Raw genomic sequence first — 54862 nt, 5'->3', positions numbered from 1 at the left:
GCGACGGAACGGCTGGTACGGCTGGCGCCGGAACCCGGACGTGACACGGTGCTGCGCGAGATCTGGGCCGGGCCGCCGACGCCTGCCGAGTGCGGGGCGCTCGCGGAACGGCTGGGCGCCTCGGCCGGGGTCTCCCCGGTCCTGGCGGAGCTGCCGGGGCGCGCGTTCCTCAGCGGCGGGCCGCGGGAGGAGACGGCCAGGCTGGCGAGACTGGTGACGCCGACCGCTCCCGCCGGGAGCGCCGAGCTGGTGGTCGTCGTCGCGGAGATCTCCGGCGCGGTCCGGCCCGGTGACCTGGCCGGACCGCTCGAAAGGCTCCTCGACGCCAGGGAGACCGCCGGTCCCGAGCTGCGCGGGGCCGTGGCGAAGGCGGTGCTGGGAGTCCTGGACGCCAGAGGGCCCGAGTTCCGGGCGAAGGTCGTCATGACCGCCTCCCGCCGGGCCGCCGCGTGGCTGGTCGACCTGTGGCTGAGACGTGTCAGATCGCGGGAGGAGCAGGCGAGGCTCCTGGAGGTCGCGGTCAGGCTGCGGCTGGGCGGGGCCGGATCAGAACGGCTCGACGCGTGGGCGCGCGGGTCGCCCCTGGGCTCCGTGCGGGCCAGGTTCGCCCACGACCCCGACCTCCTGCGGGGCTACGAGGAGCTGGTGCGCCCGCGAACCGCCCTGTGGGAACGCCTGCGTCCCCGGCTGGTGTGGAAGCGGGAGTGAGCCGTGTCGATCTGGGTCGTGATCGCGGTCGTCGTGTTCCCCTTCCTCGCCGGTGCCGGGCCTGCGCTGGCGGTCACGGTCCTCACCGCCGCCGGGTACCACGTCCACCGGTCCTGCCGGGTGCTGCTCTCCCGTACGGCCGCCACGGTTCCCCGCCCCGGCGGCCAGGGCGGGGATCCCGCCTACCGGATCTACGCGCTGCGGCAGATATGGCGTGACTGGGCGGCGCTGGACAGGGCGAGCCGCCCGGTCGTCGTCGCCAGGGCCGGGGCCGTCCGGGACTGGGTCGGGCAGCGGTGGCGGGAACGGCCGCAGGTGTACTTCCTGTTCCCGCTGTGGCTCGGCGTCGAGACGGGCGTCGTGCTGGGCATGGTCGTGCTCGCCTTCGCCCTGGCCGTGTCGTTCGCGGCGTACGCGCTGGTCGCGGGCGTGGTCCTGCTGGTGTGGCTGCCCTGCGTCCTGGTGCTGCGCGGCCTGGACCTGGCCTTCACCGCCGTCCACCGGGTCCTGCAGGTCTGCCAGAACGCCGACTGCTACGAACGGCTGACGCTTCCCGAGTACGCCTGCCCCTCCTGCGGGGAACGGCACCGGCGGCTGCGCCCCAACGGGGACGGCGCGTTCCGGCACGTGTGCGTGTGCGGCGCCCGGCTCCCCACGACGATCCTCCTCGGCAGATACCGGCTGGCGGGGTACTGCCCCGGGTGCGGCAGGCCGCTGTCGCCGAGGACGGGACGGGCCAGGGCCGAGCCGCTGCCGTTCGTCGGCGGCCCCGACGTGGGTAAGACGACGTTCATGACGCTGGCGATCGCCGCGCTGCACGCCGCGGTCGAGGCGAACGGCGGACGGGCGAGCTTCGTGACCCGTCAGGACGGCCTCGCCTTCACCCGCCACCGGGACGAGATGCGGCAGGGCAGGGTGTCCAAGACACCGACTCCCCTGCCGACGGCCATGACGCTGGACGTCTCGCTTCCCACCGGGTCCCGCAGGGGGAACCGGATCATGTACCTGTTCGACCCCTCCGGCGAGCACTACACGGGGGCGGCCGCGGTCGAGGCGATGGGCTACCTGACGTACGGGGAGCGGATGGTCCTGGTCGTCGACCCGTTCGCACTGCCACTCGTACGGGGCGGCCTGACCACGGCCGAACGCGACATGCTCACCGCGGCCGGGGTCTCCTTCTCCTCGGAGGACCCGGCCGACACCTTCCAGCGGGTACGCAACGAGCTCGCCTCCCGTCCCTGCGGGGGCGGGCAGCGGCGGGTCGCGGTCGTCGTCAGCAAGGCCGACCTGCTGGTGCGGACGGGCGTCGGCCGGGGGGCAGGCCCGGAAGACGGTGAGGTGTCCGGCTGGCTCCGCACGATGGGCATGGGGAACATGGTCAGGGAGCTGTCCTCCACGGCGGGCGAGACCCGCTACCTGGCGTCGGGCCTTCCCTCCGACGCCGTGGCCGTCGCCCGGCTGGTCGCCTGGCTGGTCGACCTGCCGCTGGCCGTACCGGACGAGCTGCCCGAGGGGCGCCCGGTGACCGCCGATCCCCGCAGGCCGTGGCGGGTGTCACCGCGCCGGGACGGCCTCGTGCCGGTCGGTTACGTGGCCGCCCGGCGGGCCGTCCTCGCCGTCTCGATCCTCCTGCCCTGCGCCCTGGCCGCCATCGCGATCTCGGCCCTCATGTCCGGGTAACGTCGGGGAGAATGCCTTTCATGTCCCAGACGACGTTACACACCGGCCGCATCCTTCTCGTCCCGCTGGCCGACGAGCACCTTGAGGACGAGGTGGAGCTCGACTCCGACCCCGAGGTCATGCGTTATCTCGAAGGCCGGGCCCGTACCCGCGAGGAGGTCGAGCGCTTCCACCGGAAACGGCTCGCCGCCGCGGACCGGGTGCCGGGCCTGGGGTTCTGGGCCGGTTCCGTGGACGGGCGGTTCGTCGGCTGGTGGATCCTCGAACCACCGCAGCGGGCCGACCAGGGTCCGGTCGAGGGGCAGGCCGAGCTCGGCTACCGCCTCCTGCGCCGTCACTGGCGTCAGGGCCTGGCCAGCGAGGGCGCACGGGAGTTGCTCCGGCACGGCTTCGAGGATCTCGGGCTGAACCGTGTCTTCGCCGAGACGATGGCGGTCAACGCCGCCTCCCGCGCGACGATGGCCTCGGTCGGCATGCGGCACGTCCGCACGTTCCACCTGGAGTGGGAGGAGCCGCTTCCCGGCAGCGAGTACGGCGAGGTCGAGTACGCGATCACCCGGCAGGAGTGGCTCAGGAGTTCCACGAGGCCTTGACGTCCGCGACGGAACCGATCCGGGTGACGCGGCGGCGTCCCGGGTACGGCACCCGCGACCCGGTCGGCTGGAGGCCCGGCGCGTGACGGCCGCAGGGGACGTCGCCCGCGCCGTGCCGCCCGGCCGGGTCCTGCGTCTCCCGGGAGCCCGGCCTGGGCGAGGGGCGCCGCCGTCAGGCACCGGTCAGGAGACCGGGAAATCGAATTCACCGTCCTTGACGCCGCCGACGAACGCCTGCCATTCGGCACGGGTGTAGACGATCACCTCGGCGTCGCGGCGACGGCTGTGCCGCACCGCCACCCGGCCGCTGCCGTCCGCCAGCGGTCCGGCCTCCACACACTGACCGCCGGTGTCGGGGCTCTTCGAGCTGATGTGCCAGGCGACACCCGACAGTTCCTCGGGGGTGATCATCTGCTTCTCCCTGTCGTCTCATTTGAATCGGTCGACCGCGTTCTTGATAACGGTCGCGGAATCATCCGGGGTAAGCGCGGCGTTCAGCAGCGAATCGTATGCCTGGATGAAGTTTTCGGCACCGTCCGCCTCGGTGTAGACGGCCCCTGCCTTGGTCTCCACGTATGTCACGTCGGAGTAGGGCTCGGGCATGCGGAAAACCGTGAAGGCGCCGTCCACTCCGGCGTGCGCCCCGATCGCGAACGGCAGGACCTGAAGGGTCACATTCGGCCTGGAGACGGCCGCGAAAAGGTGCTCCAGCTGAGCACGCATCACATTCGGGCCGCCGACCGCCCGGTGAAGCACGCCCTCGTCGAGGACGATCATCAGCTTCGGCGGCGCCTCCCCGTCGAGCACGTCCTGCCGGGCCATCCGGAACGCGATCCACTGCTCGACTTGACGGGCGGAGGCCCCCGTGGCCCCCGCCGTGATGATCGCCGAGGCGTAGTCACGGGTCTGGAGGAGGCCGGGGACGACCATCGCCGCGTAGGAGTAGACGGCCCTGGCCCGGGCCTCCAGCCAGGCATGGTCGAGCATGCCGCCGAGGGAGTCGGCCGAGAAGCCGTCCCACCAGCCCTTGCGCCAGATGTCACGGCTGAGCTGTTCGAGCCCGTCGCGGATCCGCTCGTCGTCGATCTCGTACAGGTTGAGCAGGGCCATGACGTCGGACACCCGGGCCGGGATGATGCCCGACTCAAGGCGGCTGATGGTCGCCGCGTCACGCTGGAGATGGTCACCCGCCTGCCTGAGCGTCAGCCCGGCCGCGTCGCGGTACTCCTTCAGGTGCTTTCCGAGCCACTGCGCCCGCAGCGTCGGCCCTCTCTTCGCGGCCATCTCACTCTCCTTTGCGACCGTTTCCCCTTATGGGACCAATTCCAGGTAAATACGGATATTCTCAACTGCCCTTTTTCGTAAGCTTGCGCTTTTGTGAAGGCAATGTCACGCTACCACCGCACCAACGGTCACGCTCAGCATTGGCATGGGAGCGTAAAGGAACCTCCACGGCGTTCCATCCGTCATTCACACCCGGCGCCGGCCGGGCCGGGAGGCGAGGCTCCAGGAATGACCGCCCGCCTGCCGATCCGGTGAAGCCATGCACACGCCCCGAGGAGTCCGTGACGAATCAGGGCCGTCACGTTTCATTCCCTGGGCGGCACGAACGCTTTACCACGACGTTGACATCACCCGCTTCGCCCCCTCCTACAGTGGTTGAAACCCGGCGTACGCCCGTTCGCACCCCCGGAGCCAGGCGGAGAAAAGGGGAGGCATGACCCACGAACCGGTGACATCCAGTGGCCGCTCCGGGAACGGCAGCCGCGCGGGACACGCATCCATGTCCCCGCTCCTCAGGGAACGGCTCGACGCCGCCGTCGTCTCCGCCCGCGCCGAGCTGATCAGCGCGAGCGAGAAGAGAGCGGGCCTGCTGTTGTCATGGGCGGGCGTCGCCTACGGCGTGCTCGTCACCCTCATCCTCACCGGCCCGGCCCGCTTCCCCGGCATCGGGCGTTTCGGTGTCGTCCTGGCGCTGATCCTGCTGACCGTGGCGGTCACACTGATCCTGTTCACCATCCGCCCGCTGTCCCCCAGACGCGGCGGGCTACGGGTCCTCGGCTACGCCGACGTGCCGACACCACAGGCCCTGATCGAGCGGATGAACACCGAGACCTCGGACTACGAGCTGTTCCTGGCGACCGACGCCCTGTGGATCGCCCGGGTCGCCCGCACCAAGCACCGCAACCTGCGCTGGTCCGTCGATCTGATCGTCGCCGGCATCGTCACCATGACGGTCATGGTCTTCCTGGAGCGCCTGCTCTGACCTCCGGTTCCTCAGGTGAGGTCGCCTCGCCGGTGACCGAGCACCGCGGCGATCGGCAGGACCGCCACCAGGCCGCTGATCAGCACCGCGGCGAGCGCTCCCAGGATGGCCCGCGCGTCGTCGAAGGCGATCCCGACGGCGGCCAGCGGAGGCCCCACGTTGCGCACCGCCGTGACGCACCCCATGGTGGTACGGCGCGCGGACGGCCCGGTGGCCAGCAGGGTGCCGGCGGCGAAGGCGGCCACGGCCAGGACGAACCCCGCGAGCAGGGTGCGCGAGCCCAGCAACGCGACGACGTCGTGCCAGCTGCCCAGCAGCATGCCGGCCAGCACCATCAGGAACGTCACGTTCGACACCAGGGCGGCGACCGGGTGCCACGAACGCGCCGTGGAGCGCGCGCAGTGACGCACCACCAGCCCCACGGCGAACGGCACCAGTTGCAGGACGGCCACGGTCCGCACCAGCGCGGCGACGTCCAGGGAGATCCTGGCGCCGACGTCGGCCACACTGAGGACGGCCGTGCTCATCGGGCCGAAGGTGAGGCTCGCCACCGCGGCCAGCAGCACCTGCGTCGCCGTACCCGCGCTCACATCCCCCTTCTGCACCACGCTCAGCTTCGCCCCGAACGGCCCGCCCGGGGAGGTCGCGACCAGGATCAGGGCGATGAAACCCGCGGTGGGCAGGGCGAACAGCGCCGCCAGGCCCCAGCCGAGCAACGGGACGGCCACCAGGTTGGCCAGCAGGGCCAGCGCGAGCAACCGCAGGTCGGTGAGGACCGCCCGCAAGGCGGACAACGTGGTCGCCAGGCCCCCGGCGAACATGGTGACCGCGATGAAGATCACGGTGATCGCGTTGAACAGTGGCTGCAGCGCGTTCATGGAACCTCCGGCCCTGCGCCGTGCGTCAGCCGCCGAGTTCGCCCAGCCAGCGCAGGGCACTCAGCGAGGGCATGAAGCAGTACTCACCGCCGCGTGTGACCACGAACCGTGGCAGTCCCCTCAGGCGGCGCCGCAGCGGCCTGCGGGGAATCGCGAAGTCGCCGGAGCCGTCACCGGAGCCGACGACCGGGTCGCGCGCGCCGCCCGCGCCGAAGAAGACGCCGTCGTTCATCCACTCGGACTGGACGAACTCGAACTGCCTGCCGAGATGCGCCCCGATGAAGGCGAACATCAGCCCGCGGTCGGCCCCGTCGTCCTCCAGCACCCCTTCGGGCAGCGGCGGGCCGTAGGCGGTGCCGCGCCGGATCATCCGGTGCAGCCTCGGCACGCCCGCCACCGCCGCGTCGCGGGGATTGCCCCTGCGGATGTGACAGCCGCCGGGAGTGGTGAACCCCGCCGGGTCGTCCCGCTCGTAGCCGAAGACGTTGTTACGGGACGGATCGGCGCCCAGACCGGGATCGTCGTGGCCGGGGCTGAGCGCCAGCGGGGCGCCGCTGCGCCAGCGGCCCATGATCTTCGCCGCCAGCCACTCCTCGTCCGCCGGATCGGCCGCGTTGTCACGCAGGTAACGCCGGAACGCGGCGACGCGCTGGTGAAGCTTGCGGAAGACCGCGTAGCTGCCGTTGCGCCCCAGCACCTCGGGCTGCGGGACCTGGAGACCACCCAGCTCGTCGGGGTAGCCGAGCACGAACTCCCCGGCCCTGAGCGGCGTCTCCAGGCTGTTGGACCCGGCGATGCCGCTGCCCTCGACGGCCGGGTGGCTGATGCCGTCGCGGTAGCCGAACGGCTCGGTCTCGGTGGACAGCGCGTGACAGTCCTGCCGCCAGATCGCCGTGACGCCCGGCAGGGCGTGGTAGGCGGGCCGGGCGCGGCCGAGGGCCGCCTCCAGCCGCGCGTCGTCGGGGGCGAGGGCCACCAGCACCACGTGGACCTCGGAGGTGCCCAGCGGGGTCTCCCAGTTCTCCGGGGCACTCTCGCCGACGTCGCCCAGCGCGCGGGCGCGGGCGGCCATCCCCTGCCCGAACTCCCAGGAGAAGGTCTCCAGCGACTCCCTCGGCACCCCGAGCGCCGCCAGGCCGTGGTGGGTGAGCGCGACGCTGACCCAGGTCTCCCCCAGGGGGCTGGTCGTGTCGGCGGCCGAGGTGACCGCCGTGCTGAGGCGCCGCATCAGCTCCCGGCCGTGCGCGCGGTCGTCGATGCGGAACAGGACGTAGGTCGCCGCGTACGGGCTCGGCCGGGGGCTGAGCACCCCACGCTGGATGTCGTCGAGTTCGAGTACGGCCACCGCCCGCCCGGTCATGTCCCCCTCCGGTCCGTGACGATGTTCCGCCAGAAGGCACGAAGGCTCTCGTCGCCGCCGAACAGCGAGCTGAAGACCGTGGAGTCGGCCAGCAGCACGTCACCGGCCCGGTCGCCGCCCGGGGGCATCCACAGGACCACGTCGAACTCGGTGTTGCCCTCCTCGGTGAAGGGATGTGTCGGCCGGGTCAGGTCGATCGGCTGCCGGCCCAGCACACGGACGACGTCCGGGTCGTCGGTCGTCACGGCGTAGTGCGGCAGATGCATGTGGAAGTTGAGGGTGGTCACCCCCTCCAGCCATCCCGCGCCGTCCAGGTCTCGGGCGATGGTCAGGGGCGCGATCTGCTTGGGTCCGCTCACCGCGGGGCGCAGGCCGTAGCGGTTCTCCACCGGGATGCCGAGTTCTCCCATCAGGGAGCGCAGGTACCGGGCGAAGCGCTGCTGCCGGGGCACCAGGGGGTCACCGTGGTGGCGGTGTTCCCTCTCACGGACGGCCAAGTCGTCGGAGGCTCCGACGTCGTGGTGCGGCCCCAGCACCAGGCGGGTCCCCTCCCGGGCGAGGAAGGCCCGAACGGCCTCGACCTCCTCGGGCGCCGGTTCCTGCCCGGTGATCATGTGGTCCAGCCCGAACACCAGCAGGGTGTCGGTGTCGGCCAGCACCCGCTCGTCCAGCGGGGTGGGGAAGCCCGCCTGGTCGACGCGCTGGTACACCGGCACCGGGTGCCCGGTGACCTCCTCGGCGAACCGCTGGAACGGCAGCCAGCCCCAGAAGAACAGCTCAAGGGATCCGGCGACACCCTGCTGGAAGCGCAGCGGGTCGGACCACTTCGGATCCTCGTAGGCGGGCCAGGCCGTCCGCCGGACCTCGGTCATCGTGGAGAAGCGGTTGTCCAGTTCGGCCGGGTTCCTGCCCGCCTCCGCCGGATAGCTCCACGAGACGTAGACGCTCACCCGCCGCCCACCGGGGGTGTACGGACGCGGCACGTGGTTCTGGTTGTAGGTGCGTGCGGTCGCTGACCGGCTCATCTCGTCTCCCCTGTACGGCGGGACACGCGTGGCGCCCGGCCCGCCCTGGCGGCTCACGGCTCGGATCTCACTGCATCTGGTCGAGCATCTCCGACAGGGCGCTCTTGATCCGCAGCGCCTTCTTGATCTCGTCGGCGGTGACGTAGGGGTACTCCCCGTACTCGATGAAGCTCGGGCAGTGGTGCTCGCGGACGAACCTGACGAACGCCTCGGGGTTGGTCCGCCAGTCCTCGGGGAAGCCCTCAAGGTTCTCGAAGGCCGTGCTCACCCCCGACATGGTGAACAGCGCGACGGCGTCCTCGGTGTACTTGTCGAAGTCGGTGTCGAAGATCCCCTGGTACATGAAACGCGTGTCGTCGTCGAAGAGCACCCAGCGCAGGTAGTGCAGTTTGAGCGGGGCCAGCAGGTGCGGGTCGGCCTCCAGCGCCCTGGCCAGGGTGTGGCCGTGGTCCCTGATCGCCTCGGCCCGCCCCGGTTTGACGTCGGCGATGATCGTGAACCCGTAGCACGCCGGGGTCCTCGGGAAGACGGGGCCGTACTTACCCTGTTCGAGATGGTCGGTCTCCTTGGGGATGACGACCGCCCGAGGAATGATGTCCATGCCCGCTCCCCCTGTCACTCGGTCAGAGGGGAAGCAGGCGAAGCTGCCTGACCTGCAGAATTATCCCATGCCCTGGTCCGGGGACGGCGCCCGCCGTACGGGTTGCGCGGCGGGCGCCCGGTCCCCCGGGGCTATCGCAGCAGCCGCCTCATCGTGGCGATCTCCGCCGACTGGCCTGCGACGATGTCGGCGGCCATCCGCCTGGCCGGTTCGTGGACGCCTTCCGCCTGCTCCTGCCCGGCCATGGCGACGGCGCCCTCGTGGTGCTGGATCATCATCGTCAGGAACGCCCTGTCGAAGGCGGCGCCCTTGAGCCCCTTGAGCTCCTCCATGGCCTGGCCGGACATCATGCCGGGCATGTCGTGGTCCATGGGCATGCCCCGCTCACCCGGCACCTGCGCGCCCCAGGCGGTGAGCCAGCCGCTCATCGTCCGGATCTCCGGCTCCTGGGCCGCCTCGATCTTCCCGGCCAGCTCTTTGACCTGGTCGCTCGCGGCCCGGCCCTCGGCCAGCTTCGCCATCTCCACCGCCTGGCGGTGGTGGGGGATCATCATCTGGGCGAACATGACGTCCTTGCCGTTGTGGTCGGCGGCCGGAGTGGAGGCCGCCGGCGCGTCCGGGGCGGATTCCACGGCGAGTGTGGTGCGCCCGGTGGAGCCACAGCCGGTGGCCGGCAGACCGGCCGCCGCGAGAACGAGTGCGAGAATGACGATGCGCTTCATGACGAACACCCTTCGTGTTCAACAAGGTGAATGAGAAGTCGGCGCTCGACGGTCAGAACGGACCGCCGAGTGCGGCTTCTACACCCGGATCACACAAAGCTGGGCGAGGGTCGGCCCTCTGGGGCGGGCGGTGGGCCCGCGCGGCAGCCCCCGAACGAGCGAGCGGGCCCGCGTCGGCACCGGCCGGCCGAGAACCGTCACGGCGGCGAGGAGCAGGAGTGCCGCTCCGGTGAGCAGGAAGGCCAGGCAGACCTGGCCGCCCATGTGACCTTCGTGGGAGGAGTCCGGCATCGGGGCACCGGCGCCGGAGGCGTGACCGAGCCCCATGGTCAGAACGCTCGCCGTGGGTGCCGGGCCGGGCGAGGGCTGCACCCCGTGCATGACGATCAGTCCGCACAGGACGGCGGCGACCAGCAGCAGCCCGCCCAGCGGGGCGAGTCTGCGAGCCGCGTTGCCCATTGCCACAGTCGTCACACTACCGGCCGCCCGGTCACGAAAGTTCCTCGACGGCGCGCTGGTAGGCGCCCAGGGTGTCGAGGAACATCCGGCGCTGTTCCGGGGTGAGCGGTTCGAGCGCCCTGCGCCAGGCGACGGCCCCCCTGGCCAGCCAGTCGTCGATCGCCGGGCGACCGGCCGCGGCGATGCTGACGATCCTGCGGCGCCGGTCGTCGTCGTCCTCGCGCCGCTCCAGGACGCCCTTGCGGCTCAGCTCACCGACCATCAGGCTCACCGTCGTCGGCGCGACCTCAAGGCGCGCGGCCAGCTCGTTCACCGTCATCGGCCCGTCGAACAGCAGGTAGGACAGCAGCGACAGATGCCGTGGCCCCAGCGCGAGCGACTGGAGCGGCTCGGGGACCGGCAGCCGTTTCGCCCGCCCGACCATGCGCGGCATGAGCAGCAGCAACGCCCGGATCGCGTCGTCGACGCCCAGTCCGGGCCCCTCGTCTCCGCTTGACATGCCCCACCCCTCACAAATTACCTTTGCGAACAAAGATATTTGGCTTCCAAAGCAAATCCATCGTAGTCGTACAGGGAGAATCGATCATGACCATCCTCGTCACCGGCGCCCGGGGCAACATCGGCGGCCGTCTCCTCACCCTGCTCGCCGAGGGCGGCCACCGGGTGCGCGGCTCGGCCAGGGACACCTCCGCACTGCGGCTGCCCGAGGGCGCCGAGCCCGCCGAGCTGGACGTCACCGACCCGCGCGGCGCCGAGCAGGCCCTGCGGGGCGTCGAGACGATGTTCCTCTACCCCACCAGAGGCGAGACCGGTGCCTTCCTGAGGATCGCCGCCGAGGCGGGAGTGCGGCACGTCGTGCTGCTGTCCTCCCCCGCCGCCTACGAGGCCGGGGAGTACGACCGGCCCATCGGCCTCGTCCACCGGGCGGTCGAGCGGGCGCTGGAGGAGTCCGGCCTGCGGCACACCGTGCTGTATCCGAGCTGGCTGGCCACCAACGCCCGCCGAGACTGGGCCGGGGAGATCCGCGCCACCGGGCGGGTCGGCATCGCCCATCCCGACGCGCAGGTCAACCCCGTCCACATCGACGACGTCGCCGAGGTGGCCGCGCGCCTGCTCACCGAGGAGGCGCACCGGGGCCGGAGGCAGGTGCTCACCGGCCCCCGGTCGATGCGCCTGCGTGAGGTCGTCGCGGCCCTCGGCGAGGCCGTCGGCGCGCCCGTCGAGGTGGAGGAGCTGACCGTGGAGCAGGCGCTCGGACGGCGCGACCCCCGGATGCCCGAGCCGGTCCTGCGGACGCTCCTTGAGGTGACCGCCTCGGCCGTCGGCGTTCCCGCGCCCGTCACCAACACCGTCGAACGGATCACCGGCCACCCCGCCCGCGAGTTCGCCGAGTGGGCGAGCGCGAACCGGGCCGACTTCCGATGACGCGGGGGCGCCCCGGCCACGACGGTCCGGAGCGCCCCCGAGCGGATACGGCACCTGTTCTGTGGATCCTCACGTCCACCGCGGCCGCCCAGGCGGCGACCCACGGAACAGGTCCTAGCGCTGGGCCTCGATCATCCAGTGCTGTTCCTCCAGTTTCTGGGTGATCTCGATGAAGATGTCCTGGGTCACCGGATCGGCCTTCTCGGTCTCCTCGACGCGCTCACGCATCCTGCGGATGATCGATCCGAGGATGTCCGTCATCGCGGCGACGACCTTGCCGTCGTTGATGTAACCGGCCTCCAGTTCCGGCAGCTCGCTGGTCTTGGCGAGCGTCGAGGCGCGCCCGTCGGGGTTGCCCCCGAGAGCGACCGCCCGTTCGGCGACGGTGTCGGCGTACTCCCTGGCCGAGGCGACGATCTCGTCGAGCTGCAGGTGCAGCGAGCGGAAATGGTGGCCGATCACGTTCCAGTGGGCCTGCTTGCCCAGCAGCGACAGCTCCAGAAGATCCACGAGCGCGCCCTGGAGCGCGGTGATGACGACCTTCTTGTCCTCGCCCTTGAGCGAACTGGTGATCGCGGACATGTGGTGTCCTCCCCCTGCTTGCAGGATCGGTTTCCGTTTTGTACGGAAACGTCCCTACCCATCAATATGGCCCTTATGTTGACACTGTCATTGCGACAGTGTCACTATCGTCATATGGAATGGACCATCGGTGAGCTGGCGGAGCGGGCCTCCGCCGCGTTGTCCCCGACCGCCCAGCTCAACGGGCGGGTCAGGGACGTGCCCAACGAACGCCTCATCCGGTGGTACGCCACGATCGGCCTGCTCGACCCGCCCGCGTCCCGCCGGGGCCGCGTGGCCCTGTACGGCAGGCGTCACCTGCTCCAGCTCGTCGCCGTCAAACGCCGTCAGGCCGAGGGGCTGACCATCGCCGAGATCCAGGCCGAGCTGGCCGGGGCGAGCGACCAGACCCTTGAGGCCGTCGCCGACCTCCCCCCGCCGGCCTCTCCGAGCTCTCCGGGCCCTCCTGCGGGCCCTGCGGGCGGCGGAGGCGCGCGCCCGAGGTTCTGGGCCGAACCACCCAGGACATCCGCCCCCCGGCCGCGGGCGCGGCCCGTCCCCGCCCAGGTCAACGGCGTACGGCTGGCCGCCGGGGTGACGCTGCTGCTCGACGGCGGACATCCCCTCTCCCCCGGCGCGCTCGCCGACATCGGCGCCGCCGCGGAGACGCTCCTGGCGGTGCTGCGCGAGCACGGCCTTGTCCCCGGCGTCCCCGGCATCCCCGGCAAACCCGACAACCCCGATCACGGAGGGAACCAACCATGATCACCGAGATCACGGCGCTACGCCCCGAGGAGTGCGAGCCGGTCCCCGGCGCCGGTCTCGGGGCCCTCGTCACCGACCGGGGCAACCTGCCGCTGGAGAGCGTCGAGGTGACCGCGGGCGTCTGCGGCCTCGCCGCGGGGGTCGAGGTCGTCCAGACCTTCCGCAACCCGCACGAGGTGGCACTTGAGGCGACCTACGTCTTCCCGCTGCCCGACCGCGCCGCCGTCACCTCCTTCACGATGGAGGCCGACGGCCGGGTCGTCGAGGGCGTCCTGAAGGAGCGCGGCCAGGCCAGGGCCGACTACGACCAGGCCGTCGCCGAGGGCAGGCGGGCCGCGATCGCCGAGGAGGACCGGCCCGACGTCTTCACCATCAGGGTCGGCAACATCGTGCCCGGCGAGCGGGTCACCGTACGCCTCGGGCTCGACCAGCCGCTCCCCTACGAGGACGGCGCGGCGACCTTCCGCTTCCCGCTGGTCGTCGCTCCCCGTTACGTCCCCGGCGTCCCGCTGGACGGTGAACGGGCGGGTGACGGCTGGGCGTGCGACACCGACGCGGTGCCCGACGCCTCCCGGATCACACCCCCGGTGCTGCTGCCCGGATTCCCCGACCCGGTCCGCCTGTCGCTGGCCGTCTCCATCGACCCCGCCGGTCTCGACCTGCGCGAGATCCGCTCCAGCCTGCACGTGGTCCAGGAGGAGGGGAACACCGTACGGCTGCGCCCCGGCGAGCGTCTCGACCGCGACTTCGTCCTGCGCCTGGCCTTCGACGCCTCGACCTCGCTGGCCCTGGTCCCCGACCCCGGGAAAGACCCCGAGGACGGTTCCGGGGAGGGCACGTTCACCCTGACCGTCGTGCCGGGCCCGGCCCAGGTCACGGACAGGGCGAAGGACGTCGTGCTGGTGCTGGACCGCTCGGGCAGCATGACCGGCTGGAAGATGGTCGCGGCCCGGCGCGCGGCGGCCCGCATCGTCGACACGCTCACCACCGGTGACCGGTTCGCGGTGCTGTCCTTCGACACCGTCGTCGAGGGTCCCGAGGGACTCGGCGAGGGATTGTCCGAGGCGAGCGACCGCAACCGCTACCGCGCGGTCGAGCACCTGGCGCGTCTTGAGGCGCGGGGCGGCACCGAGATGCTGGCCCCCCTCGAACGGGCGGCCGGTCTGCTCGCCTCCGGCGGGAGAGGCGGGAGAGACCGTGTCCTGGTGCTCGTCACCGACGGCCAGGTCGGCAACGAGGACCAGATCCTGGAACGGCTCGCCCCCCGCCTGGCCGGGACGCGGGTGCACACGGTCGGCATCGACAGAGCGGTCAACGCCGGGTTCCTGAGCAGGCTGGCCGGGATCGGCGCAGGCCGGTGCGAGCTGGTCGAGTCGGAGGACAGGCTCGACGAGGCCATGGAGCACATCCACCGCAGGATCGGCTCTCCTGTGGTCACCGGCCTGTCCCTGGAGGCCGACGGGCTCGGCCTGCTCCCGGACGGCGTCAGCCGTCTCGACTCGCTCTACCCGGGGGTCCCGCTCGTCGTCAGGGGACGTTACCGGGGCGCCGCCGAGGGTTCGCTGGCCGTACGGGGGACCGACGCCGCCGGGAACGCCTGGCGGCGGCGGGTCGCGGGGAGCGTGGCGGACGGCCCGGCCACCGGGGCGACCCGGGCGATCTGGGCGCGGGAGCGCCTGCGGGCGCTTGAGGACCGCTACGCCGCCGGGGACCACTCCCTGGAGGAGGAGATCGTCGCGGTCTCCCTGAGGTACGGCGTGCTCTGCCGGTTCACCGCGTTCGTCGCGGTCGACAGCCGGGTGGTGGCCGAGGGCGGCCCCGGGCACCGGGTGATCCAGCCGGTCGAGCCGCCCAGCGGGTGGGAGCGGCCGCTTCCCCCGGCGGCGGCGCCGATGTCGCTGACCGGGATGGCCGCCCCCATGAGCGCCGCGCCCGGGTTCGCGGCGGCGAGCTTCGGGGGCGCCCCCGTCCCGCCTCCCGCGCCGGGCGCCGCCGCTCCGCGCTCCGTTGCTCCACGTGTCGCCGCACCCGGCCCCCGCCCCCGGCTCGCCGGCCCCGCCCCGGTGGCTCCTCCCGCACCCGCGCCGCTCGGTGAGCTGCTCGCCGGGGAGCTGCGCGGGCTGCGGGAGGCGGCGTCCCTGCCCGCCGCCGACCGGCTGCGTCATCTGGAGGACCTGGCGGGCAGGCTCGCCGCCCTGGCGGTCTCCCTGGGCGGTCACGCCGGGCTTGAGGCCCTGGTCGCACGGCTCCGGGCGGGCGGGGACGTGGAGGACCTGTGGCGCGAGACCCTCGAAGGGCTGGAGGAGCTGGGCCGTACCGGAAAACGCCGCTCTTTCTGGAGGCGATAACGGCCATTTCTTAGGAGATATAACCTATTTCATATGGAGGGTATAACGCGCCGCCACCACAGGGGATAGCTTCCTCTTATAAGGGTCAGGACGTTATGCGACAGGCGATTAGCCGCAGGTCAGGTTGGTTAAAGTTCCCGCGTGACCAGTCCCATTTTCTCTCTTTGTGATGAATATGTTTCGCGTTCGGCGGCGCTCGACCCGGTCGCCGCCGGAGCGGCGGGCATCGCCGTCGAGTTCGCCGCCGCGTCGGACTACGGCCCGGACGGCCACGCCGCGCGGGCCGCCCTGATCAGCGAGACATTGACCAGGCTCGCCACCCTGCGCCCCCAGGGTGAGGCGGATGTGCGGGCGGCCGCCCATCTGCGGGAACGTCTTGAGGCCGAACGCGCCTGGCACGAACTCGGCGAGCCGCTGCGCGCGGTGCAGGCGCCTTTCGGGCTCGTCAACGACCTGCGTGACAGCGTGGACCTCCTGCCGAACGGCACCGACGACGAGTGGCGTGACGTGGCGGCCAGGCTGGCGGCGATGCCCGAGATGCTGGACGGCTGGCGGACGAGCCTGGAGACCGGCCTGTCCAGGGGACTGCGGGCGGCCCGCCGCCAGGCTCTGGAGTCGGCGACCCAGGCCCGGCTGCTGGCCGACGGCGGCACCCACAATCCGCTGCTCGCCCGGTACGGCGACGGGCCGGTGCGGCAGGATCTGGCCAGGGGGGTCGCCGCCGCCCACGCCGCCTACGCCCGGATCGCCCGCTACCTGCGTGACGACTACGCGCCCATGGCCGAGGAGGCCGACGCGGTGGGCGCGGAGCGCTACGCGGCGGCCGCGAGGATCAGCCTGGGCGCCGACATCGACCTGGTGGACGCCTACGAGTGGGGCTGGGCCGAGCTCGAACGCATCGAGACCGAGCTCGCCGTCGAGGCCGACCGGGTCAAGGCGGGCGCCTCGGTCGAGGAGGCGACGGAGATCCTCAACGACACCCAGTACGTCGTGGGCCGCGACGCCTACCGCGACTGGCTTCAGGAACGCCACGACAGGGCGGTCGAGAGGCTGCACGGCACCCACTTCGACATCGCCGAGCCGCTGCGCCGGGTGGACGTCACGCTGGCCGTCGGCTCCTCCTCCGGGGCGCCCTACTACACCTCGCCGAGTGAGGACCTGTCGCGGCCGGGCCGTACGTGGTGGCCGGTCAGTGAGGACAGGAACCGGTTCGAGACCTGGCCGGAGCTGACCACGGTCTTCCACGAGGGCGTTCCCGGGCACCATCTGCAGTTCGGCGCGACCAAGGTGGCCGGGGAGAGCCTGTCCCGCTTCGGCAGGAACTCCTGGGTGAGCGGGCACGGGGAGGGCTGGGCGCTGTACGCCGAACGGCTGGCCGACGAGCTGGGCTGGTTCACCGAGCCGGGCACCCGCCTCGGCATGCTCGCCGGGTCGGCGCTCCGGGCGGCCAGGGTCGTCGTGGACATCGGCGTCCATCTGGACCTGCCGCTGCCCGACGGGTCGCGGTGGACCTTCGCCAAGGCCTGCGAGGTGCTGGGCGAGCGGGGCAGGTGTGAACCGCACCGCATCCACGCCGAGATCGTCCGCTACTTCGGCTGGCCCGGCCAGGCGATCTCCTACAAGCTCGGGGAGCGGGCCTGGCTGGCCGCCAGGCAGGAGGCCAGGACGCGCCTGGGCGCCGCCTTCGACCTGCGCCGCTGGCACACCTCCGCCCTTGAACTCGGCCCGGTCGGCCTGTCCAGCCTGGCCGAGGCCCTGCGCCGGATCGGCTGAGCGCCGGGTGGCCGGGGAGGGGGCGTCCTCCCCGGCCACCCGTTACACCCATAAAGTGATGGAATGACGGTTCTCGACGGCGGGCTGGCCACACATCTCGAAGCGCTCGGCGCGGACCTGCGCGACGAGCTCTGGTCGGCGAAGCTCCTGATCGAGAACCCCTCGGTGATCCGTCAGGCGCACCTCGACTACTTCGCCGCCGGGGCCGACGTCGCCACCACCGCCAGTTACCAGGCGAGCGTTCCCGCCTTCGTCCGGCGCGGGCTGAGCGCCGTCCAGGCCGAGCGGCTGATCCTGCTCTCGGTACGGCTCGCGACCGAGGCCAGGGACGCGACCGGCCGGGGCGCGGTCGCCGCCAGCGTCGGCCCCTACGGCGCGGCCCTGGCCAACGGCGCCGAGTACACCGGCGACTACGACCTCGACGAGGACGGCCTGTTCGCCTGGCACCGGGACCGCTGGCACATCCTGGCGGGCTCCGGGGCGGACCTGCTGGCCTGCGAGACCATCCCGTCCCTGGCCGAGGCACGGGCGCTGCGGCGGCTGCTCGACGAGACGCCGCAGACCCGGGTGTGGGTGAGCTTCTCCTGCCGCGACGGCGGTCACATCAGTGACGGCACCCCGCTGCGCCAGGCCGCCGCGCTGTTCGCCGGTCACCCGGGGGTGGTCGCGGCCGGCGTCAACTGTGTCGCGCCGAGCCACGTCCCCTCCCTCATCAAGGAGGTCACGGACGTGCCCGTGGTGGTCTACCCCAACTCCGGTGAGACCTGGAACGCCGCGGAGCACCGCTGGGAGGGCCTGGCCGACCCCGCCGAGTACGGCGCCGCCGCCGCGGAGTGGCACGCGGCCGGTGCCTCCTTCGTGGGGGGCTGCTGCCGTACGACGCCCGAGCACATCCGCCGGATCCGTGAGCGTCTGCCTGACTGAGCGGCGCTCAGCCCCGGCCTCCCTTGGCCGCCTCCCTGGCGGCACGGGCGGCCTCGACCTTGGCGCTCGCTGCGTACTTGTCGACGTACTCCTGGCCGGACAGCTCCATCAGGGCGTACATGATCTCGTCGGTGACGGCGCGCAGGACCAGGCGGTCCTCCTCCATCCCGTAGTAACGGGAGAAGTCGAGCGGCTTGCCGAACTTCACGCCGGGGCGGATGCCGAGCCTGGGCAGGGGGCGCCCCGGCGGCATCATCTCGAAGGTGTTGACCATCGCCCACGGGATGACCGGGACACGCGACTCAAGCGCCAGCCTGGCCACGCCGGTCTTGCCCTTGTAGAGGCGCCCGTCGTGCGAGCGGGTCCCCTCGGGGTAGATGGCCAGGACCTGCCCCTCGGTCAGGATGCGCTTGCCGGTGCGCAGCGCCGCCTCGCTGGCCTTCCCGCCGGAGCGGTCGATCGGGACGGTGCCGACGCCGCTGAAGAAGGCCCGGCTGAGCACGCCCTTGATCCCGCGTCCGGTGAAGTAGTCGGACTTGCCGAGGGAGATGACCTTTCTGGGCAGGAACAGCGCCCCGAAGAAGTGGTCGGCGAACGACAGGTGGTTGCCGGCCAGGATCACCGGGCCCTCTCTCGGCACGTTGTCCACCCCCTCCGCCCACGGGCGGAAGATGAAATGGAGGAAGGGCCAGAGGATGGCCTTCACCACCCAGTAGAACACGCGAGGCTCCTTCGGTCGGCATGTGGGACCTGGAGCAATCCTCCCACCTCCCGGACGGACCACCTACATCGCCAAACCACACATATCGACCTCTCGCAAAACACGCCCCAGTCGTGCGACGATCGGGCGAACCTTACAAGGAGCTGCGATGCCAGTCATGCCCGGCGCGGAGCCGTACCACCACAGAGGGGGACGGGTCGGGGTTCTGCTCTGTCACGGATTCACCGGGTCGCCGCAGTCGCTGCGTCCCTGGGCGGAGCACCTGGCCGCCGCGGGCCTGAGCGTCGAGCTTCCCCGGCTGCCCGGCCACGGCACCACCTGGCAGGAGATGAGCCACACCCGCTGGGAAGACTGGTACGCCGAGCTGGACAGGGCGCTGGCGGGCCTACGCGGCCACTGTGACGAGGTCTTCACCGCCGGGCTCTCCCTGGGCGGCTGCATGGCGCTGCGGCTGGCCGAGGTGCACGGCACGGGCATCAGGGGGGTCGTGGTCGTCAACCCGTCGATCGCCAACGACGTCCCCATGCTCGCCCTGGCGCCGCTGCTCGGGCTGTTCGTCTCCTCGGTGCGGGGCGTGGCCGGGGACATCAAGAAGGAGGGGGCGAGGGAACTGGGCTACAGCCGTACCCCGGTCAAGGCCGCCGCCACCCTCCCCCGGCTGTGGGCGCTGACCCAGTCGGAACTGCACAAGGTCACCCAACCGGTACTGGCTTTTCACAGCCCGCAGGACCATGTGGTGAAACCAACTAGTTTGCGCATTTTGCGTGAAAAGCTAACCGGGGGGAACCTTGATGTTGTGGAACTCAACGACAGTTACCACGTCGCCACCCTCGACAACGACGCGGACCGGATCTTTGCGGGGAGCCTGGAGTTCATCAACGCGAACGCCTCTGTACCCTTGCAGGGAGAGTGAAGGCAGGCGGGGCATGCGTGGTCTCCGGGAGGGACGGGCCAGCTAAGTGACACCCCAGAGCGATGAGGACGAGGTCTGGCGTCAGATCGTCGCCTCCTTCAACGACACCTCCGAGCTGGACTCGGCCGATCAGCCGTGGCCGGACAGCGAGAACCTCCCCGCCGGCCCTCCCAGGAGGGTCGTCAAACCGCCGGAGGAGGCGCGCCAGCCGCTGCCCGAGGAGTTCGCGGGCCTCGGCCGGGGCGGCGAGGCGGAGACCGAGGACGACGAGGGGCACTACGTCCCTCCGCCACCGCCTCCGCTGCCCAAGACCGACACCGCGACCAAGCTCGCGTGGCTGGCCCTGTTCGGCGGCCCCGCCTACCTGCTGCTGAGCGCGGCGCTGAGCTGGCGGCTGCAGGGGTGGATGCTGTTCACCGCCGTGGCGGCCTTCATCGGCGGCTTCGTGGCGCTGGTCGTGCGGATGGGCGACGGCCCGCCGACCGACGGCTGGGACGACGGCGCCGTCGTCTGAGGACGGGCCGACGCAACGGCCCGGCTCCGATCCCGCGCGCCCCGGCAGCCGGGGCGGGCCTCAGGGCTCGACCGGCCGCCCGGCCGCGCCGAACCGCTCGACCACGTCTGTGTAGCGGCCCGAGGCGTCGACCACGTGGCCGACGGTCCACACCGTCCCGGTGGCCGTCAGGTAGGTCACCGACTGCAGCCTGATCGTCCTGGGGGCCGCGCCGTCCGCGCCGCGCACCGTCTTGACCCTGTGACCGTCGTAGGTGAGCAGGAACGCCTCTCCCGGGCGCTCCATGTCCACACCGGAGATCCAGAAACGGCCCTTCCTGTCGCCGGTCACGCCGTACAGGCGCACGTCGTCGCCGGGGGCCTTCACCCTCGACCAGCGTTTGCCGTTCCACGACAGGATCAGCGGGCCGACCCCGCCCGACCTCAGGTAGACGCCGCCGACGGCCAGCGCCCGCTTCGGCGAGTCGAAGTAGACATCCCGCAGGTAGCCGCCGGGCACCGCCGGGACGGAGACCTGCTTCCAGCGGTTCCCCGACAGCCGGACGACCAGCGGCCCCGTGCCGGTGTCGCCGACCGCCAGCCCGTCGCCCTTGCCGGACAGCGCGACGCCGTACAGGGTGCCCCTGCCCTTGATCTGGGTGAGCTTCCACTTCGTGCCGGTCTGGGTGAGGACCAGCGGCTGCTCGCCCCGGCGGCCGACCGCGGCCATCCGGCCGGGGAGCGCGGCGACCCCGGCGAGCCAGTCGCCGACGTGCAGCTTGTCGACGACCACCCGGTCGAAGGTGGTCCCGCTGCCCGAGGCGAGGTACGGCAGGCCGTCGTGGCCCTCACCGACCGCCCACACCTGGCCGGGCGCGGCGGCCACCGAACGCAACAGCCCCGCGCCCGTCGGATCGTTGCGGATGCCGACCTCGGTCCAGGTGCTGCCGTTCCAGTGGGTGAGCGCGCCGCGGCTCTGCCAGATGTCCCACACGCTCTCCTGGCCGACCGCCCAGATGTCGGAGGCCGAGACGCCCGCGACGTCGGACAGCGATCCGTCGCTGCTCAGCCGCGCGCTCGTCGGCGCCTGCCACGCCTCCGCGACGGAGGCGGGACGGGGGTCGGCGTGGGCGGGCGGCGACAGAGAGGCCGTCAGGAGCAGTCCTCCCGCGCACAGCGCCAGCGCACGCCGCGGAAGGCGACGGGTCATGCCCCAAATGGTACGGCGCCCGGCACGGCCCGTGTGCGTGCCCGCTGTAGTTGCCCTCCCGACGGAGATCTCGGGGAGAGGCCCCGGCCCCGTCCTTTCCCGATCTCGGCGCCCCGTCGCGCCCCTCAGCCGGGTCTCTCGCCGGAGAACGACAGCTCCGCGAGCACCGGCAGGTGGTCGGTCGCCAGCCGCAGGTCACCGGGATCGGCCCCGGCCACACCGCAGGAGACCACCCGCGCCCCGGGCGCCGCGAAGACCGCGTCGATGCGCACGCGCGGCGCCCGCGAGGGGAAGGTGAGGCCGTCGCCGCGCGGCGCGAGCGGGTAACAGTCGGTCAGCCGTTCCGTGATGAGCCGCCAGGCCGGCTCCCCCGCCTCCTCGTTGACGTCCCCGGCCAGCACGGGCAGCGCGCCGAAGCGCTCGGCGACCTCCCCGAGCATGGAGAGCGCCTGGCCCGCGTGGTGGGCCCTCGCGGCCGGGTCGAGGTCGAGGTGGACCGAGCCGACCGCGACCCGGTGCCCGCCGTACTCCACGACGGCCATCGCGATCGCGCGCTGTTCGAGGCCGGGAAAGAACCGCAGCAGCCGCCCCCGCCCGTGCAGCGGCCGTACGGCGGGGCCCGTCAGCACCGCCACCCCGCCCAGGCGGCGGCCCGCGACCACGGACATGCCTCCCGAGGCGGCCAGCCGCCCACGTCTGCGGCGCCAGCGCCAGAACCTCGGCGCCTCCTGCACGCACAGCACGTCGGCGCGCAGGGCGGTGATCACCCGCCCGAGCGCGGCCTGGTCGTCCTTCATCGAACGGACGTTGTAGGTGGCGATCCTGAGCGGCGCCGTCGGCGGCTCCCTCAGCGGATCCTGGCCAGGTCCGCGGCTCCGACCAGCCCGGCGGAGGCGCCGAGCTCCGCCAGGCGGATCTCGGCGATCGGGCGGTGCCCCCGGCCGGTCACGTTGGCGGCGAACGCCTCCCTGACCCGGTCGATCCACAGGTCGGCGGCGGTCGAGACGCCCCCGCCCAGGACGAAGCAGCCGGGGTCGAGGATCGCGGTCAGGTCGCACAATCCCTGGGCCAGCCAGTCGGCCATCGAGGAGAAGGCGGCGAGCGCGGCGTCGTCGCCCCTCCTGGCCGCCTCGGTCACGAACCTGCCCTCGATCAGCTCCGGCGTCCCGCCCGCGAGTTCGAGCAGCGTGGCGGCGCGGCCGGGATCGGCGCCGGCGATCAGCCTGGCCTCGGCGACCAGGGCGTTGCCGCTGGCGTACTGCTCCCAGCAGCCGAGGTTGCCGCAGCCGCACAGACGGCCCTCGGGGACGACCTGCATGTGGCCCAGCTCGGCTCCCATGCCCCAGCGGCCGCGGAAGAGCGCGCCGTCGAAGACGATGCCGCCGCCGATGCCGGTGCCGACCGTGACGCACACCAGATGGCTCTCGCCGCGTCCCGCGCCGAACCTCGCCTCGCCCCACGCCATGGCGTTGGCGTCGTTCTCCACCACGACGGGCAGGCCGACCAGGGCGGAGACCTTCTTCTGCAGCGGCTCCTCGCGCCAGGCCAGGTTGGGCGCGAAACGCACCAGGGAGCGCGTCTCGTCGACGAAACCCGCGGCGCCGAGCCCGACGGCCTCGACCTCCCGGCCCTCGGCCAGCTCCCCGACCACCTCGGCGATGCTCTCCGCGACCCGTTCGGGGTCGGTGGCCGGGGTCGGCCGCAGGAGATGCTCGACGATGCGGCCGTCCTCGTCCACGACGCCCGCCGCGATCTTGGTGCCGCCGATGTCAACGCCGATGGTCAGCGCCATTACCCGTCCTCTCTCCCCGGACTCATCCCAGGTCGATGTGCTCCACAGGGGTCTCCCGCTCACGCTCACGCGCCCGCTGCCCCGGCGAGGGCCGGTTAAGCCCGTCGACGGCCGACCTGAACGCGGCGAAGAGCTCACTGCCCGCCTGCGTCAGGTGATCGACGACCGCGCCGCCCGCCTCGCGCTGCGCGGCCATCGCCCGGCAGACGGGGCAGGCCCGGCAGATGTACTCGTCGTGCTCGGAGACCGCCTCCTCCCACACGTCCCGGCTTCTCCCGCCACCGGTGAAACCACCGGTGAAGGCGCCGCCGAGCCCGCCGATCGTGCCCTTGACCAGGCCCTTGCGCAGCTCTTTGGCCGCCTTCTGCTGGATCGTCTCGAAGAGTTTGAACGCCTCCTCGGCCGCGTTGCCCAGCGGGTCCCTGCCGTCGCCCGTGGCGCCGGTTCCCGTCGTCGTGTTCTCGGTCTTCTCAGTCATCAGGCCCTCCCGTCTCGAACCGTACCCGGAGAAGGCCGTCGCGGAGCACCGCCTCCCGTACGGCTCTGCGCGCCAGGGCCGCGGGCAGCGCCAGAACCCTGCGGTGGAAGCCCGCGTCGACGATCAGTTCGTCGCCCTTGCGCGCCACGTTCACCTGGCTCCTGTCGGCCAGCGGCAGCGCCAGGACGAGCTCTCCCTCCGGGGTGATCCGCAGCGGCGGATCGCCCTGCGGCGGGGCGAACGGATCGGCCTGGCCGTACATGGCCTCGGCGACCCGGGCCAGGGCCGCGGGGCCGACGGGCTCGGCCTCAAGGTAGGGGACCGTGTGCACGGGCAGCGGGGCGAAGGACTCGGCGACCTCGGCCAGCCGCGCCGCCTGGGCCCGCACCCACCCGCTGCGCCACGGGTCGGCGCCCTCACCCGGGAAGACCCGGTTGGCGATCACCGCGTCCACGCGGTAGCCGTACAGACTGAGGGAGGTGAGCGTACGGCGGGCCTCGGCGAGCACGACCGCCTCGGGGGTGAGCACGAGCCGGACGCTGGCCGAGGGGCCGGTGAGCAGCTCGCGGACCTCCAGCAGGCCGCGGTGGAACCGTTCCCCCGCTCCGATCACCTGGTCGTCGGGGACGCTGACCTGGGCCACCCTGCGCACCAGCGGCGCGACCGCGCGCAGCAGCCGCCTGCCCGCGGGCAGCAGCCGGTTGACGTGCCAGTCGAGGGCCTCCGGCAGGGCGAGCAGCCTGAGCGTCTCGGCGGTCGGCGCGCAGTCGACGACGACCACGTCCCACGCCCCGGCGCGGGCGTGCTCACGCAGCTGCAGCAGGGCGAGGACCTCCTCGGCGCCGGGCAGCACCGTGATCTCCTCGGCGGTGATCTCGTCGAGGCCGAGTTCGGCGAACAGTCCCCTGGCGTAGTCGCGCAACTCGCCCCACTGGCGTTCGAGCGCCCGCTGGGTGTCCACCTGGTGCAGGTAGAGCCCGGGGACGACCTCGGCCGGCTCACCCTTGGCGTCGACGCCGAGCGCGTCGGCGAGCGAGTGGGCGGTGTCGGTCGAGACCACGATCGTCTTCAGACCCTCCCCTGCCGCCCGTACGGCGGTCGCCGCCGCCGCGGTCGTCTTGCCGACACCACCCTTGCCGGTGAACAGCAGGATCCTGGTCACGAACCCTCCCCCTGGGTCAGGAACCCTCGACGCGCTTCTTCAACCCTCTCAGGGCGGTGTCGATGATGACCTTCTCCGCCTTACGCCTGACCATGCCGATCATCGGAACCTTGAGATCGACCGCCAGCTCGTAGGTCACCTCGGTGCCGCCACGCGTCTCGGTCAGGCGGTAACTCCCGGTGAGCCCAGAGATCATCCTGCCCGTCTCGGTGACACTCCAATCGACGGATTCGTCCCCGTGCCAGACGTAACCGAGGGTGTACTCGTCGCTGATCACCCCAGCGTCCAGGGAGAACCTGACGGTCTCCGGCAGGCCGTCGGACCCGGTGGACAGGACGCGCGCCGTTCTCACCTGTCCCGCCCACTCGGGATACGCCGGGAAGTCGGCGATCACCTTCATGACAGTGGGCCGGTCTGCGGCGATGACGATGTTCGAGGTGGTGCGGTCAGCCATGGGTTCACCGTACTCTTTCGACCGTTCCGCGACGATCTCCGGCTCACCACTCAAGCGCGAAGGGCACTCCCCTGCCGCGGAAGTGCCCGACGTTGAGGCACTCGGTCCTGCCGACGCGGGTGCGGGCGGCCAGCGGCTGGTGGACGTGGCCGAAGAGCGCGTAGCGCGGCTGGGTGCGCCTGATCGCCTCAAGGGTGGCCTCGCTGCCCCGCTCGAAGCGCCGGGCGACCACGTCGTAGAGCAGTTCGGGGATGGCCGGGGGGATGTGACAGCACAGCACGTCCACCTCGCCGACCGCCTCGACCTTGCGCGCGAACTCCTCGTCGTCGATCTCGTTCGGCGTCCGGTACCGCGTGCGCAGCCCACCGCCGACGAAGCCGAAGCGCAGGCCGCCGATCTCGACGCTCTGCCCGTCGAGCACGTGGTGCCCGTGCCGGACGTAGTCCGGCCAGTAACGCGGCACGTCCACGTTGCCGTGGGTGATGTAGGCGGGCGTCGGCATCGCGGCGAAGATCTCGGCGTACTGCCCGCGCACCAGGCGCTCGATGTGGTCGGCGGGATCACCGTCGAGCGAGGCCCACAGCTCGGCCGTCATCCGTCTGGCCTCGTCGAAGCGGCGGGCCGTCCGCAGCCCGACGAGCCTCGTCGCCGCCTCGGCGCCGAACAGCTCGGGGAAGATGCCCTGGGAGTGGTCGGCGTAGTCGACGAACAGGATCAGGTCTCCCAGGCAGACCAGCGCGTCGGCGCCGTCCGCCGCGCGGGCCAGGGCGTCCGCTCTTCCGTGTACATCGCTGACGACGTGGACCCGCATTCCGCCATCCTAGGTCGCCCGCGCCCCGCCGTCCCGGATGCCGTCTCGGGCGCCGCGACACGGACGGCCGGACATCGATCAGGAGGTCACGCCCGGCGGGGCTGATACCGTGAGACCGCCCCCGGGAACGCCTGGTGAGGAATCCGCCGTGACGACCTCCAGGCGTCCGCCGACCGCGCGTCCTCTGGAGTCACCCGTGCGTGAGTACAGCGTCCCCGTGCTCGTGGATGTCCCCCTCTCCTCCAGCCTGACCGACACGGTCTTCCTGCGCGGCGAACGGGAGCCCGGCAGGGTCTCGCTGCGCCGCAAGTCCGGCGACGACTGGGTCGCCGTGACCGCGGGCGAGTTCCGCGATCAGGTCCTCGCGGTGGCCAGGGGGCTGGTGGCGGCCGGGGTCGAGGCAGGTGACCGGGTGGCCCTGATGTCGCGGACCCGCTACGAGTGGACCGTGATCGACTACGCGATCTGGACGGCGGGGGCCGTCGGCGTGCCGATCTACGAGAGCTCCTCGGCCGACCAGGTCAGGTGGATCCTCTCCGACAGCGGCGCGCGGGCGGTCTTCGTCGAGCTGGACGCGCACGAGGAGACGGTGCGCGAGGCCACGACCGACCTTCCCGGGCTCGGCCACGTGTGGAACATCGAGGGCGGGGCCCTGGCCAAACTGGCCGAGGACGGCGCCGGGGTGGACGAGCGGACGGTCGAGGAGCGCAGGAGCGGGCGCGGCGGGAACGACCTGGCGACCATCGTCTACACCTCGGGCACGACGGGCCGCCCGAAGGGCTGCGCGCTGACCCACGACAACCTGCTGTTCACCGCGAGGAACGTCGCGGCGGGCCCGCTCGAACCGCTGTTCACCGCCGACAGCGCGGCGTTGCTCTTCCTGCCGCTCGCGCACGTCTTTGCCCGCATGATCCAGCTCGTGCTGCTGGAGACGGGCACGGTCCTGGCTCACTCCCCCAACATGAAGAACGTCGCCCCCGACCTGCGGGGCTTCAGGCCGACGTTCCTGCTGGGCGTGCCCAGGGTGTTCGAGAAGGTCTACAACGCCGCCGAGCTGAAGGCCACCGTGGAGGGCAAGGGGAAGATCTTCCACGCCGCCGCCACGACGGCCATCGCCTGGAGCCGCGCCGAGTCGGCGGGCGGCGCCGGGTTCGGGCTCAACCTCAGACGCGCCCTGTTCGACAGGCTGGTGTACGGCAAGCTCCGCGCGGCCACCGGCGGCAGGCTCTCCGCGGCCGTCTCCGGCGGTTCGGCGCTGGGTGAGCGGCTCTCGCACTTCTTCAGGGGCGTCGGCATCGAGGTCTACGAGGGCTGGGGCCTGACCGAGACCTCGGCGCCCTCCGCCGTCAACCAGCCGGGCGCCAACAAGATCGGAACCGTCGGCAAGCCGTTCCCCGGCGTCACGATCGGCATCGCCGACGACGGTGAGGTGCTGGTCAAGGGCCGCCACGTCTTCAACGGCTACTGGAACGACGAGAAGGCGACCGCCGAGGTCGTCGACACCGACGGCTGGTTCCACACCGGCGATGTCGGCGAGCTCGACCGGGACGGCTACCTGCGCATCACCGGGCGCAAGAAGGAGATCATCGTCACCGCCGCGGGCAAGAACGTCTCCCCCGGGCCGATGGAGGACCGCATCCGCGCCCACCCCCTGGTCAGCCAGGCGATGGTGGTCGGCGACGGCAGGCCGTTCGTCGCGGCGCTGGTGACGCTCGACCCGGAGGCGCTCGACCGGTGGAAGACGGCCAACGGCAGGGCGGGGGCGAGCGTCGCCGACCTCAGCCACGACCCGGCGATCCACGCCGAGGTGCAGAAGGCCGTCGACGAGGCCAACAGGGCGGTCTCGAAGGCCGAGCAGATCAAGAAGTTCACCGTGCTCGACATCGACCTCACCGAGGAGAGCGGGCACGTCACCCCCTCGATGAAGATCAAGCGCGCCGTGGTCGCCCGTGACTTCGCCGACCGGATCGACGCCCTGTACGGCGGCGCCGTGCACACCCCCTGACCGCTCCTCTCTCCGCCGCGGTGACCGGCCAGGTCACCGCGGCTTTCACATTCCCGCACCCCGAGCGTCGCGGATGCGGCACCAGGACGCCCTCTGGTCACGCGCCTGCGAGAGAGCCCGGCTCTTGTGCCTGGAATATGCGAAGGTATGGTGATTGTTCGTGACGACGTTTCGGATCAGCGAAGCCGCCACGCTGCTCGGGGTCAGCCCCGACACCGTCCGCAGGTGGATCGACGCCGGCAGGCTCGCCGCCCGCCGGGACGGCAACGGCCACCGGACGGTCGAGGGGGCCGACCTGGCCGCCTTCGCCCGCTCGCAGATCGAGACGGGCGGCGGCTCCGGGCGCTCCTCGGCGCGCAACCGCCTGCGCGGGATCGTGACCGAGGTGATCAAGGACTCGGTGATGGCCCAGGTGGAGATCGCCGCCGGGCCGTACCGGGTGGTTTCGCTGATGAGCCGCCAGGCCGCCGACGAACTCGGCCTGGAGGCGGGAGTGGTGGCGGTCGCCGTGATCAAGTCCACCAACGTCGTCGTGGAGATCGCCGATCCCGCTCGCACGGTGGGTCAGTAAGGAGACCTCGTTGCCCATGCGGCCGACCACCTTCCGCCCCGTCCTCGCCCTCGCCCTCGTGCTCACGACGGCCCTGTCCGGCTGCGGCTCCCGGGACACCTCCTCCGGCGGGGCGACGACGCTGACCGTGTTCGCCGCGGCGTCGCTGACCGGAACGTTCACCGAACTGGGCAAGGTCTTCGAGGCCGAGAACCCGGGCACCACGGTGCGGTTCAACTTCGGCTCAAGCGCCACGCTGGCCCAGCAGATCGTCCAGGGCGCCCCCGCCGACGTCTTCGCCGCCGCCAGTCCCGCCACGATGAGGACCGTCACCGACGCCTCCCTGGCCACGGCCCCGGTCACGTTCGTGCGCAACACGCTGCAGATCGCCGTGCCCGTGGACAACCCCGCCAAGGTCGACGACCTGAAGGATCTCACCGGCCCCGGGGTCAAGGTCGCCCTGTGCGCCGTTCAGGTGCCGTGCGGCGCCGCAGCCGCCAAGGCGCTCGACGCCGCGGGCCTCAAGGTCACCCCGGTCACCCTGGAGCAGGACGTCAAGGCGACCCTGACCAAGGTCGAACTCGGCGAGGTGGACGCCGCCCTGGTCTACAGGACCGACGTGATCGCCGCCGGGGGCGGGGTCAGGGGCATCGGCTTCCCCGAGGCGGGCAAGGCGATCAACGACTACCCCGTCGCGACGCTGACCAAGGCACCCGCCCCCGGCCTCGCCAGGAGGTTCGTCGACCTGGTGCTGTCACCCCGGGGCAGGGACGTGCTGACCAGGGCGGGCTTCGAGGCCCCCTGATCCCGTGACACGCTCCCGGAGCAGGACATACGGGAGCCGGGGCCGCCCGCCCTGGCTTCTGCTGCTGCCCGCCCTCCTGGGCGTCGTCTTCCTGGTCCTGCCGCTGGCCGGGCTGCTGCTGCGCGCGCCCTGGCCGACCATGGCCGCGCGGCTGGCCGAGCCCCAGGTACTGCAGGCGCTGCGCCTGTCGCTGGTGACCGCGACCCTGGCCACGCTCGCCTGCCTGCTGCTCGGCGTACCGCTGGCCTGGCTGCTGGCGCGGGTCTCCTTCCCCGGGCGGCGCCTGCTGCGCGCCCTGATCACCGTCCCCCTGGTGCTGCCCCCGGTGGTCGGCGGGGTCGCGCTGCTGCTGGTGCTGGGACGGCGCGGCCTGGCCGGCCGGTGGCTCGACGAGACCCTCGGCGTCAGCCTGCCCTTCACCACCGCCGGGGTCGTGGTCGCCGAGGCCTTCGTCGCCATGCCGTTCCTGGTCATCAGCGTCGAGGGGGCGCTGCGCGCCGCCGACACGCGTCTTGAGGAGGCCGCGGCCACGCTGGGCGCCTCCCGGCTGACCGTCTTCCGCCGGGTGACCCTGCCGCTGGTCGCCCCCGGCGTGCTGGCCGGGGCCGTACTGTGCTGGGCCCGCGCGCTCGGCGAGTTCGGCGCGACCATCACCTTCGCCGGGAACTTCCCCGGCAGGACCCAGACCATGCCGTTGGCGGTCTATCTGGCGCTGGAGACCGAGCCCGAGGCGGCCGTCGTGCTCAGCCTCGTCCTGCTGGCCGTCTCCGTGGTCATCCTGGCCTGCCTGCGTGACCGCTGGACGGGCACGCCGTGAGCCCGCGCGAGCGGTGGCCGCAGGGCCCCATGACCCTGCGGGCCCGCGTCGTCGTCACCAGGCCCTCCTTCCGCCTCGACATCGGCCTGACCGTCGCCCCCGGCCAGGTCGTCGCGCTGCTCGGCCCGAACGGCGCGGGCAAGACGACCGCGCTGCGCGCCCTGGCCGGGCTCACCCCCATGGACGACGGCCACATCACCCTGGACGGGCGTCCCCTGCACACGCTGCCGGCCGAACACCGCCCGGTCGGCATGGTCTTCCAGGACTATCTGCTCTTCCCCCACCTCTCCGCCCTGGAGAACGTCGCCTTCGGACCGCGCTGCCAGGGAGCAGGCCGGGCGCGGGCACGCCGTACGGCCGCCGAATGGCTGAGGCGGGTCGGCCTTGAGGAGCACGCGGCGACCAGGCCGGGGCGCCTGTCGGGCGGGCAGGCCCAGCGGGTCGCCCTGGCCCGCGCCCTTGCCGCCGAGCCGCGCCTGCTGCTGCTGGACGAGCCGCTGGCCGCGCTGGACGCCCACACCCGGCTGGAGATCCGCTCCCGGCTGCGCCGCCACCTGACCGACTTCGACGGCGCGACCGTCCTGGTCACCCACGACCCGCTGGACGCCATGGTCCTGGCCGACCTGCTGGTCGTCGTCGAGGACGGCACGGTCGTGCAGGAGGGCACCCCGGCCGAGGTGGCCCGCCGCCCGCGCACCGACTACGTCGCCCGCCTGGTCGGCCTCAACCTCCACCGCGGCGTCGCGACAGGCTCGCACGTCACGGTCGGCACCGGTGACGGGGTGCGCTTCAGCGTGGCCGAACCCGTCGAGGGCCCGGCGTTCGTCGCGTTCGCCCCCTCCGCGGTCGCCCTGTACCGGACCCGCCCCGACGGGAGTCCGCGCAACCTGTGGCGGGCCGTGATCGAGGGCGTGGAACGCCACGGCGACAGCGTCCGCGTGCACCTGGAGGGGCCGCTGCCCGTCGCAGCCGACGTCACCACCGCCGCGGTCGCCGAGCTGGGCCTGGCCCCCGGGCAGTCGATCTGGGCCTCGGTCAAGGCGACCGAGACCCACGCCTATCCGGCCTGACCCGGCCGCTCAGTGCCCGGCGTCGAGCAGATGGGCGAAGCGGCCGGTGACGTGGCTCCAGTCCCACTCCCGCTCGGTCCAGGCGCGCCCGCGCTCCCCCATCTCCCTGGCCCGCGCCGGGTCGCCGAGCAGGCGGACCAGTGCCCCGGCGACCTCCTCCGGGCGGGAGCCGTCGACGACCAGGCCCGTCTCGCCGTCCAGCACCGCGTCCGGGGCGCCGCCTGAGGAGCCCGCGACCACGGGCAGCCCGGTCGCCGAGGCCTCCAGATAGACGATGCCGAGCCCCTCCACGTCGAGACCCCCCAGCCTCGTACGGCACGGCATGGCGAAGACGTCTCCCGCGTCGAGATAGCCGGGCAGCGACGCCCACGGGACCGGGCCGGTCATCATGACCGAGCCGCCCAGGGGCCGGGCCAGGCGTTCCAGCGCGCCCCGGTAGGGGCCGCCGCCGACGATCAGCAGGACCGCCTCGGGAACCGCGCCGAGCACCCGGGGCCAGGCCCGCAGCAGGACGTCCTGGCCCTTGCGCGGCACGAGCCTGGACAGGCAGACCACGACGGGACGCCCCCGCAGGCCGAGTGCGGCGCGGACCGCCTCACCCCCGGCGCCGGGGCGGAACAGGCCGGTGTCGACGCCGGGGGCGAGCCGTACCAGGCGGTCCTGGGGGATCACCCTGGCCAGGCGCCGCCGGGTGTACTCCCCCAGGTAGGTCACCGTGTCCGCGTGCGCGCCGATCCTGGCCAGCAGTCTTCCGACGGCCGGGACCGCGGCCCAGGCGGCCTCGTGGCCGTGGGTGAGCATGACGATCCGCCGCGCCCCGGCCGCGCGCATCCTGGGCGCGAGCAGGCCGAGCGGCGCCGCCGCCCCGAAGACCACCGTCTCGCACTTGAACTCGGCCACCAGCCGGGCGGCCCTGCGGGCGACCTGCCGGGTGGGCAGCATCAGGGAGGTGGGGTGACGCACGACCGGGTACGGCTGCCGCGCGTCGAAGGCCGTGGCCCCCGGCCAGCTCGGGGCGTAGACCACCACCGTCTCCGGCGGGCGGCCCGCGGCCAGGCCGTGCACGAACGACTGGATGCCCCCGGCCCTGGGCGGGAAGTCGTTGGTGACGATCAGTGTGCGGGTCACGGTTCCCCGGCGCCGTTCAGCAGGGCCCAGGAGCGGGCCATGGCGATGCGCTGCGGTGTCGTGGGATGAGACACATAGAGCAGATATTCAATGACATCTGGGGACAAATCAGAAATGTTGGTGATCGCGAGCCGCTTCTGCATGGCCGTGAACGTCTCGGGCCGCCGTGTCAGGTCGAGCGCGTGCGCGTCGGCGCGGGCCTCGATGTGCCTGCTGATCACGTTCTGCGCCGGGCCCGACAGCACGGTCGCCAGACTCAACAGCCCCATCAGGAGCCCGACCGCCCTGGGGTCGGCGGCCGAGGGGACGCCGGTGCGGCGCCGTACCGGACCGGCCGAGGTGATCAGGTAGAGCAGACAGGCCCCGCAGGCGGCGCCGAGCGCGCCGACGAGCGTGCCGTACAGCACGTCGCCCGCCTTGGCGTGGCCGAGCTCGTGCGCCACCACCAGCTCGACCTCGTCGGCCGGGGCCCGCAGCAGCGTGTCGTAGACCACGATCCTGCGGGTCGCGCCGAACCCCGAGACGTAGGCGTTGAGCGCGGTCGTACGCCGGGAGGCGTCGGCCACGAGCACGTCCTCGACCGGGACGCCGTCCTTGGCCGCCATGTCGAGCAGGCCGGAGCGCAACTCCCCCGCGGCCATGGGCTTGAAGTCGTTGAACAGGGGCTCGACGACCACCGGGTAGGCGAAGGAGGCGAGCATGGTCAGCGCGAAGGCCCCGATCGCCGCGGGCAGCCACCACCGCCGGTAGCGGCGGGCCAGCCCGACCACGGCGACCACCATGATCGCCGTCAGCACGGCGCCGACCGCGGTGTTCTTGATCCGGTCGGCCGACCACGACGCCCAGGTCTGGGTGGACAGGCCGTACTCGCGCAGATAGGTCTCCGCCCACATGCCGAACGGCCAGCGCAGCACCGCGACGGCCGCGGAGATCACCAGCACGCCGAGCAGCGCCCGCAGCCACCACGGCCCCCGCAGGCGGCCCAGCAGCCGCGCGCCGAGCGGGGTGGCGACCAGTACCCCGGCCACGACCAGCGTCAGGCCCAGGGACAGGTAGGACGGCAGGCTCACCGCGGCGTCGAACGCCTCCGCCCTGGCGATCTGCGCCGGGGTGAAGTCACGGGCCGGGTCCGGCGCGACGTACGGCGCCGCCTCGGGCAGCGCCCGCCACGGCGTGGTGAACGCCACGACCGCCAGCGTGATCGCCCCCAGGACGGCGAGCGCGATCCCCGCTCCCCTGGCCCCGCCCCGCTCCCGCGCCGGTGTCTCCTCCACGCTCCGCGTCATGAGAGTTCCCTCCGGAGATGGTCGCGCCACGCGGCGGTGAACTCCGCGCGCGACAGGCCCAGCGTGCTGCCGACATCGCTACCGTAAAGCCTCACCAGCGCCTTCTCACCGAAGCGCTCCGCGACGTACCGGCACGCGAGCCAGGCCTCCTCGTAGGCCTGCGCGAGTCTGGGGGCGCCGGGGGCGAAGCCGTCCCCGGCGGGAAGCTCCGTGGGCAGGACGCCCGCGCGCACCTCGGCCGCGAGCTCGGCCGCAACGGTCCTGACGGCGATCCCCGCGTCCCGGTAGCCCACGTAGTCGGCGAACCCCTCCGACAGCCACATCGGGACCCGCCCGCCCCTGGTGGCGCCGGTCGCCAGATGGGTCAGCTCGTGGGTGATCACCACGTCCCTGCCGGTCTCGCTGAGCCTGGCGTATCCCGTCGGCACCACGATCACCCGGTCCGCGGTCGCCAGCGCGGCCAGCCCGCCGGTCCGCGCCGTCCCCGCGAGCTCCGCGGCCTCGTCGTCGGTCGCGGGGACCACGACCACCGCCCTGACCGGCCCCCAGACCCGCGCGATCGTACGGCAGGCGCGGTCGGCCCTGGCCGCGAGATCACGCAGTTCGGCGGGCGGGACACGGTGGCCGACGACAAGGGAGCGCTCGCCCCGGACCACCTCGGCGGCGCCGGGCCACAGGTCGCGGGCCGTCTGCGGCGTGGGCCTCGCCCCGCCGAACCCGGCGCCCGCCAGCGCGAGCATCCCGGCGAGCACGGCGCGGCGCCCCTTCGGGACGGACATGGCAGCCGATGCTAGCCGACGCCCCGGCCGGAACGTTCCCCGGCAGGCGGCGGCCCCGCCCATCCGCGGGAGGATGGGCGGGGCCGTCCGCCGCTGTCAGGTGCCGGGACGGACCGCTCCTGCGAAGGCGGACCTGTAGTACCCCTTCAACGTCACGATCCTGACCGACTTGCCGCTGCTCGGCGAGTGGATCATCTTGCCGTGGCCGACGTACATGCCGACGTGGCCCTTGCCGTAGAAGAACAGCAGGTCACCGAGGTGCAACTTGCTCCACGAGACCTTCTTCCTGACCGCGCGGTACTGGCTGCCCGTCACCCGGGGGAGGGAGACGCCCGCCTTGCGCCACGCGTACTGGACCAGGCCCGAGCAGTCGAACGCTCCGGGACCGGAGGCACCCCACCGGTACGGATCGCCGATCTGTTTCCTGGCCGTCGCCACGGCCGTCCTGGCCCTGGACCGCTGCCGTGCGGCCCGGTTCGTCGCGGCCTTCGCCGTGCGCTTGACACGGGCCTTCGCCGTGTTCGCGGCAGTACCCTCCGACGTGCCCTTCGATGCGCTCTTCGACGTGTCCTTCGCCGTACTCCTGACCTGAACCGCGACCGCGGTATCCGTCGTCGCCTGTGCTGTTGCCGGCCCCAGTGCCACCGCTCCGGTTGAGGCGGTCAGCGTGAGGACGAATCCGCCCAGGTAAAGGCGGAAAAAGCGCGACAAACGGGGGTTTTGCAGGGTGGTAGACAGGATTTCTCCTTGGGACTTCCACTGATGCCTACCGGGTTAGCTGACGGGTTCGGGCTGGGAAGACGCCCTACGACGGCAAACGCGTCGATTCACCCCTGGCCACATGTCAAGGGCCGATGGTTCCCCGGCTCCGTGCCTCCTGGCTGCACGAACTCGGCGGGCCGCCGTGATGGGAACCGATCCCTTCGGGGAACGGCGGCCGACTGGATATCTATACGGACACCGGCCCGCAGGACCGGCATTCGACGCGGTGGCATGGCTTGCTCACTGCGACCGCCAGAAGGTACCTCGATCACCAAGCCCCGGCAAAGACCCCATCAAATACGAAGATCCACAAAAAGGTTTTCATGTTTACGAAAGGCCTGATAGTGCGGCATCACGATCTTATAAATATGACCCTTGTCACATTCGAAATGATCTTCCAGAGAAGCACAACAAGTGTCACATAAATCACATTTATCAGTGACTTCCCAAAGCGCCCCTTCACCTACAAGGGCGTCGAACAGGACCACTCCGGCGATCCCGGGCATGCCAAACGGGCCGCCCGTTGAACGGACGGCCCGCGGTCGCGAAGGCGCTCAGACGGCCCCCAGAGGCCCCGTGGACGTGGACGGGACCAAGGGGGGTCAGGGACGGACGGCTCCGAGCAGACGGCCGCCGTAGGAGGAGAGGGGGACGACCTTGACGACGTCCCCGGTCTGGGGAGCGTGGATGATCTTGCCGTTGCCCGCGTAGAGGCCGACGTGCCCCAGGCCCTGGCTGAAGAGGATGTCCCCCGGCTGGAGGTCGCTCAGCGAGACCTTGCGCTTGGCGCCCCAGCTCCACTGCTCCCAGGTGGTGCGGGGCAGGCTCACGCCTCCGCTGCGCCAGGAGGCCTGCACGAACCCCGAGCAGTCCCAGCTGTCCGGGCCGGTGCCGCCGTACCGGTAGGGCTTGCCGAGCTGGGCGAAGGCGAAGGTCAGCGCGGCCCTGGCGTTGCCCGAGGCGGAGCCGTTGTACTGCATGCCGGTGCTGTTGGGGTCGCCCGGCCTGAAGGTGCCGAGGTCGCGCAGCACCTTCGTCTGGATTTTGATCATCTTCTCGACCTTCTCCTTCTCCTCGGCCAGCTCGTCGCGCGTCTGGTCCGCGTCGGCCAAGGCCTGCTTGGCCTTGTCGCGGTTGTCACGCAGCGTCTTGTTGGCCTCGTCGAAGGCGTGCAGGCTCTCGGCACGGGAGGCGGAGATCTGGTCGGCCGTGGCCAGGCCGCTCAGCACCAGGTTGGGGTTGACCTCACCGACGAGGTTCGGCCAGCCGATGGCGCCGCCCTGGTAGGTGGTGACGGCCATGGTGACGAGGTCGTCGCGGAGCCCGGCGACCTTCGCGGACTGCTTCGACAGGTCGGCGTTCAGGTCCGCGTACTTCTTGCGGGCCCTCTTCCACTTCTCGCCCGCCTGGTTGTACTTCTCGACGAGCTGGTCGGCCTGCTCGTTGAGCTTGGCCAGCTTCTGCTTGGTCTGCGCGACCGTCGGCTTCGGCTTGGCCGCCGCACTCCCGATCGGAGTCACGAGCAGGGCCAAGGCCAGTCCCGCAGCCATCGGCACACGCACGAACCCAACCGGCACACCCGCCACGGCCACGACGCCGCCTCCCCACGCAAAGACCACGTAAAGACCTGGGGCGAAATAGTACAGAACCGGTAAGGGTCAGCTCACCTTTTTGGCGGTTTTGTTCTTTACCTGTAGATGTCAGCCAGGAGGCGGCCCGGCCCGGGAAGGACGGATCAGGCGCGTCCGAGCCTGCGCAGGAGCAGCACCGCGGGAACGGGCCTGGCGCCCATCCGGCGGACCGACTCGGCCACCTCGCGGTCGGAGGAGACGACCGCGACGGCCCGTCCGACGGGCTCGGCCCGCACGAGCTGGCGGATCAGGTCGTCGGCGATCTGCCCGGGGGAGCTGAACATCACCCGGACGCCGCGCGGCGCGGAGACCGGCACCGGGCCGTTCAGCTCGGCGCCGTCGAAGACACAGGTCAGCTCGGTGCGGGTCTGGGCGTACAGCGCGCCGAGTCCGGTCAGCAGCCGGTTGCGCTGGTCGGCCAGGGTCAGCGCGCCGTATCCGGTCTTGGTCACGTTGTAGCCGTCCACGATCAGATGGATCTGCGGCAGCGCGAGCAACTGGTCGAGCAGGGCGGGGTCGTCGTCGGCCAGGGCCCGCGCGGGCACCGCCTGGACCCCGTGCCTGCCCGGCGCGACAGAGGAGACGGAGTCGGCGGGCCGGTGGATGCTCGACGGCAGCGCCAGCTCCCTGCGCAGCCCGGCCGCGGCGTCCTGCAGGGCGTCGAGCAGCATGCGGACCTTGGTGTCCTCCACGCTGCGGCCCTCACGGGCGGCCCTTCGCGTGGCCTCAAGCTGGCGTTCGGCGTCGGCCACCCGTTCCCTCAGGCGCCGCAGCTCGCTCTCCCCCGCGCTCCCCGCGGCGGTCGCGGCGGCCTTGGCCTCCTGCGCGGCCTCCTCCATCTCGGCGGCCCGCGCCTCGGCGGCCCTGGTGCGCTCCCTGGCGTCGTGCAGCCTGCGGCGCAGGTCGGAGATCTCGGACCTGGACCCCTTGAGCTGCTCGCGCAGCCGGTCGGCCTCCTCCTTGGCCGAGGCCTTCTGCGCGGCCAGCTGCTCGCGCAGCCGGGTGAGCGTCTGCTCCTGCGCCGACCCCTCGGCGACGGCGGCGGAGCGCTCAAGGTCGGCGCGGGCGGTCTCGACCATCTCCACCCAGCCGGGTGGCCTGGTCAGATAGGCCGCGGCCGCCACCAGCACCGGCTCGGCCGCGGGCGGCACGACACCCTCGGCGAGGCTCTCGACCAGCTCGGGCCAGCTCGCGGCCAGTGTCTCCGCGACCAGCTCGCGGAACTTCTTGTCGGTCTCCAGCTGGGCGGCGATCGGCGCGCCGCCCAGCCTGGCCCGTTTCCTCGGGTCGAACTTGGCGATCCCCCGTAGCGGCGCGGGCATCACTGCCTGCGGCATCGACCCCAGAACCTGGGACGCCAGCTCCACGACGTGTAAGCGGACCTGCTCGGGCAGTGGACGAGACAGGCCCTCTCCGGCTGAACTCATCACGGCCCCTACTCGGATCGGTCTTCACGTCAAGGGTACGGCTACCTCACCCGGGCACCGACCTGGCCGACGTCCGCCGCCCCCCTTCCCAGGCGAACGTGACATCGGCGGCGGGTGTCCGGCCAGGTGCCCCGGCCATGCTCGGCACGGTCGTGTCCATACCTGGCCAATTCAGATCAGAACAGGTCAGATCAAATGACCCGCGTCGTGAACGGTCAGCGCGATCTGGACCCGGTTGTTCAGTTCCAGCTTCGTCAGCACCCGGGAGACATGCGCCTTGACCGTCGCCACGCTCATGTAGAGCTCGGCGGCGATCTCCGCGTTCGACCTTCCCCTGCCGACGGCGAGCGCGACGTCGCGCTCACGCTCGCTGAGCACCGCGAGCGACGCCCGCGCCTGCTCCCTGCGGGTGCCCGCGCCGACGTCGGAGACGTGCGCGATGAGCTGCCTGGTGACGGCGGGCGACAGGATCGGCTCGCCCGCGCCGACCCTGCGGATCGCGGTGACCAGGTCGGCCGGAGGGGTGTCCTTCAGCAGGAACCCCGCCGCCCCGGCCCGCAGGGCCCGGAGCACCTGGGCGTCGGCGTGGAAGGTGGTCAGCACGACCACCTCGGGAGGGGCAGGGGCTGCGCGCAGCCGCTCGGTCGCGGTCAGTCCGTCGACCCTGGGCATGCGGATGTCCATCAGCACCACGTCCGGCCGGTGCGCGGCAACCAGCTCCGGTACCTCAAGCCCGTCCCCCGCCTCGCCGACGACGAGCAGGTCGGGGGCGCCGCCGAGGATCATCGACAGCCCGGCCCTGACGAGGGCGTCGTCGTCCACGATCAGCACGCGGATCGCCTGACCCGCGGGCGGGGAACTCATGTCCGCCACGTCAACCACACCCCGTCACCTCGGCCGTCATCGCCCCGCCGTACGCCTCACGTGGCCCACGGCAGCCACGCGCTGAGCCGGAACCTGCCGTCCTCACCCACACCGTAGGCGAGGCGCCCGCCCACGAGCCCGGCCCGCTCGGTGAGCCCGATCAGCCCCGTCCCGCTGCCCGGGATGGTCCGCCCGGAGGCCGTGGGGTTGCCGATCTCGACGGTGAGCCCGTCTCCCGGCCCTCCCCTGACGGTGACGTCGACCGGGGCCGCGGTCGCGTGCTTGCGCGCGTTGGTCAGCCCCTCCTGGGTGATCCGGTAGACGTTCCTGCCGAGCCCGGCGGGCGCCCTGCCCGGCTCGGCCACCCGCATGTCGAGCGTCACCTCCATGCCCGCGAGCCTGGACTCCTCGACGAGGCCCTCCAGGTCGGCGAGGGTCGGCTGGGGCCGGTCAGGGGCGGTCTCCTCGCCGCCGAGCCGCAGCACGCCGATGACCTCCCGCAGGTCCTGGAGCGCCTGGTGCGCCCCCGTCCTGAGCACCCCCGCCGTCCTGACCAGGTCGTCGCGGGGGATGTCGGGGCGGTACTCCAGGGCCCCGGCGTGCACGCTGAGCAGCGACAGGCGGTGCGCGAGGGCGTCGTGCATCTCCCTGGCGATGCGCTCGCGCTCCATGTGCCTGGCCCGCTCGACCCGCAGCTCGGCCTCGACCTCCGCCCGTTCGGCGCGGTCGCGCAGCGAGAGCACCAGCTGGCGCCTCGCCCTGACGAACATGCCCCACATGATCAGCAGCAGGTAGGACAGCACCGAGAACGCCATCGCCCCCCAGTAGGAGACCTCCGGGTCGGGCCGCCACCACAGCTGGGGGACGAGTGCGAGGACGTGCAACCCGGTGATCGCGGCGACCGTCTTGAAGGGGCGGTGCACCGCGACCGTGAAGAGCGCCACGGCGACGGCTCCGGAGGCGATGCCCGAGGCGAGCGCGGCGGGCACCATGACGAGGGCCAGGCCGACCGGCCAGCGGCGCCGCAGCCACAGCAGCGCGCACGCGGCGGCCCCGACGATCTGGTCGGTGAGGACGACGGCGTACGGGGTCGAACCTCCGGGTCGCATGGCCAGCGCGGTGGCGAGCCCCAGCAGCGCGGCCACGACGAAGACGACGATGTCGACACCCCAGTCGCGGGCCGAACGCCGCGTCGGGGACCGCTCGCCCGCCAGGTCACCGTGCAGGACCGCGGGCAGCAGCCACCGATACTCCGTCACGTTGTCCGAGGGTAGGACCCATCCGGAACGTCCGGTACCGACCAAAGTCGATGTTCCGCCGACTTTCGGCCGACGCGGCCCATCCGGCCCCCGCGTCACCATCGAGGGCATGAGAGCGACCCTGCGGATCCTCGGGAGCGTCTGCGTCGTCCAGGCCGCCGGCGGCGTGATCGGCGAGTTCGGGGGGCCGGGGAGCCTCGGCCGCGAGTGGTTCCTGGTGCACCGCGTGGGCCTGCTGGAGGGCTACGAGGTCTTCGCCTGCATCGTGCTCGGGGTGCTCGGGCTGGCGCTGTGGGCGGCGGGCGCGGCCGTACGGGACGAGTGAGCCCATCTGAGCCTCTCGTGCCCCATGGTGCCCGCGCGGTGAGATGAGGGTTACGTGAGGGTTGCCGGAACACCAAGGGGGAACGACGCCAGGCGGACCCCGGAGCGGTAAATGTCGGTCGATGCTCCTATGGTCGTGAGCCGTGGAGTACGCCGTGCAGGGGACGCTTGACGAACTGGGCACGCCGCTTGAGCAGATCACGTTCGTCGTGTTCGACCTGGAGACCACGGGGGTCTCCGCCGACGAGCACGCCATCACGGAGATAGGCGCGGTCAAGGTTCGCGGCGGTGAGGTGCTCGGCGAGTTCGGCACGCTGGTCGATCCGGGTTCACCGATCCCGCCTTTCATCTCGGTGCTCACCGGCATCACCGACGCCATGGTGACCGCCGCGCCGAGGATCGACTCGGTGCTGCCCTCCTTCCTGGAGTTCGCCAGGGGCGCCACGTTCGTCGCCCACAACGCGGGCTTCGACCTGTCGTTCGTCAGGGCGGCCTGCGCGGCCCTGGGCTACCCCCCGCCCGGCAACCCCGTGGTCGACACCGTCGTGCTGGCCCGCAGGCTGCTGACCCGCGACGAGGTCCCCAACTACAAGCTCTCCACCCTGGCCAGGGTCTTCAGCAGGACCGAGCCGTGCCACCGCGCGCTCGCCGACGCCAGGGCGACCGTGGACGTGCTGCACGCCCTGATCGAGCGGGCGGGCTCGTTCGGGGTGCACACGCTGGAGGAGCTGAAGGGCTTCGTGCGGGCGCCGACGCCCGAGCAACGCCGCAAACGCCACCTGGCCAACGGGGTGCCCGGCGAGCCGGGGGTCTACGTGTTCGAGGACGATCGGGGCGAGCCCCTCTACGTCGGCAAGAGCACCAACCTGCGCAACCGTGTCCGCAGCTACTTCACCGCCGCCGAGACCCGGCCGAGGATCCGCGAGATGGTCGCCGTCGCCGAGCGGATCAGGACCATCGTCTGCGCCACCCCCCTTGAGGCCGAGGTCAGAGAGCTCAGGCTGATCGGCTCGGCCAAACCGCGCTACAACCGCAGGTCGCGTTTCCCCGAGCGGATGGTCTGGCTCAAACTCACCGAGGAGCCCTTCCCCCGCCTGTCCGTCGTGCGCGAGGTCAAGGACGACGGGGCCGGATACCTCGGCCCGTTCGGCAGCGTCCGCGCCGCCGAGGACGCCCGCTCCGCGCTGCACGAGGCGATCCCCCTGCGCCGGTGCACGGAGCGGATCACCCTCCGCACGGGCCGGCCCGCGTGCGCACTGGCCGGGATCGGCCGGTGCGGCGCCCCCTGCGAGGGCCGTCAGAGCGTCGAGGAGTACGGCCTGCACGCCGCGGCCGCCCGCAGGGCGATGGAGCTGGACGCCTCGGAGGTCTTCTCCGCGATCGAGGCCAGGATGGAGCGCCTGTCCCGTGAGGAGCGCTACGAGGAGGCCGCGGCGGACCGCGACCGGCTGGCCTCCTACGTGCGCGTCTCGGCGCGCATGCAGCGGCTGCGCGGGCTGACCTCGCTGCCGCAGCTGGTCGCCGCGGCCCCGCTGACGGGCGGCGACTGGGAGATCCACGTCGTCAGGCACGGCAGGCTGGTCTCGGCCGGGGTGATGCCCAGAGGCGCCCACCCGACCCCGTTCGTGGACGCGCTGGTGGCGACGGCGGAGACCGTCGTGCCCGGCCCCGGCCCGGTCCCGGCCGCCGGGGCCGAGGAGACCGAGTGCGTGCTGCGCTGGCTGGAGGCCCCCGGGGTGCGGCTGGTGCAGGTCGAGGGCGGCTGGAGCCTGCCGATCGGCGGCGCCGGACGGTTCAGGTCCCGCATCGACCTGGCCTACCGCTCCCGTGAGCAGTACGGGGACGGCGAGGGCCGCAGGGGGCGCTGATAGCGTCGTGGGAGCAGTTCCCAACCAGGAGGAGAGCCAGTGGTCACCGCGATCGTGCACATCAACGCCGAGGTGGACCGGATCCCCGAGGTGGCCCAGACGATCGCCGAGCTCGACGGGGTGAGCGAGGTCTACTCCATAACCGGGGAGTACGACCTGCTGGCCATCGTCCGCGTCCCCGCCTACGAGCAGGTCGCCGAGGTCATCCCCGGCAGGCTGAACAAGGTGGCCGGGGTGCTGCGCACCGAGACGCACATCGCCTTCCGCACCTACTCCCGGCACGACCTTGAGGCCGCCTTCTCGATCGGCCTGGGCGAGTCGGACTGACCGGCCCCTCAGGTGGGCAGGCGGGCCCCCGGGCGTAGTTCGCCCGTTGTCGGCAGGCGGGCCCGCACCTCGAACCCCCCTTCGGGCATCGGCCTGGCCTCCAGGCTCCCGCCGAACATCGTGGCGCGCTCACGCATGCCGAGCAGCCCCGTCCCGGCGCCGGCCCCGGCGGGCGGAGGAACCACCTGGCCGTCGTCGCGGACGAGCACGTCGAGGAATCCGGGACGCCAGCGCAGCGTGACATGGGCCGTACTGGCTCCCGCGTGCTTGAGCGTGTTGCCCAGCGCCTCCTGGACGATCCGGTAGGCCGCCAGTTCCAGGGTCAGGCCGACCTCCGCCGGGGACCCGTCCTCGACCACCTCGACCCGCAGGCCCGCCGTACGGACCTGGGTCAGCAGGTCGGACAGGTCGGACAGCCTTGGCTGGGGGTGCCTGGTCGCCGCGGGGGCGCCCTCGACGCTCAGCAGGCTCAGGATCCGCTGTAACTCGACGAGCGCCTGACGGCCCGACTCCTCGGCGACGCGCAGTGTCTCGCGGGCCCTCGCGGGGTCCTTCTCCATGATCATCCGGCCTGCGCCGACGCCGAGCGTCATCATGCTGACCCCGTGGGCGACCACGTCGTGCAGTTCCCCGGCGATGCGGGCGCGCTCCCGCATCGCCGCGGCACGGCTCAGCGCCTCCCGCTGCCCGGCCAGCCTGGTGCGCTCGGCGGCCAGGCTCAGCAGCAGCAGGCGTCGCTCACGCGCCAGCCTCGCCGCGGCCAGCGAGAGGCAGACGACCGCGAGGACAAGCAGGCCGAGCGCCACTCGCCAGGCAGGAAGGTCAACACGCCACATGGGCGCAATCTAGGGCGGCCACGACCAGCGCGACATCCCCTCACGGGAGGATCTTGCGTCCGCCCGGGAGGGGAGGACTCGCGGATCAGGGCGTTTTCAGAGCCTGGCTGACCTCGACCCAGCGGTCGAGGAGCGCCCCGGCCTCGCCGGAGTCGACGGCCTGTCCCGCCCTGGCGTAGGCGCCCGCCATCGCGGCGTCCAGGTCGTCGCCCGCGGCGTCGTAGGCGACCAGGGCCGCGGCGGCGTTGAGCAGCACCGCGTCGCGGACCGGCCCGGTCTTGCCGCCCAGCAGGTCGCGTACGGCCTGCGCGTTGAAGGCCACGTCCCCGCCGCGCAGCGCGTCCTGGTCGGACCTGGGGATGCCGAGCACGGCCGGGTCGAAGACGGTCTTCCTCGCGGTGCCGTCACGCACGATCCAGACGGTCGAGGTCGTCGCGGTGGTGAGCTCGTCGAGACCGTCGTCGCCCCTGAAGACCAGGGCGGAGACGCCGCGCTCGGCGAACACGCCGGCGACCACGGGGAGCATGATCGGGTCGAAGATGCCGATGGCCTGGGCCTGCGGCCTGGCGGGGTTGGTCAGCGGCCCGAGGAAGTTGAAGACGGTCGGGATGCCGAGTTCCTTGCGCGCCGGCCCGACGAAGCGCAGCGCCGGGTGGTAGACGGGCGCGAAGCAGAAGGAGATGCCCGCCTCGACGGCGACCCTGGCGGTGTTCTCCGGCGTCAGGTCGAGCACGACTCCCAGGTGCTCCAGCACGTCGGCGGCGCCGCAGAGGGAGGAGGCGGCCCTGTTGCCGTGCTTGACGACCCGGGCGCCGGCCGCGGCGGCCACGATGGCGGCCATCGTGGAGACGTTGACGGTGTGGGCTCGGTCGCCACCGGTGCCGACGACGTCGACGACGGGCCCCTCGACCGTCAGCGGGGTCGCCCGTTCCAGCATGGTGCGCGTCAGCCCGGTCAGCTCGGCGACCGTCACCCCCTTGGCCCGCAGCGCCACGGCGAAGCCCGCGATCTGCACGGAGGTCGCCGAACCGGACATGATCTCGTTCATCGCCCAGGAGCTCTCGTCCGCGGTGAGGTGCTCACCCGCGAGCAGGGCGGACAACAACGCGGGCCAGGTGGTGCGCGCGTCCATGTGGGGTCTCCAGAGGGGTTCGGTCTACCGGGCGGTCAGGCGGGTCGACAGGCGGCGGCGCATCAGGTCGGCGACGGTGTCGGCCAGCACGACCGGGTCGATCGGCTGCGGCACGACGGCCTCGGCGCGGGACCACTCGGCCAGCCACCGGTCGTCGCGGCGGGCGATCAGCAGGCAGATCGGCGGGCAGTCGTACACCTCGTCCTTGGCCTGCCTGGCGACCCCCATGCCGCCCGCGGGCTGGGTCTCGGCGTCGAGCACGGCGACGTCGATCTCACCCGAGTCGAAGTGCTGGACGACCTTCGCGTGGGTGGCGCACTCCACGATCTCCACGAGGGGCACGTCGGCGGCGGGACGCCTGCCGATCGCCTGCCGCACCTTCTCGCGAGTGCTCGCGTCGTCGCTGTAGACGAGGACCCTCATCTTGTCGTCGGTGCTCACGGTGGCGCTCACTATCCCTTGTCGATGTATGGTCACCTGGGATGGTACCGGGCGGCTCGCCCGGAGACCCAGACCGGACGCATCCATGAGATAAATGCGCCATAAGCCCGGTTTTAGGGAGCGCGGGGACCCCCTAGTGGGGGGTCGTGCGGCGACCCGACCAGGAGAACCGCAATAATGCTGCCCGTGGCGACAGCATCCGCAATATCAACGACGACGACAGCGCATTCGTCCCGCAGGCCAGACCTGGTCAGCGTCGGGACGATCGTCTGGCTGTCCTCTGAGCTCATGTTCTTCGCGGCGCTGTTCGCGATGTACTTCACCATCCGGTCGGTCAGTCTCGGCCAGGGTCTCCCCTGGCCGGAGGCTCACTTGAACGTCCAGTTCTCGCTGGTCAACACGATCATTCTGGTCCTGTCGAGCGTGACCTGTCAGCTGGGCGTGTGGGCGGCTGAGAAGGGCCAGGTCGCCAAGCTGCGCTTCTGGTACATCGTCAGCTTCCTGATGGGTGCCGTGTTCGTCGCCGGCCAGCTGTACGAGTACAGCCAGCTGGTCGAGGAGGGGCACACCCTGTCGCACTCCGCGTACGACTCGGTGTTCTACCTGACCACGGGCTTCCACGGCCTTCACGTGACCGGTGGACTGATCGCGTTCCTGTTCATGCTGGGACGCACGTACGCCGCGAAGCGCTTCACCCGTGAGCAGGCGACCAGCGCCATCGTCGTGTCCTACTACTGGCACTTCGTCGACGTGGTCTGGATCGGCCTTTTCGTGACCATCTACGGCATTCATTAAGGAATCGGGGATCTCTGTGAATAGGATCACCGCTGGGCGGCGGCATCCCCTCGCGAGATACGCCGTCCTGCTTCTTGCCCTTGGGCTGCTCGGGGGGTTCTACACCCTCGCGGCTCCGACGAGCGAGCGGGCTGACGCGGCCATCGCGTCCGGCAGGGCCGACGACGTCGCCGAGGGTAAGAAACTCTTCGAGCAGAGCTGCTCCAGCTGCCACGGCCTCAGCGCCGAGGGCACCAAGAACGGCCCGACGCTCGTCGGCGTCGGCGCCGCCGCCGTGGACTTCCAGGTCAGCAGTGGCCGTATGCCCCTGGCCAACCCCGGCGCCCAGGCCCCGCGCAAGCCGACGGCGCCCTGGGTCAACGAGGACACCGTCCGGCAGCTCTCCGCCTACATCCAGTCGCTGGGCGGCGGTCCCACCGTCCCCGCCGACGAGCAGGTCGACCCGGCCAAGGGTGACAAGTCGAAGGGTGGCGAGCTGTTCCGCGCGAACTGCATCCAGTGCCACAACTTCGTCGGCGCCGGGGGTGCCCTGACCCAGGGCAAGTACGCCCCGCCGCTGAACGAGGCCACCCCGAAGCAGATCTACGAGGCCATGGTCACCGGCCCGCAGGCGATGCCGGTGTTCAACGACAGCATCATCACCCCCGACCAGAAGCGGGACATGATCGCCTACATCGTGGGCGTGCGTGACGAGCCCAACCCGGGCGGCGCCGGCCTCGGCCGCATCGGTCCGGTGACCGAGGGTCTCGTGGCCTGGATCGCGGGCATCAGCCTGCTCGCCCTGGCCGCTATCTGGATCACCGCCAAGAAGCGACAGGCCCACCAATGACAGACAACAACCACGACATCGAACAGCCCGAGGGGCGCGTGCCACACCGCGTCATCGGCACCCCGGCGCCCGCGACGGCCACCTCCCTGCTGGGCGAGGAGGAGCGCACCGAAGCCGCAGCCGACGTCCCGGGTGTGAACCTGCAGGACGAGCAGACCGCCAGGAAGGGTGAGCGGGCCGCGGCCCTGTGCTTCCTCATCACCTTCCTGGCCGCGGTCGCCTTCGTCGCCTCCTACGTGATCTTCCAGGTGGGCGACGTCGAGACGACCAAGACCTCGACCCTGGCGCTGGGCGGCTCGCTGACCCTGGCGCTGCTGTCGCTCGCGGCGGGCATCGTGTTCTGGGTCCGCATGGTCATGCCGAAGTACAGCCTGGTCCAGGAGCGCCACACGATGGCCTCCTCCTCCGAGGTCAGGGAGCAGGTCGGCGAGACCTTCCTGCAGGGCGCCGCCGAGAGCGGCATCACCAAGCGGCCGCTGCTGCGCCGTACGCTCCTGCTGGCCGCCGCCCCGCTGGGCGTGCTGCCGATAGTGCTGCTGCGCGACCTCGGCCCGCGCTACAAGAACTTCCCCGAGAAGCTGCGGCACACCGTCTGGGGCGAGAAGACCAAGGACGGCAAGGACCGCAGGCTCGTCGTCGAGGGAACCGGCGCGCCGATCCGCGCGGCCGACTTCAACTCCCCCGGCGGCATCCTGTCGGTCGTGCCCGAGGGTTACGAGCACGACCTCGACGCCCTGGCCAAGGCCACGCTGATCCTGATCAAGTTCCGCCCGGAGGAGATCAAGTCCGGGACGAACAAGAACTGGACGCACGACGGGATCGTGGCGTACTCCAAGATCTGCACGCACGTCGGCTGCCCCGCGGCCCTGTACGAGCAGACCACCCACCACATCCTGTGCCCGTGCCACCAGTCCACCTTCGACGCCGCGGACGGCGCCAAGGTGATCTTCGGTCCGGCCGCCAGGCCGCTGCCCCAGCTGCCCATCGCCGTCGACAGCGAGGGCTACCTGGTCGCCACGGCCGACTTCGCCGTCCCGCCGGGGCCCAGCTTCTGGGAACGCGGCGACGCCGAGGCCGAGGTCCGTGAGAAGGGAGGCCACGCATGAGCACCGGAACGGTTCCGAAGCCCATCGCGGGCGCGAGCGGTTTCCTCGACGACCGGCTCGGCGCGGGAAACTTCCTCAAGCGCAACCTGCGCAAGGTGTTCCCCGACCACTGGTCGTTCCTGCTGGGTGAGATCGCGCTCTACTCGTTCATCATCCTGCTGCTGACCGGCACCTTCCTGACGTTCTTCTTCAAGCCCTCCATGGCGCACGTCGTCTACGAGGGCTCCTACGAACCGCTCAAGGACGTCACGATGTCCGAGGCGTACGCCTCGGCTCTGCAGATCAGCTTCGACGTGCGCGGTGGTCTGCTGATGCGGCAGATGCACCACTGGGCGGCCCTGCTGTTCGTCGCCGGCATGATGGTGCACGCGCTCCGTGTGTTCTTCACCGGTGCGTACCGCAAGCCGCGCGAGCTGAACTGGCTCATCGGCGTGCTGCTGCTGACGCTGGCGCTGGCCGAGGGCCTGACCGGCTACTCCCTGCCCGACGACCTGCTCTCCGGCGCGGGTCTGCGCATCACCGAGGGTGTGGCGATCTCGCTGCCGCTGGTCGGCACCTGGATCACCTTCTTCCTCTTCGGCGGCGAGTATCCCGGCGAGGACGTGATCTCCCGGTTCTACTCGCTGCACATCCTGCTCATCCCCGGCATCCTGCTCGCGCTCATCTCCGCCCACATGGTCCTCATGTGGGTGCAGAAGCACACCCAGATGCCGGGCAAGGGACGCACCAACGAGAACGTGGTCGGCGCGCCGTTCTACCCGGCCTTCATGGCCAAGGCGGGCGCGTACTTCATGTTCACGTTCGGCGTCATCGCGCTGCTGGGCACCTTCGCCCAGATCAACCCGATCTGGCTGTTCGGTCCCTACACGCCCGCCGACATCTCGGCGGGTTCCCAGCCCGACTTCTACATGGGCTTCCTTGAGGGCTCGCTCCGTCTGATGCCCTCCTGGGAGATCAACGTCCTGGGCTTCACGCTGCCGATGAGCGTGCTGATCCCGGCGCTGGTCCCGATGGGCATCATCATGACCGGCCTGGCCCTGTATCCCTTCCTGGAGCAGTGGGTCACCGGGGACCGCAGCGAGCACCACGTCGCCGACCGTCCCCGCAACAACCCGCACCGCACCTCGATCGGCATCTCGGCCATCACGTTCTACGGTGTGCTGTGGCTGCTGGGCGCGAACGACGAGATCTCCTCGGTCTTCCACGTCTCGCTCAACTGGACGACCTACATCGGCCGGGTCCTGGTCTTCCTCGGTCCGCTGGTGGCCTACATCGTCACCTACCGGATCTGCCTCGGCCTGCAGCGCAGCGACGCGGCGATCATCGGGCACGGCGTGGAGTCGGGTGTCATCAAGCGCCTGCCCCACGGTGAGTACATCGAGGTCCACGTTCCGCCGGAGGCCTCCATCGAGGCGCACCTGCGGGGCAAGGCCCCGGTTCCGACCATCGCCGGGACCGACACCGACAAGGACGGCATCCCGCCCAAGGGGATGCGCGGCCCGCTCGGCAGGCTCCGCGCCAAGATGAGCAAGGCCTACGGCGGCGAGAAGATCCCGCTGGACGACGGCCACGGTCACGGCGTCGAGCACGGCGAGCACGCGCAGGTCGGCTCGGGCGGGGACGACAGGTCCCTGACCCACTAGAGGCCGTCACAAGCTTCGCCACACGACGGGGCCCGGACACCGATCAGGTGTCCGGGCCCTGTTGTCTGTCTCCGCCCGGAGCCGGCGACGAGCCCCGCCCACCCTGGAACGCCCCTGTACGGCTCACGGAGCCCCGGAAACGGCCTGGCCGCATTCCTCTTGACCCGAGAGCCGCAAAAGGCCTCTCAGCGGCCTTCAGGCGTCACAGGGAGTCGGTGGTGAAGTACTTGACGCTGCTCCACTTCAGCCACTGCTTCCAGTTCTCCTGCCAGTGGCCCCAGCCGTTGGTCGGCTCAAGCGGGCGAGGGGTGCCCGTGATGATGATCGGGTCACCGATGAGGGTGTTGTTGATGAACCAGACGGCGTTGTCCGGGCTGACGTTGACGCAGCCGTGACTGACGTTGGAGTACCCCTGGGAGCCGACCGACCACGGGGCGCTGTGCACGTACTCGCCGCTGTTGGAGATGCGGACGGTGTTGTAGACGGTCATCTGGTAGTAGCCGGGAGAGCCGGGGCCGATGCCGGGCGAGGTCATGATGGTCACCGGCTCCCTGGACATGGCCAGGTGCACGCCGCTGGTCGTGTAGTACTTCCAGGCGCCGCCCTGGCCCGCGCTCATCGGGATCTGCCTGACGACCTTGCCGTTGCGCCTGACGGTCAGGTGGTGGGTCTGGGTGCTGCCCCGGGTGATCTGGGAGCGGCCGACCCTGAAGCGGATGCTCTGGTTCTGCTTGCCGTACACGCCCCTGCCGCCCCTGACGCCCTCAAGGTTGGCGTCGACGCGGACGGTGGTGTTGGCGGGCCAGAACGTCTTGGGGCGGAAGTGCACGGTCTTGTCGTCGAACCAGTGCCAGGCCCCGAGGACCGGCTTCGAGGAGCGGATCGCCAGGTTGCGCTCGACCTCGACGCGGTCGGTGATGGGCTGGTCGAAGGTGATCATGACCGGCATGCCGACCCCGACCGTCAGGCCCGTCAGCTCCTTGTCGGGGAGGAACTCCTTGATCTCGAAGGTCTTCTCCGCCTTGACCGTGGAGAAGGAGGTGTGAGTCTCGCTGACCTTTCCTCCCGGGTTCACCGCGACCGCGGTGACCTCGTAGGTCGTCCCCGGCAGCGCGGTGTCCTGACTGTGCCACTGGGTCCCGTCGGCGCTCAGCACACCCGTCAGGGAGTTCCTGGGGCCCTTCACGGTGACGTTCCTGAGTGTCCCCCCGCTGGCCGCCACCAGGACGGTCGCGTGGGTGGGCACGTTGCCCGCCCTGTCGAGGGGGACCACACTGACCGCCGCGTCCGCGTGCGACACGGGTCCCGCCGGCCCGCGCGCGGCGGTGGTGGAACCGTCCGAGCATGAGGCCACCAGTAGCAGGGCCAGTAGCCCGGCCCCCGGAATCGAACCACGCATCGTCTGTCCCACGTGCCCCACGTGTACTCCCCTGTTCAGGACCGGTCCGGTGATCCTGTTATTACCCGTAGTAAGCGGAGCGCCACATATGGCGATGGGTGTGGGTCCCCAATAAACACCAAAAAACGGGCCACGGAATCTCCGTGGCCCGTTTCCGGAAGCCTGGGGTGGCGACGCGCTCAGTGCGAGAAGTGACCCCGGTAGTACTCGAAGACGAACCCGATCATGCTCATGATGACCGCGAACACACCGATCAGGAACAGCCACCAGCCGATGACCAGGCCGACCGCGGTGAGCGAGACGGCCAGGCAGACGAACAGCGGCCACCAGCTGTGCGGGCTGAAGAAGCCGAGCTCCCCCGCGCCGTCGCTGATCTCGCCCTGCTTGTCGTCCTCAGGCTGCTCGCCGATGCGGCGGGCGGTGTACATGAGGTAGTAGCCGATCATGAAGGCGAAGCCGACCGAGATCGCCATCGCCGTCGTGCCGACCGGTTCCCTTGACCAGAACCAGTAGACGACGTCCACCGCGGCGAAGAAGATGCCGCAGAGGATGAACAGCCAGCCCTGGACCTTCATCGGTTGTCCTCCAGCTCACGCGAGGCCGAGGTGATGTGCGGGTACTTGAGGTCGAACGCGGGGCGCTCGGACCTGATGCGCGGCAGCGAGGTGAAGTTGTGCCGCGGCGGCGGGCAGGAGGTCGCCCACTCCAGCGAGTTGCCGTAGCCCCACGGGTCGTCCACCGTGACCTTGGGGGCGGACTTGTGGGTCCGCCACACGTTGTACAGGAACGGCAGCGTCGATGCGCCCAGCAGGAACGCGCCGACCGAGGAGACCATGTTCAGGTTGGTGAAGCCGTCGGCCGGGCTGTAGTCGGCGTAGCGGCGCGGGAAGCCGGCCGCGCCGAGCCAGTGCTGCACCAGGAACGTGGTGTGGAAGCCGATGAACAGCGTCCAGAAGTGGACCTTGCCCAGCGTGTCGTTGAGCAGCTTGCCGGTGAACTTGGGCCACCAGAAGTAGAAGCCCGCGAACATCGCGAAGACCACGGTGCCGAAGACGACGTAGTGGAAGTGGGCCACCACGAAGTAGGAGTCCGACACCTGGAAGTCCAGCGGCGGCGAGGCCAGGATGACGCCGGTCAGACCACCGAAGAGGAAGGTCACCAGGAAGCCGATCGAGAACAGCATGGGCGACTCGAACGACAGGTGTCCCCGCCACATCGTGCCGATCCAGTTGAAGAACTTCACCCCGGTCGGGACCGCGATGAGGAACGTCATGAAGGAGAAGAACGGCAGCAGCACCTGGCCGGTCGGGAACATGTGGTGCGCCCACACGGTGATCGACAGACCGGCGATGGCGATGGTCGCGCCGACCAGGCCGATGTAGCCGAACAGCGGCTTGCGGCTGAAGACCGGCAGGATCTCCGTCACGATGCCGAAGAACGGCAGCGCGATGATGTACACCTCGGGATGGCCGAAGAACCAGAACAGGTGCTGCCAGAGCATGGCACCACCGGTGGCCGAGTCGAAGATGTGCGTGCCGAGCTTGCGGTCGGCCTCAAGCGCCAGCAGCGCGGCGGCCAGCACCGGGAAGGCCATCAGCACCAGGATCGAGGTGAGCAGGATGTTCCAGGTGAACATCGGCATGCGGAACATCGTCATGCCCGGAGCGCGCATGCACACGATCGTGGTGATGAAGTTCACCGAGCCGAGGATCGTGCCCAGACCGCTGATGGTCAGACCGACGATCCACAGGTCGCCACCGATACCGGGCGAGTGGATCGCGTCCGACAGCGGGGCGTAGGCGAACCAGCCGAAGCTGGCCGCGCCGCCCGGGGTGAGGAAGCCCGACAGGGCGATGGTGCTGCCGAACAGGAACAGCCAGTAGCTGACCATGTTCAGACGCGGGAAGGCCACGTCCGGGGCGCCGATCTGCAGCGGCATCAGCTCGTTGGCGAAGCCCGCGAACAGCGGCGTCGCGAACATCAGCAGCATGACCGTGCCGTGCATGGTGAACAGCTGGTTGAACTGCTCGTTGCTGGTGAGCTGCAGCCCCGGCTGCGCCAGCTCGGCCCGCATGATCAGCGCCATCACGCCGCCGATCAGGAAGAACACGAACGAGGTGATGAGGTAGAGGTGTCCGATGATCTTGTGATCGGTGGACGACATCCACTTCGCGACGACCGAGCCCTTGCGGGTCGTCACCGGGGTCAGAGCGATGGGCTCTTGAAGTGCGGTCACTGGGCACCCGCCTGACTAGCGATGTACTTGTCGAACTCGGCTGGGCTGACGAGCTCCACGTAGAAGAGCATCCGGCTGTGGTCGGTACCGCACAGCTCGGCGCAGCGGCCCGCGAACACACCGGACTTGTTCAGGGTCTCGACCTCGAACTTGTTCTCCACTCCGGGGATGACGTCCCGCTTGAAGTGGAAGGCGGGAACCCAGAAGGAGTGGATGACGTCGGGCGAGACGAGGTCGAACTCCACCTTCTTGCCCGCGGGAAGCACCAGCCGCGGGCCCTGGCGGTAGTCGCTGACGGGCATGCCGACCACTTCGGCCTTCTTGCCGTTGTAGTCGGTGGTGAAGCGCCAGCTCCACTGGAAGCCCTCGACCTTGACCTTGACGTCGGCCTTGCCGGAGACGGCGTTGATGTAGTTCTGGTCCCGCGCGGTGAAGTAGAAGAAGACGCCGACCATGATGATCGGCACAACCGTGTAGAGGATCTCGATCGGGAGGTTGTAGCGCACCTGCGGAGGCAGGCTCTCCTTGGAGTTCTTCCTCTTACGGTGGAAGGCCACGGACCACAGGATCAGGCCCCACACGACCAAACCGGTGGCGAGTGCCGCGATCCAGGAGCCGTTCCACAGGCTCTGGACGGTATCGGCCTGCTTGGTGATGCCCTCGGTCATACCGCCACGAGACCACTCCCCGGCGATGTTCTCAGCACTGCACGCCGACACGGAAACCAGCAGCAGCGCCAGAGCGGCAGCGCGTGGCACCCGGCGGCGGGCCAACGGACGCCGTGCGGAACGGCGGGTCGGACTCACGGATCGCCTACCCCACAGATGAAGCCCAGAAATCGCTCCTGGGCGGTCGTTTGTTCATGTTCACAACTTGTAGTTCACAGCTTTACGCTGGGGGACACATTAGCGCGGACCACCCTCGCCCCCCCGCGCAGCCCCCGATTGCGCCGCGTGTGATGCGACGATTGGGACGTGGCGTACTTCGACGCGGCCTCGACAGAGCCGCTGCACCCTCAGGCACGCGAGGCTCTCATCGCGGCGCTCGACGCCGGCTGGGCCGACCCGGCGAGGCTGTACGGCCCCGCCCGCCGGGCAAGGATGTTACTGGAACAGGCGCGTACAGAGGTCGCCGAGGCCCTGGGAACCCGCCCCGACGAGATCTCCTTCACCTCCTCCGGGACCCAGGCCGTGCACCTCGGCGTGCTGGGCGCCCTGCACGGGCGGCGCAGGACCGGGCGCCGCCTGGTGACCTCCGCCGTCGAGCACTCCAGTGTGCTGCACGCCGCCGAGGTCCACGAACGCGACGGGGGTAGCGTCGAGACGGTCGGCGTCGGCCTCACCGGCGCGGTCGACCCTGCCGCCTTCCGCGAGGCCGTACTGGCGCCGGGCACGGCGCTGGCTTGCCTGCAGAGCGCCAATC

58 protein-coding genes and 1 riboswitch (2 of these 59 cut by a window edge) are annotated in these 54862 nt (G+C 71.2%); of the genes, 25 read left to right on the top strand and 33 right to left on the bottom strand.

The features are described from left to right. The 3 genes in view from ACIBVQ_RS02605 to ACIBVQ_RS02595 are tightly spaced (at most 20 nt apart) and all read left to right on the top strand, a layout consistent with a single transcriptional unit that may run on beyond the window. Positions 1-708 carry the final stretch of a hypothetical protein gene (locus tag ACIBVQ_RS02605; RefSeq protein ID WP_399175153.1) on the top strand. Its footprint begins 1500 nt before the window's first position, so only the last 708 of its 2208 coding nucleotides appear in the window; its start codon lies off the left edge, out of view; its stop codon occupies positions 706-708. Positions 709-711: 3 nt separating this feature from the next. After that, on the top strand, positions 712-2388 hold the full coding sequence (locus tag ACIBVQ_RS02600) for a hypothetical protein (RefSeq protein WP_399175151.1): 1677 nt from the start codon (positions 712-714) through the stop codon (positions 2386-2388). Positions 2389-2408: 20 nt separating this feature from the next. Further along, positions 2409-2981: a GNAT family N-acetyltransferase gene (locus ACIBVQ_RS02595; protein ID WP_399175149.1), complete on the top strand. Its 573-nt coding sequence runs from the start codon at positions 2409-2411 to the stop codon at positions 2979-2981. 183 nt (positions 2982-3164) lie between these two features. Here ACIBVQ_RS02595 and ACIBVQ_RS02590 read toward each other — a convergent pair whose 3' ends face one another. Then, a complete protein-coding gene (locus ACIBVQ_RS02590) occupies positions 3165-3392 on the bottom strand; it encodes a DUF397 domain-containing protein (protein WP_352008885.1) in 228 nt (75 codons plus the stop codon). A gap of 18 nt (positions 3393-3410) precedes the next feature. Continuing rightward, positions 3411-4265 carry a helix-turn-helix domain-containing protein gene (locus ACIBVQ_RS02585; protein WP_399175147.1) on the bottom strand — a complete coding sequence of 285 codons (855 nt, stop codon included), beginning with the start codon at positions 4263-4265 and terminating at the stop codon, positions 3411-3413. 499 nt (positions 4266-4764) lie between these two features. On the opposite strand from ACIBVQ_RS02585, the gene ACIBVQ_RS02580 reads away from it, so the two are divergent. Then, positions 4765-5247: a Pycsar system effector family protein gene (locus ACIBVQ_RS02580; RefSeq protein ID WP_352008883.1), complete on the top strand. Its 483-nt coding sequence runs from the start codon at positions 4765-4767 to the stop codon at positions 5245-5247. 11 nt (positions 5248-5258) lie between these two features. Here ACIBVQ_RS02580 and ACIBVQ_RS02575 read toward each other — a convergent pair whose 3' ends face one another. The 7 genes from ACIBVQ_RS02575 to ACIBVQ_RS02545 all read right to left on the bottom strand — a co-directional run bounded on the left by ACIBVQ_RS02575 (position 5259) and on the right by ACIBVQ_RS02545 (position 10791). Continuing rightward, positions 5259-6125 (bottom strand): bile acid:sodium symporter, encoded by an 867-nt coding sequence (locus ACIBVQ_RS02575; protein WP_399175145.1) that lies wholly within the window; start codon positions 6123-6125, stop codon positions 5259-5261. Between the two features lie 25 nt (positions 6126-6150). Continuing rightward, positions 6151-7485: a Dyp-type peroxidase gene (locus ACIBVQ_RS02570; RefSeq protein WP_399175143.1), complete on the bottom strand. Its 1335-nt coding sequence runs from the start codon at positions 7483-7485 to the stop codon at positions 6151-6153. After that, positions 7482-8510 carry a hypothetical protein gene (locus ACIBVQ_RS02565; RefSeq protein WP_352008880.1) on the bottom strand — a complete coding sequence of 343 codons (1029 nt, stop codon included), beginning with the start codon at positions 8508-8510 and terminating at the stop codon, positions 7482-7484. Before ACIBVQ_RS02565 ends, ACIBVQ_RS02570 begins: the two co-directional genes overlap by 4 nt. Positions 8511-8577: 67 nt before the next feature. Continuing rightward, positions 8578-9111, bottom strand: coding sequence for a hypothetical protein (locus tag ACIBVQ_RS02560; protein ID WP_352008879.1), 534 nt, complete (start codon positions 9109-9111; stop codon positions 8578-8580). Positions 9112-9242: 131 nt separating this feature from the next. Then, complete coding sequence (locus ACIBVQ_RS02555) at positions 9243-9833, bottom strand: DUF305 domain-containing protein (protein ID WP_399175140.1); 591 nt, start codon at positions 9831-9833, stop codon at positions 9243-9245. 78 nt (positions 9834-9911) lie between these two features. Next, positions 9912-10292 (bottom strand): DUF6153 family protein, encoded by a 381-nt coding sequence (locus ACIBVQ_RS02550; protein WP_386190058.1) that lies wholly within the window; start codon positions 10290-10292, stop codon positions 9912-9914. A gap of 31 nt (positions 10293-10323) precedes the next feature. After that, positions 10324-10791 carry a MarR family winged helix-turn-helix transcriptional regulator gene (locus ACIBVQ_RS02545; protein WP_352008876.1) on the bottom strand — a complete coding sequence of 156 codons (468 nt, stop codon included), beginning with the start codon at positions 10789-10791 and terminating at the stop codon, positions 10324-10326. A gap of 86 nt (positions 10792-10877) precedes the next feature. On the opposite strand from ACIBVQ_RS02545, the gene ACIBVQ_RS02540 reads away from it, so the two are divergent. Further along, complete coding sequence (locus ACIBVQ_RS02540; RefSeq protein ID WP_399175138.1) at positions 10878-11717, top strand: NAD(P)H-binding protein; 840 nt, start codon at positions 10878-10880, stop codon at positions 11715-11717. A 114-nt stretch (positions 11718-11831) separates the two neighbouring features. On the opposite strand, the gene ACIBVQ_RS02535 is transcribed toward ACIBVQ_RS02540, so the two are convergent. Next, positions 11832-12299 carry a Dps family protein gene (locus ACIBVQ_RS02535; RefSeq protein WP_399175136.1) on the bottom strand — a complete coding sequence of 156 codons (468 nt, stop codon included), beginning with the start codon at positions 12297-12299 and terminating at the stop codon, positions 11832-11834. Between the two features lie 114 nt (positions 12300-12413). Here ACIBVQ_RS02535 and ACIBVQ_RS02530 point away from each other — a divergent pair, with 114 nt between their 5' ends. The 4 genes from ACIBVQ_RS02530 (at position 12414) to mmuM (ending at position 18088) form a co-directional block, all read left to right on the top strand. Further along, positions 12414-13043 carry a MerR family transcriptional regulator gene (locus tag ACIBVQ_RS02530; protein ID WP_399175134.1) on the top strand — a complete coding sequence of 210 codons (630 nt, stop codon included), beginning with the start codon at positions 12414-12416 and terminating at the stop codon, positions 13041-13043. Further along, a complete protein-coding gene (locus ACIBVQ_RS02525; protein WP_399175132.1) occupies positions 13040-15391 on the top strand; it encodes a VIT domain-containing protein in 2352 nt (783 codons plus the stop codon). The genes ACIBVQ_RS02530 and ACIBVQ_RS02525 overlap by 4 nt, the downstream gene beginning before the upstream one ends. Positions 15392-15532: 141 nt before the next feature. Continuing rightward, positions 15533-17164, top strand: coding sequence for a DUF885 domain-containing protein (locus ACIBVQ_RS02520; RefSeq protein ID WP_352008871.1), 1632 nt, complete (start codon positions 15533-15535; stop codon positions 17162-17164). A gap of 63 nt (positions 17165-17227) precedes the next feature. Next, entirely contained in the window at positions 17228-18088 is an 861-nt protein-coding gene (mmuM, locus tag ACIBVQ_RS02515; protein WP_352008870.1) for a homocysteine S-methyltransferase, read from the top strand. Between the two features lie 7 nt (positions 18089-18095). Here the strand turns inward: mmuM and ACIBVQ_RS02510 are convergent, their stop codons facing one another. After that, positions 18096-18809 carry a lysophospholipid acyltransferase family protein gene (locus ACIBVQ_RS02510; RefSeq protein ID WP_352008869.1) on the bottom strand — a complete coding sequence of 238 codons (714 nt, stop codon included), beginning with the start codon at positions 18807-18809 and terminating at the stop codon, positions 18096-18098. 148 nt (positions 18810-18957) lie between these two features. On the opposite strand from ACIBVQ_RS02510, the gene ACIBVQ_RS02505 reads away from it, so the two are divergent. Both ACIBVQ_RS02505 and ACIBVQ_RS02500 read left to right on the top strand, forming a co-directional pair. Further along, complete coding sequence (locus tag ACIBVQ_RS02505) at positions 18958-19722, top strand: alpha/beta fold hydrolase (protein WP_352008868.1); 765 nt, start codon at positions 18958-18960, stop codon at positions 19720-19722. Positions 19723-19768: 46 nt separating this feature from the next. Then, a complete protein-coding gene (locus ACIBVQ_RS02500; protein WP_362775318.1) occupies positions 19769-20236 on the top strand; it encodes a hypothetical protein in 468 nt (155 codons plus the stop codon). Positions 20237-20296: 60 nt separating this feature from the next. Here ACIBVQ_RS02500 and ACIBVQ_RS02495 read toward each other — a convergent pair whose 3' ends face one another. From ACIBVQ_RS02495 to ACIBVQ_RS02465, 7 genes are all read right to left on the bottom strand, one after another. Next, positions 20297-21424 carry a hypothetical protein gene (locus ACIBVQ_RS02495; RefSeq protein WP_362910508.1) on the bottom strand — a complete coding sequence of 376 codons (1128 nt, stop codon included), beginning with the start codon at positions 21422-21424 and terminating at the stop codon, positions 20297-20299. A 125-nt stretch (positions 21425-21549) separates the two neighbouring features. Beyond that, a complete protein-coding gene (locus tag ACIBVQ_RS02490; RefSeq protein ID WP_399175129.1) occupies positions 21550-22221 on the bottom strand; it encodes an endonuclease/exonuclease/phosphatase family protein in 672 nt (223 codons plus the stop codon). Positions 22222-22271: 50 nt separating this feature from the next. Then, positions 22272-23216 carry an ROK family glucokinase gene (locus tag ACIBVQ_RS02485; RefSeq protein WP_352008864.1) on the bottom strand — a complete coding sequence of 315 codons (945 nt, stop codon included), beginning with the start codon at positions 23214-23216 and terminating at the stop codon, positions 22272-22274. 22 nt (positions 23217-23238) lie between these two features. Then, entirely contained in the window at positions 23239-23694 is a 456-nt protein-coding gene (locus tag ACIBVQ_RS02480) for a DUF5304 family protein (RefSeq protein WP_352008863.1), read from the bottom strand. Then, positions 23687-24856, bottom strand: coding sequence for a TRC40/GET3/ArsA family transport-energizing ATPase (locus ACIBVQ_RS02475; RefSeq protein ID WP_352008862.1), 1170 nt, complete (start codon positions 24854-24856; stop codon positions 23687-23689). Before ACIBVQ_RS02475 ends, ACIBVQ_RS02480 begins: the two co-directional genes overlap by 8 nt. A 16-nt stretch (positions 24857-24872) precedes the next feature. Further along, positions 24873-25310 (bottom strand): SRPBCC family protein, encoded by a 438-nt coding sequence (locus tag ACIBVQ_RS02470; protein ID WP_352008861.1) that lies wholly within the window; start codon positions 25308-25310, stop codon positions 24873-24875. 43 nt (positions 25311-25353) lie between these two features. Further along, the gene (locus ACIBVQ_RS02465) at positions 25354-26121 is read right to left on the bottom strand and encodes a metallophosphoesterase (RefSeq protein ID WP_352008860.1); all 768 of its coding nucleotides are present in this window, start codon (positions 26119-26121) and stop codon (positions 25354-25356) included. A gap of 196 nt (positions 26122-26317) precedes the next feature. Between ACIBVQ_RS02465 and ACIBVQ_RS02460 the strand changes: the two genes are divergently transcribed. The 5 genes from ACIBVQ_RS02460 to ACIBVQ_RS02440 all read left to right on the top strand — a co-directional run bounded on the left by ACIBVQ_RS02460 (position 26318) and on the right by ACIBVQ_RS02440 (position 31368). Then, positions 26318-28126, top strand: coding sequence for an AMP-dependent synthetase/ligase (locus tag ACIBVQ_RS02460; protein WP_399175125.1), 1809 nt, complete (start codon positions 26318-26320; stop codon positions 28124-28126). Between the two features lie 160 nt (positions 28127-28286). After that, on the top strand, positions 28287-28697 hold the full coding sequence (locus tag ACIBVQ_RS02455) for a helix-turn-helix transcriptional regulator (RefSeq protein WP_352008858.1): 411 nt from the start codon (positions 28287-28289) through the stop codon (positions 28695-28697). 16 nt (positions 28698-28713) lie between these two features. Next, positions 28714-29481 carry a molybdate ABC transporter substrate-binding protein gene (gene modA / locus ACIBVQ_RS02450; RefSeq protein ID WP_399175123.1) on the top strand — a complete coding sequence of 256 codons (768 nt, stop codon included), beginning with the start codon at positions 28714-28716 and terminating at the stop codon, positions 29479-29481. Between the two features lie 4 nt (positions 29482-29485). After that, complete coding sequence (locus ACIBVQ_RS02445; RefSeq protein ID WP_399175121.1) at positions 29486-30298, top strand: ABC transporter permease; 813 nt, start codon at positions 29486-29488, stop codon at positions 30296-30298. A gap of 29 nt (positions 30299-30327) precedes the next feature. Beyond that, the gene (locus ACIBVQ_RS02440) at positions 30328-31368 is read left to right on the top strand and encodes an ABC transporter ATP-binding protein (RefSeq protein WP_399175818.1); all 1041 of its coding nucleotides are present in this window, start codon (positions 30328-30330) and stop codon (positions 31366-31368) included. Between the two features lie 9 nt (positions 31369-31377). Here ACIBVQ_RS02440 and ACIBVQ_RS02435 read toward each other — a convergent pair whose 3' ends face one another. The 4 genes from ACIBVQ_RS02435 to ACIBVQ_RS02420 form a co-directional block, all read right to left on the bottom strand. Continuing rightward, positions 31378-32496 (bottom strand): glycosyltransferase family 4 protein, encoded by a 1119-nt coding sequence (locus ACIBVQ_RS02435; protein ID WP_399175119.1) that lies wholly within the window; start codon positions 32494-32496, stop codon positions 31378-31380. After that, the gene (locus tag ACIBVQ_RS02430) at positions 32493-33782 is read right to left on the bottom strand and encodes a M48 family metallopeptidase (protein ID WP_399175117.1); all 1290 of its coding nucleotides are present in this window, start codon (positions 33780-33782) and stop codon (positions 32493-32495) included. Before ACIBVQ_RS02430 ends, ACIBVQ_RS02435 begins: the two co-directional genes overlap by 4 nt. Further along, positions 33779-34561 (bottom strand): hypothetical protein, encoded by a 783-nt coding sequence (locus ACIBVQ_RS02425; protein WP_399175115.1) that lies wholly within the window; start codon positions 34559-34561, stop codon positions 33779-33781. Before ACIBVQ_RS02425 ends, ACIBVQ_RS02430 begins: the two co-directional genes overlap by 4 nt. A 96-nt stretch (positions 34562-34657) precedes the next feature. Beyond that, entirely contained in the window at positions 34658-34999 is a 342-nt protein-coding gene (locus tag ACIBVQ_RS02420; protein ID WP_352009453.1) for a C40 family peptidase, read from the bottom strand. Here ACIBVQ_RS02420 and ACIBVQ_RS02415 point away from each other — a divergent pair. Then, entirely contained in the window at positions 34899-35153 is a 255-nt protein-coding gene (locus ACIBVQ_RS02415; protein ID WP_399175830.1) for a hypothetical protein, read from the top strand. The two genes, ACIBVQ_RS02420 and ACIBVQ_RS02415, sit on opposite strands and share 101 nt — an antisense overlap. Before the next feature lie 156 nt (positions 35154-35309). Continuing rightward, positions 35310-35468: riboswitch (cyclic di-AMP (ydaO/yuaA leader) on the bottom strand. A gap of 457 nt (positions 35469-35925) precedes the next feature. Here ACIBVQ_RS02415 and ACIBVQ_RS02410 read toward each other — a convergent pair. The 4 genes from ACIBVQ_RS02410 to ACIBVQ_RS02395 all read right to left on the bottom strand — a co-directional run bounded on the left by ACIBVQ_RS02410 (position 35926) and on the right by ACIBVQ_RS02395 (position 40504). Further along, positions 35926-36873: an NlpC/P60 family protein gene (locus ACIBVQ_RS02410; RefSeq protein ID WP_352008852.1), complete on the bottom strand. Its 948-nt coding sequence runs from the start codon at positions 36871-36873 to the stop codon at positions 35926-35928. A gap of 185 nt (positions 36874-37058) precedes the next feature. Continuing rightward, positions 37059-38381 carry an NYN domain-containing protein gene (locus ACIBVQ_RS02405; protein WP_352008851.1) on the bottom strand — a complete coding sequence of 441 codons (1323 nt, stop codon included), beginning with the start codon at positions 38379-38381 and terminating at the stop codon, positions 37059-37061. Positions 38382-38567: 186 nt separating this feature from the next. Continuing rightward, entirely contained in the window at positions 38568-39245 is a 678-nt protein-coding gene (locus ACIBVQ_RS02400) for a response regulator (protein WP_399175112.1), read from the bottom strand. Positions 39246-39301: 56 nt separating this feature from the next. Continuing rightward, the gene (locus ACIBVQ_RS02395) at positions 39302-40504 is read right to left on the bottom strand and encodes a sensor histidine kinase (RefSeq protein WP_399175110.1); all 1203 of its coding nucleotides are present in this window, start codon (positions 40502-40504) and stop codon (positions 39302-39304) included. 109 nt (positions 40505-40613) lie between these two features. Between ACIBVQ_RS02395 and ACIBVQ_RS02390 the strand changes: the two genes are divergently transcribed. From ACIBVQ_RS02390 to ACIBVQ_RS02380, 3 genes are all read left to right on the top strand, one after another. After that, the gene (locus tag ACIBVQ_RS02390) at positions 40614-40829 is read left to right on the top strand and encodes a hypothetical protein (RefSeq protein ID WP_352008848.1); all 216 of its coding nucleotides are present in this window, start codon (positions 40614-40616) and stop codon (positions 40827-40829) included. 142 nt (positions 40830-40971) lie between these two features. Continuing rightward, positions 40972-42696: a DEDD exonuclease domain-containing protein gene (locus tag ACIBVQ_RS02385; RefSeq protein WP_352008847.1), complete on the top strand. Its 1725-nt coding sequence runs from the start codon at positions 40972-40974 to the stop codon at positions 42694-42696. Between the two features lie 39 nt (positions 42697-42735). Next, a complete protein-coding gene (locus ACIBVQ_RS02380) occupies positions 42736-43023 on the top strand; it encodes an Lrp/AsnC ligand binding domain-containing protein (protein WP_352007292.1) in 288 nt (95 codons plus the stop codon). 8 nt (positions 43024-43031) lie between these two features. On the opposite strand, the gene ACIBVQ_RS02375 is transcribed toward ACIBVQ_RS02380, so the two are convergent. The 3 genes from ACIBVQ_RS02375 to ACIBVQ_RS02365 all read right to left on the bottom strand — a co-directional run bounded on the left by ACIBVQ_RS02375 (position 43032) and on the right by ACIBVQ_RS02365 (position 45414). Further along, entirely contained in the window at positions 43032-43859 is an 828-nt protein-coding gene (locus tag ACIBVQ_RS02375) for a histidine kinase (RefSeq protein ID WP_352008846.1), read from the bottom strand. A gap of 85 nt (positions 43860-43944) precedes the next feature. Next, on the bottom strand, positions 43945-44991 hold the full coding sequence (gene trpD / locus ACIBVQ_RS02370; RefSeq protein ID WP_352008845.1) for an anthranilate phosphoribosyltransferase: 1047 nt from the start codon (positions 44989-44991) through the stop codon (positions 43945-43947). Positions 44992-45015: 24 nt separating this feature from the next. After that, the gene (locus tag ACIBVQ_RS02365) at positions 45016-45414 is read right to left on the bottom strand and encodes a hypothetical protein (protein WP_352009452.1); all 399 of its coding nucleotides are present in this window, start codon (positions 45412-45414) and stop codon (positions 45016-45018) included. A gap of 195 nt (positions 45415-45609) precedes the next feature. On the opposite strand from ACIBVQ_RS02365, the gene ACIBVQ_RS02360 reads away from it, so the two are divergent. Genes ACIBVQ_RS02360 through ACIBVQ_RS02345 form a run of 4 tightly spaced genes read left to right on the top strand, consistent with a single transcriptional unit; the run spans position 45610 to position 49805 of the window. After that, positions 45610-46227: a heme-copper oxidase subunit III gene (locus tag ACIBVQ_RS02360; RefSeq protein ID WP_352008844.1), complete on the top strand. Its 618-nt coding sequence runs from the start codon at positions 45610-45612 to the stop codon at positions 46225-46227. A 16-nt stretch (positions 46228-46243) separates the two neighbouring features. Further along, positions 46244-47056: a c-type cytochrome gene (locus tag ACIBVQ_RS02355; RefSeq protein ID WP_352008843.1), complete on the top strand. Its 813-nt coding sequence runs from the start codon at positions 46244-46246 to the stop codon at positions 47054-47056. Further along, entirely contained in the window at positions 47053-48162 is a 1110-nt protein-coding gene (locus ACIBVQ_RS02350; RefSeq protein ID WP_362775295.1) for a Rieske 2Fe-2S domain-containing protein, read from the top strand. The genes ACIBVQ_RS02355 and ACIBVQ_RS02350 overlap by 4 nt, the downstream gene beginning before the upstream one ends. After that, the gene (locus ACIBVQ_RS02345) at positions 48159-49805 is read left to right on the top strand and encodes a ubiquinol-cytochrome c reductase cytochrome b subunit (protein ID WP_362775293.1); all 1647 of its coding nucleotides are present in this window, start codon (positions 48159-48161) and stop codon (positions 49803-49805) included. The genes ACIBVQ_RS02350 and ACIBVQ_RS02345 overlap by 4 nt, the downstream gene beginning before the upstream one ends. Positions 49806-50007: 202 nt before the next feature. On the opposite strand, the gene ACIBVQ_RS02340 is transcribed toward ACIBVQ_RS02345, so the two are convergent. From ACIBVQ_RS02340 to coxB, 4 genes are all read right to left on the bottom strand, one after another. After that, entirely contained in the window at positions 50008-51204 is a 1197-nt protein-coding gene (locus ACIBVQ_RS02340) for an Ig-like domain-containing protein (protein WP_399175105.1), read from the bottom strand. A gap of 179 nt (positions 51205-51383) precedes the next feature. Beyond that, entirely contained in the window at positions 51384-51779 is a 396-nt protein-coding gene (locus tag ACIBVQ_RS02335; protein WP_352008839.1) for a cytochrome c oxidase subunit 4, read from the bottom strand. Continuing rightward, a complete protein-coding gene (ctaD, locus tag ACIBVQ_RS02330) occupies positions 51776-53368 on the bottom strand; it encodes a cytochrome c oxidase subunit I (protein ID WP_362910992.1) in 1593 nt (530 codons plus the stop codon). The genes ACIBVQ_RS02335 and ctaD overlap by 4 nt, the downstream gene beginning before the upstream one ends. Positions 53369-53436: 68 nt before the next feature. Next, positions 53437-54108: a cytochrome c oxidase subunit II gene (gene coxB / locus ACIBVQ_RS02325; protein ID WP_352008838.1), complete on the bottom strand. Its 672-nt coding sequence runs from the start codon at positions 54106-54108 to the stop codon at positions 53437-53439. A gap of 306 nt (positions 54109-54414) precedes the next feature. On the opposite strand from coxB, the gene ACIBVQ_RS02320 reads away from it, so the two are divergent. Continuing rightward, on the top strand, positions 54415-54862 hold the start of the coding sequence (locus ACIBVQ_RS02320) for a cysteine desulfurase family protein (protein ID WP_399175101.1). It continues 689 nt past the right edge of the window; only the first 448 of its 1137 coding nucleotides appear in the window; its start codon is at positions 54415-54417; its stop codon lies off the right edge, out of view.

The organism is Streptosporangium sp. NPDC049376 (assembly GCF_044466505.1).
Taxonomy (GTDB): domain Bacteria; phylum Actinomycetota; class Actinomycetes; order Streptosporangiales; family Streptosporangiaceae; genus Streptosporangium.
This window is presented reverse-complemented; position numbering and strand designations above follow the sequence as displayed.

Excerpts from the sequence above, each read along its gene's own strand:
- ACIBVQ_RS02595 (WP_399175149.1), top strand. The coding sequence starts at position 2,409 with ATGTCCCAGACGACGTTACACACCGGCCGCATCCTTCTCGTCCCGCTG.
- ACIBVQ_RS02590 (WP_352008885.1), bottom strand. The coding sequence starts at position 3,392 with ATGATCACCCCCGAGGAACTGTCGGGTGTCGCCTGGCACATCAGCTCG.
- ACIBVQ_RS02585 (WP_399175147.1), bottom strand. The coding sequence starts at position 4,265 with ATGGCCGCGAAGAGAGGGCCGACGCTGCGGGCGCAGTGGCTCGGAAAG.
- ACIBVQ_RS02580 (WP_352008883.1), top strand. The coding sequence starts at position 4,765 with ATGTCCCCGCTCCTCAGGGAACGGCTCGACGCCGCCGTCGTCTCCGCC.
- ACIBVQ_RS02575 (WP_399175145.1), bottom strand. The coding sequence starts at position 6,125 with ATGAACGCGCTGCAGCCACTGTTCAACGCGATCACCGTGATCTTCATC.
- ACIBVQ_RS02570 (WP_399175143.1), bottom strand. The coding sequence starts at position 7,485 with ATGACCGGGCGGGCGGTGGCCGTACTCGAACTCGACGACATCCAGCGT.
- ACIBVQ_RS02565 (WP_352008880.1), bottom strand. The coding sequence starts at position 8,510 with ATGAGCCGGTCAGCGACCGCACGCACCTACAACCAGAACCACGTGCCG.
- ACIBVQ_RS02560 (WP_352008879.1), bottom strand. The coding sequence starts at position 9,111 with ATGGACATCATTCCTCGGGCGGTCGTCATCCCCAAGGAGACCGACCAT.
- ACIBVQ_RS02555 (WP_399175140.1), bottom strand. The coding sequence starts at position 9,833 with ATGAAGCGCATCGTCATTCTCGCACTCGTTCTCGCGGCGGCCGGTCTG.
- ACIBVQ_RS02550 (WP_386190058.1), bottom strand. The coding sequence starts at position 10,292 with ATGGGCAACGCGGCTCGCAGACTCGCCCCGCTGGGCGGGCTGCTGCTG.
- ACIBVQ_RS02545 (WP_352008876.1), bottom strand. The coding sequence starts at position 10,791 with ATGTCAAGCGGAGACGAGGGGCCCGGACTGGGCGTCGACGACGCGATC.
- ACIBVQ_RS02540 (WP_399175138.1), top strand. The coding sequence starts at position 10,878 with ATGACCATCCTCGTCACCGGCGCCCGGGGCAACATCGGCGGCCGTCTC.
- ACIBVQ_RS02535 (WP_399175136.1), bottom strand. The coding sequence starts at position 12,299 with ATGTCCGCGATCACCAGTTCGCTCAAGGGCGAGGACAAGAAGGTCGTC.
- ACIBVQ_RS02530 (WP_399175134.1), top strand. The coding sequence starts at position 12,414 with ATGGAATGGACCATCGGTGAGCTGGCGGAGCGGGCCTCCGCCGCGTTG.
- ACIBVQ_RS02525 (WP_399175132.1), top strand. The coding sequence starts at position 13,040 with ATGATCACCGAGATCACGGCGCTACGCCCCGAGGAGTGCGAGCCGGTC.
- mmuM (WP_352008870.1), top strand. The coding sequence starts at position 17,228 with ATGACGGTTCTCGACGGCGGGCTGGCCACACATCTCGAAGCGCTCGGC.
- ACIBVQ_RS02505 (WP_352008868.1), top strand. The coding sequence starts at position 18,958 with ATGCCAGTCATGCCCGGCGCGGAGCCGTACCACCACAGAGGGGGACGG.
- ACIBVQ_RS02495 (WP_362910508.1), bottom strand. The coding sequence starts at position 21,424 with ATGACCCGTCGCCTTCCGCGGCGTGCGCTGGCGCTGTGCGCGGGAGGA.
- ACIBVQ_RS02490 (WP_399175129.1), bottom strand. The coding sequence starts at position 22,221 with ATGAAGGACGACCAGGCCGCGCTCGGGCGGGTGATCACCGCCCTGCGC.
- ACIBVQ_RS02485 (WP_352008864.1), bottom strand. The coding sequence starts at position 23,216 with ATGGCGCTGACCATCGGCGTTGACATCGGCGGCACCAAGATCGCGGCG.
- ACIBVQ_RS02480 (WP_352008863.1), bottom strand. The coding sequence starts at position 23,694 with ATGACTGAGAAGACCGAGAACACGACGACGGGAACCGGCGCCACGGGC.
- ACIBVQ_RS02470 (WP_352008861.1), bottom strand. The coding sequence starts at position 25,310 with ATGGCTGACCGCACCACCTCGAACATCGTCATCGCCGCAGACCGGCCC.
- ACIBVQ_RS02465 (WP_352008860.1), bottom strand. The coding sequence starts at position 26,121 with ATGCGGGTCCACGTCGTCAGCGATGTACACGGAAGAGCGGACGCCCTG.
- modA (WP_399175123.1), top strand. The coding sequence starts at position 28,714 with ATGCGGCCGACCACCTTCCGCCCCGTCCTCGCCCTCGCCCTCGTGCTC.
- ACIBVQ_RS02440 (WP_399175818.1), top strand. The coding sequence starts at position 30,328 with ATGACCCTGCGGGCCCGCGTCGTCGTCACCAGGCCCTCCTTCCGCCTC.
- ACIBVQ_RS02430 (WP_399175117.1), bottom strand. The coding sequence starts at position 33,782 with ATGACGCGGAGCGTGGAGGAGACACCGGCGCGGGAGCGGGGCGGGGCC.
- ACIBVQ_RS02425 (WP_399175115.1), bottom strand. The coding sequence starts at position 34,561 with ATGTCCGTCCCGAAGGGGCGCCGCGCCGTGCTCGCCGGGATGCTCGCG.
- ACIBVQ_RS02410 (WP_352008852.1), bottom strand. The coding sequence starts at position 36,873 with ATGGCTGCGGGACTGGCCTTGGCCCTGCTCGTGACTCCGATCGGGAGT.
- ACIBVQ_RS02405 (WP_352008851.1), bottom strand. The coding sequence starts at position 38,381 with ATGAGTTCAGCCGGAGAGGGCCTGTCTCGTCCACTGCCCGAGCAGGTC.
- ACIBVQ_RS02400 (WP_399175112.1), bottom strand. The coding sequence starts at position 39,245 with ATGAGTTCCCCGCCCGCGGGTCAGGCGATCCGCGTGCTGATCGTGGAC.
- ACIBVQ_RS02390 (WP_352008848.1), top strand. The coding sequence starts at position 40,614 with ATGAGAGCGACCCTGCGGATCCTCGGGAGCGTCTGCGTCGTCCAGGCC.
- ACIBVQ_RS02375 (WP_352008846.1), bottom strand. The coding sequence starts at position 43,859 with ATGTGGCGTGTTGACCTTCCTGCCTGGCGAGTGGCGCTCGGCCTGCTT.
- trpD (WP_352008845.1), bottom strand. The coding sequence starts at position 44,991 with ATGGACGCGCGCACCACCTGGCCCGCGTTGTTGTCCGCCCTGCTCGCG.
- ACIBVQ_RS02365 (WP_352009452.1), bottom strand. The coding sequence starts at position 45,414 with ATGAGGGTCCTCGTCTACAGCGACGACGCGAGCACTCGCGAGAAGGTG.
- ACIBVQ_RS02360 (WP_352008844.1), top strand. The coding sequence starts at position 45,610 with ATGCTGCCCGTGGCGACAGCATCCGCAATATCAACGACGACGACAGCG.
- ACIBVQ_RS02350 (WP_362775295.1), top strand. The coding sequence starts at position 47,053 with ATGACAGACAACAACCACGACATCGAACAGCCCGAGGGGCGCGTGCCA.
- ACIBVQ_RS02345 (WP_362775293.1), top strand. The coding sequence starts at position 48,159 with ATGAGCACCGGAACGGTTCCGAAGCCCATCGCGGGCGCGAGCGGTTTC.
- ACIBVQ_RS02340 (WP_399175105.1), bottom strand. The coding sequence starts at position 51,204 with ATGCGTGGTTCGATTCCGGGGGCCGGGCTACTGGCCCTGCTACTGGTG.
- ACIBVQ_RS02335 (WP_352008839.1), bottom strand. The coding sequence starts at position 51,779 with ATGAAGGTCCAGGGCTGGCTGTTCATCCTCTGCGGCATCTTCTTCGCC.
- ctaD (WP_362910992.1), bottom strand. The coding sequence starts at position 53,368 with ATGTCGTCCACCGATCACAAGATCATCGGACACCTCTACCTCATCACC.
- coxB (WP_352008838.1), bottom strand. The coding sequence starts at position 54,108 with ATGACCGAGGGCATCACCAAGCAGGCCGATACCGTCCAGAGCCTGTGG.